The sequence below is a fragment of the Enterobacter cloacae complex sp. IR5458 genome (genome assembly GCF_049238025.1).
Classification (GTDB): Bacteria; Pseudomonadota; Gammaproteobacteria; order Enterobacterales; family Enterobacteriaceae; genus Enterobacter; species Enterobacter kobei.
Genome location: NZ_JBMKIF010000010.1, coordinates 1 through 57,671, shown reverse-complemented (window position 1 = coordinate 57,671; position 57,671 = coordinate 1). Strand labels below are relative to the sequence as shown.

Sequence of the window (57,671 nt, the reverse complement as noted above, 5' to 3'; positions counted from 1 at the left end):
CACCAGTTGTCCGGCAAAGACCGCGCTCTCTACGTGCAGACGCTCGCTGTAATACACCGCGTATTTCTTCCCGGTTTGCGCCACCATTGCTTTGGCATCGGCCAGCTGTTCAAGGGTGGTGAGCGGCGCTTTATCCGTGAAATAGTCCTTACCCGCGGCCATCGCTTTCAGCCCCAGTGCACAGCGCCCGGACGGGATGGCGGCACCCGCCACCAGGCGCACCTCGTCGTCGTTGAGTATCACGTCCAGCGACGCCGCCACGTTGGCCTGCGGATATTGCTGGATGAATTTATCCACTTTCGCCGGGTCGGGGTCGTACACCCATTTCAGCGTGGCGCCGGCTTCAATCAGGCCGTTGCACATGCCGTAAATATGACCGTGGTCGAGTGCGGCAGCGGCAAAAACAAATTCACCTTCCCGGACAACCGGTTGCGGTTTACCTACCGGGGCGTAGTTCATTCCGTCTTTCTTGTTCATGATGACATTCCTCAATCCAGATCTTTTCCCAGGGGGATGGCACCGACTTCGCTGAAGTTGGCCACGCTTGCGGACTTCTCATAAAAACGGGGGGCGAGGGCGTTCGTCCCGCCGGTACGGTAAAACGGGTCATCGCGCTGAATCGGCAGCGGGACGACGGTGCGGGTAATGGCTGATTTATAAATTGCGGTAATCAGTTCGAGGGAACGCTTGCCCTGCAGGCCATCCACTAACGGTGCCGTGCCGTGCTCAATGGCATAAAGCAGGTCGTTAATCTGCCCGTGGTGTAGCGTCCATTCGAGTTTGCGGGTGTCGTGAAAAACCGCGTTGAGTTGCGCTTCTCGCGGCAGATCGTGGCTTTCCTGTGGGAAGCCGTTATCGGCGCTGACGCTGGCAAAGGCCTGCCACGGCGCGGAGATACGCGCTTTATCGCCCTGAATGATGATTTTCTGATCTTCCCCGTGGTGCACCACCGAGGCGGTAAGCTGCGTGAGCGCGCCGTTCGGGTATTTGAAGATCGCGGCGCTGAGGTCTTCCACCTCGGCATTGTCGTGCGCCACGTTGGTCATCATTGCCACGACCTCCGACGGGAAGCCGAGCATCCACTGGATGGCGTCGATATGATGTACCGCGTGGTTAAGCGTGCAGCCACCTCCCTCTTTTTCCCAGGTGCCACGCCACCACAGGTCGTAATAGCAGTGTCCGCGCCACCAGAACGAATCCACCTGCGCATGGCAGATTTTCCCCGCGAGGCCGGAATCCAGTGCGGCTTTTAAGCGCCAGAAAGCATCGGTAAAGCGGTTCTGAGCGATAATGGAGAGCGTCTTACCGCTGGCCTGCTGTGCGGCGATCATCGCGTCGCACTCTTCCAGCGAGGCGGCCATCGGTTTTTCGCACAGCACATGGCACCCCGCGCGCAGGGCATCAATGCTGATCTCCGCGTGAACATAGGGCGGCGTACAGACATCGACGATATCCACATCGGGCTCTGACGCCAGCATCTGCTGGTGGCTTGCGTACACGCGGGCATCCGTCAGGCCGTAGCGTGCTTTTTTCTCGTGGGCTTTTTCCGGGTAGATATCGACCAGCGCGACGATCCGGCAACGCTGACCAAACTGCAAATAGCCCTGAATATGGTTATGCGAGATATTCCCTGTTCCCACGATAGCAACATTTAACATCGTGTTTCTCCGCTGTTACCAGGTGCCAGAGGCGTCCAGCGTGATGCTGGCGGTCTCTTTAGCCACTGAGGTGCTAATACGCTGCTGAAGCAGGCGCAGATACTGTTTCTCGTTGAGCGGCAGGTCGACCCAGTCGTCTGTCCAGGTGGAGAGGTGCATGGCGTTGGAAAGCGTAAGCCCGCGGATCCCTTCCAGACCCGGCGCAATCAGCGGCTCGCCGCGCAAAATGGCGGCAGAGAAATTGGCGGTAATAACGTGATGTTCGCTGCATTCCGGGGCGACGGGGATGGAGACCTCCCAGCATTCGGGTTCACCAAAACCGTTTTGCCAGCGGGCATTGAAGGCGGTTTCGGATTCACGTAACCGCCAGTAGCGCAGTTTCCCCTCTTCGACGACCACCTTGCCGCGGTCGCCAACGATTTCCAGGCGGTTGGTCCCCGGTGTTTCCGCGACGGTAGTGATAAACACGCCCGTCGCGCCATTGGCGTACTCCGCATAGGCGGTGACCTCGTCTTCCACTTCGATATCGCGATGTTTGCCGAACTGGCAAAACGCGCGCAGACGGACCGGCATGCCGACCAGCCACTGCCAGAGATCGAGCTGATGCGGATCCTGGTTGAGCAAGACGCCGCCACCTTCCCCTTTCCAGGTGGCGCGCCAGCCGCCGGAGTTGTAGTAGCTCTGCGAACGATACCAGTTGGTGATGATCCAGTTGGAGCGGCGGATCTCGCCCAGCTCGCCGCTGTCGATAAGGTCTTTTACCTTCTGATAAAGCGGGTTCGGGCGCTGGTTGTACATGATGCCAAACACCACGTCGCACTCCCGGGCGCAGGCGTTCATCTCCTGCACCTGAGCCGTGTATACCCCCGCCGGTTTTTCACACAGGGTGTGAATGCCGTTGCGCATCGCCAGCATCGACAGGCGCGGATGCTCGTAGTGCGGCGTCGCGACAATCACCGCGTCGATAAGCCCGCTCTGGATCATCTCCTGGGCGTCATTGCACACGGGGAGATTGCCGACCAGCTGGCGAATGGCCGGATGCTTTTCCGGTGCATTATCGCAAACCGCCGTCAGGCACGCGTCGCTGACCGTACCCGCCAGTAAATAGCGCGCGTGGACCGTGCCGATATTACCTATTCCAATAATGCCAAAACGTACCTTATCCATGTCACACCTTAATTTCTGTTGAAAAGAAGTGATGACCGGAAAATAGGAAAGGCGAGCCGCAGCGACAATGTGTTTTTGTGAGAATACTCGCAAGGTGATTAAGTAATCTCCAAGCTTTCTGAAATTTGGTTTTAAAATCAAAAGGCTGTTTCTGCAAATATTTGCAAAAACTGAATGAGAGCGAGGTCACACTATGCCGGGCAGGTTAAAAATGGAGGAGATTGCGGCCCTGACGGGCTATTCCGTCAGTACGGTATCTCGGGTATTAAGCGGCAAATCGTATACCAGCGATAAAGCCCGGGAGGCGATCGTTCGTACTGCCAGAGAATTAGGCGTACTGGAGTCCATGGCGAGCGGCAGACTGTTAATTAACGGTATCGCTGTTTTTGCGCCAGAAAGAACCTTTCAGGGACGCGGCGATATTTTTTATCTGGAAGTCACAAAAGGGATTACTGAAGCCTGCGCGCGACACAATGTGTGGGTGAGCTGCTGTGGATTAGAAGAACAGCACGCCGACGTGAAATTATTTATGGAAAAGGCCAGCCAGAAGAATATTAACGCGATAATTATTATTGGGACTGATGATTCCACCATATTTAAACTGGCGAGCACGTTAAATAAGCCCTGCGTGTTAATTAATTCCGTTGATCGGGATCGGGAGCTGGATGCCGTGTCACCCGATCACCGGGCGATTGGGTTTACCGCCATGCAGTATCTTTTTGAGCAGGGACATCGGCGTGTGCTCACGCTCACCTGCCTGCGGCGAGAAACGCTTTACGCGCGTCTGGACGGCATTAAAGAGGCATACCGCCATTTTCACGTGGGCTTCGATCCCCAGCGTGATTTGCTCGTGACGGAGTGGTTTACCGCTGAAGAGGCTGAGCGGGCTTTGGATGAGTGGCTGATGAGCCATGATAGATCGCAGTGGCCGGAGGTGATTTTCCCGAACAGCACCAGCATGGTGGAAGGGGTAGTCAGGGCGTTAACCCGACACGGGCTGCGCGTTCCGGAAGATATTTCACTGATAACGACCGATTTTGCATGGAACCTGGCGCACCGTCTGGAAAAACCGGTCACGGGCGTGACGGTGCCCTGTCGGGAGCTGGGGATTGAAGCCGTTCACCTGCTGCAAACGCGGCTTAACCGACCGCAGGCGCCGGTCTTTAACCTGCTGTTGCAGGGAAAAGTGATGGATTACGGCTCGGTCTGTAATGCAACGCGCCACGCGGCTCGCGTGGCGCTGGAACGGTGATCAGGCCAGCTGAGGCGGCAGGCAGACGCCGATGCCTCCGATACCGCAGTAGCCGTATGGGTTTTTGTGCAGGTACTGCTGATGATCGTCCTCGGCATAGTAGAACGGTTTCGCGGTGGTGATTTCGGTTGTCACGTCACGCGTATCGCCCGCTTCCCGCATGGCCTGCTGGAAACGCTCAAGGCTGGCGCGGGCGGCAGCATCCTGCTCAGGCGTGAGCGGATAAATGGCCGAGCGGTACTGTGTGCCGTGGTCGTTGCCCTGACGCATACCCTGCGCCGGATCGTGGTTTTCCCAGAAAACCTGCAGAAGCTGCTCGTAGCGAATCACCGCAGGGTCGTACACCACGCGAACCGCTTCCGCATGGCCGGTCTCGCCGGAGCAGACTTCGCGGTAGGTTGGGTTAGGCGTGTAGCCGCCGGTGTAGCCAGCAGCGGTGCTGTATACGCCGGGCAGCTGCCAGAAGAGGCGCTCAACGCCCCAGAAACAGCCCATGGCGAACAGGGCGATCTCCATTCCATCCGGCACGTTAGTCATCGAATGGCCATTCACGGCGTGTAAAGTCGCCACTGGCATAGGGGTGTTGCGTCCCGGTAATGCATCAGCTTGTGAAACCAGATGCTTTTTGTCGAATAAACTCACGATGGGGCCTCCCGGGGTGCGATGTTTCGGTTAAGGTTGTCACGACGCGTTTAATTGAACACAATAAATGCGCTGAATGAGTCTAGATTTAATCATAAGAAATATTTGGGTGTTACACCCATTTTCAACCCGTGATGTGGGTTTTTGGCTAACAGGCCGTATTTTGCCGCGGAGCGGCACTGCATTTGCTTCCAGGGTGGAAACAGGGATATTCAGGAGAAAACGTGACAAAAATCCGCCAGTTATGTTTGGTCAGTGTGTTGCTGACAAGCGGGGTTGCCAGCGCGGCGAATGTCCGTTTGCAGGTTGAGGGGCTTTCCGGAGCGCTGGAAAAAAACGTGCGTGCGCAGCTGTCGACCATCCAGAGTGATGAGGTGACGCCGGACCGGCGTTTTCGCGCGCGCGTGGATGACGCGATCCGTGAAGGGCTGAAAGCGCTGGGTTATTACGAACCCACCATTGATTTCGATCTCCGTCCGCCGCCAAAGAAGGGGCGTCAGGTGCTTATTGCCCGCGTCTCGGCGGGGGAGCCGGTACGGATTGGTGGCACGAACGTCGTCCTGCGCGGCGGGGCGCGTACCGACCGGGATTACCTGGATCTGCTCAGCACGCGGCCGAAAATCGGCACCGTGCTTAACCATGGCGATTACGACCATTTCAAAAAAGAGCTGACGAGCGTTTCCCTGCGTAAGGGCTACTTTGACAGCCAGTTCAACAAAAGCCAGCTGGGCATCGCGCTGGAGCGACGCCAGGCCTTCTGGGACATCGACTACGACAGCGGGGAGCGCTACCGCTTTGGCGACGTGACGTTTGAAGGTTCGCAAATTCGTGAAGAGTACCTGCAAAACCTCGTGCCGTTTAAAAAAGGCGACTACTACCAGTCGAGCGACCTGGCGGAACTAAACCGCCGTCTCTCCGCCACCGGCTGGTTTAACTCGGTGGTTGTCGCGCCGGAATTTGATAAGTCTCGCAAAACCAAGGTGTTGCCGCTGCATGGCGTTGTCTCGCCGCGCACCGAGAACACCATTGAGACCGGTGTTGGCTATTCGACCGACGTCGGCCCGCGCGTGAAGGCCACCTGGAAAAAGCCGTGGATGAACTCATACGGCCACAGCCTGACGACCAGCGCCAGTATCTCTGCACCGGAGCAGCAGCTTGATTTCAGCTATAAAATGCCGCTGCTGAAAAATCCGCTTGAGCAGTACTATCTGGTCCAGGGGGGCTTTAAGCGCACCGACCTGAACGATACAGAGTCCGATTCCACCACGCTTGCGGTATCCCGCTACTGGGATCTCTCCAGCGGCTGGCAGCGCGCCATTAACCTGCGCTGGAGCCTGGACCACTTTACCCAGGCCAACGTCACCAACACCACCATGCTGCTCTATCCTGGGGTGATGATCAGCCGCACCCGCTCGCGCGGCGGCCTGATGCCAACCTGGGGGGATTCCCAGCGTTACTCCATCGATTACTCCAACACGATGTGGGGTTCTGACGTGGATTTCTCGGTGATTCAGGCGCAAAACGTCTGGATCCGCACGCTGTATGACAAACACCGCTTTGTCATGCGCGGCAACCTCGGCTGGATTGAAACCGGCGATTTCGACAAAGTCCCGCCGGACCTGCGTTTCTTCGCCGGGGGCGACCGCAGCATCCGCGGCTACAAATACAAATCTATCGCGCCTAAAGACGATGACGGCAAGCTGATCGGGGCCTCCAAGCTGGCCACTGGCTCGCTGGAGTACCAGTACAACGTCAGCGGAAAATGGTGGGGCGCCATGTTCGTTGATGGCGGCGAGGCGGTGAGCGATATCCGCCGCAGCGACTTTAAAACTGGCGCAGGTGTAGGCGTGCGCTGGCAGTCACCGGTCGGGCCCATCAAGCTTGATTTCGCCGTTCCGGTCGGCGACAAAGAAGAACATGGATTACAGTTTTACATCGGTCTGGGGCCTGAATTATGAGTTTATGGAAGAAAATAAGCCTCGGGGTGCTGATTTTTATCGTGCTGCTGCTCGGTACGGTGGCGTTTCTGGTGGGGACGACGACCGGGCTGCATCTGCTGTTTAACGCGGCGAACCGCTGGGTGCCGGGGCTGGAGATAGGTCAGGTGACCGGTGGCTGGCGCGACCTGCGTCTGAAGAACATCCGCTATGAGCAGCCGGGCGTGGCGGTAAATGCCGGGGAATTTCACCTCGCGGTGAAGCTGGGCTGTCTGCGTGACAGCAAGCTGTGCGTTAACGATCTGTCGCTAAGAGACGTTAACGTGGCGATAGATTCGAAGAAAATGCCGCCGTCTGCGCCGGTGGAAGAAGAGGATAGCGGCTCGCTGAATCTCTCCACGCCGTACCCGATTGCGCTCTATCGGGTGGCGCTCGATAACGTCAATATTAAAATCGACGACACCACCGTTTCCGTCATGGATTTCACCTCCGGCCTGCGCTGGCAGGAGAAAAACCTGACCCTGACGCCAACCTCACTGCAGGGCTTGCTGATCGCGCTGCCGAAAGTGGCCGAGGTGGCGCAGGAAGAGATCGTCGAGCCGAAGATCCAGAATCCGCAGCCGGAAGAAAAGCCGCTGGGTGAAACGCTGAAGGATCTCTTCTCGAAGCCTGTTCTGCCGGAAATGACTGACGTTCATCTGCCGCTGAACCTCAATATTGAGGAGTTCAAAGGTGAGCAGCTACGCCTGACCGGCGATACCGACCTGACCGTCTACAACATGCTGCTGAAAGTCAGCAGCATTGACGGCAACATGAAGCTCGACGCGCTGGATATCGACACCAACCAGGGGTCGGTGAATGCGTCTGGTAACGCCCTGCTGCGCGACAACTGGCCGGTGGATATCACGCTGAACAGCGCGCTCAACATCGACCCGCTGAAGGGCGAAAAAGTGAAGGTCAAAGTGGGTGGGGCGCTGCGCGATAAGCTGGACGTCGGGGTCAATCTCTCCGGCCCGGTGGACATGGTTCTGCGCGCGCAGACTCAGCTGGCGGAAGCCGGGCTGCCGCTCAATCTTGAGGTCGTCAGCAAGCAGCTTTACTGGCCGTTTACCGGCGAAAAACAGTTCCAGGCCGATGACCTGAAGCTGAAGCTGAGCGGCAAGATGACTGACTACACGCTCTCGTTCCACACGGCGGTGAAGGGGCAGGGCGTACCGCCCGCGAACATCACGCTGGATGCGAAGGGCAACGAACAACAGGTCAACCTCGACAAGCTGACCGTCGCGGCGCTGGAAGGGAAAACGGAGCTGACCGCGCTGCTCGACTGGCAGCAGGCGATCAGCTGGCGGGGCGAACTGAAGCTGACGGGTATCAACACCGCCAAAGAGGTGCCGGACTGGCCGTCGAAGCTGGACGGGCTGATCAAAACGCGCGGTAGCCTGTACGGCGGTACGTGGCAGATGGACGTGCCGGAGATCAAGCTCACCGGTAACGTGAAGCAGAACAAGGTGAATGTTGAAGGCTCGGTGAAAGGCAACAGCTACCTGCAGTGGGTGATCCCGGGTCTGCACGTCGCGCTGGGGCGCAACACGGCGGATATCAAAGGCGAGCTGGGGGTAAAAGATCTCAATCTTGATGCCACCATCGACGCGCCGAACCTGGATAACGCCCTGCCGGGCCTGGGCGGAACGGCGAAAGGGTTAGTGAAAGTGCGCGGTACGGTCGACGCGCCACAGCTCCTTGCGGATATCACCGCCAATAATCTGCGCTGGCAGGAACTGAGCGTTGCTCGCGTCCGCGTGGAAGGAGATGTGAAATCCACCGATCAGATCGGCGGTAACCTGAACCTGCGCGTGGAGCGCATTTCTCAGCCGGACGTGAACATTAACCTGGTCACCCTGGACGCCAAAGGGAACGAAAAACAGCATGACCTCCAGCTACGCGTGCAGGGTGAGCCGGTTTCCGGGCAGCTTCACCTGACCGGCAGCTTCGACCGCAAAGCGGAGCGCTGGAAAGGGACGCTGGACAATACCCGTTTCAACACGCCGGTGGGGCCGCTGGCGTTGTCACGTTCTCTCTCGCTGGACTACCGTAATGCTGAACAAAAGATCGCTATTGGGCCGCACTGCTGGATCAACCCGAATGCAGAGCTGTGCGTGCCGCAGACCATCGATGCGGGCGCGGCAGGGCACGCGCAGGTAAACCTCAACCGCTTTGATCTGGCGATGCTGAAACCGTTTATGCCGGACACCACGCAGGCCAGCGGCGTCTTCAGCGGGAAAGCCGATGTCGCCTGGGATACGACCAAAGAGGGGCTGCCGCAGGGTAGCGTCACGCTTTCGGGCCGTAACGTGAAGGTGACGCAGGAGGTGAATGATGCGTCGCTCCCGGTGGCATTCGATACCCTCAACCTGAGCGCAGACCTGCATAACAACCGTGCTGAGCTGGGGTGGCTGATCCGTCTTACTAACAACGGTCAGCTTGACGGACAGGTACAAATTACCGATCCGCAAGGACGGCGTAATCTGGGCGGCAACGTCAATATCCGTAACTTCAACCTAGCGATGGTGAACCCGATATTCGCCCGCGGGGAGAAAGCCGAGGGCATGCTGAACGCCAACCTGCGTCTGGGCGGCAACGCGCAAAGCCCGCAGCTATTCGGTCAGATGCGCCTCAGCGGCGTTGACATCGACGGCAACTTTATGCCGTTTGATATGCAGCCCAGCCAGATTGCGATGAACTTCAACGGCATGAGCTCGACCCTGAGCGGTTCGGTGTTAACGCAGCAGGGGCAAATCAACCTGAGCGGTGACGCGGACTGGAGCCAGCTCGATAACTGGCGTGCCCGCATCGCGGCCAAAGGCAGCAAGGTGCGCATTACCGTACCGCCAATGGTGCGCCTGGATGTCTCGCCGGATGTGGTCTTTGAGGCGACGCCAAGCCTCTTCACCCTGGACGGGCGCGTCGATGTGCCGTGGGCGCGTATTGTGGTTCACGAGGTTCCGGAAAGCGCCGTCGGTGTCTCAAGTGATGAAGTTATGCTCAATGAAAATCTGAAACCTGTCGAACAGAAGAGCGCTGGCATACCGATTAATAGTAACCTTATCGTACACGTGGGGAATAACGTGCGGTTGGATGCGTTTGGGCTGAAGGCGAGGCTCACGGGCGATCTGAAAGTGGCCCAGGATAAACAAGGGCTTGGCCTGAACGGGCAGATCAATATTCCTGAAGGGCGTTTCCATGCCTATGGTCAGGATCTGATTGTGCGTAAGGGCGAGCTGCTGTTCTCCGGTCCACCGGATCAGCCTCTGTTGAACATCGAAGCGATTCGTAACCCTGAAGCGACGGAAAACGACGTCATTGCAGGCGTACGCGTCACCGGCTCTGCCGACGAACCGAAGGCGGAGATCTTCTCTGACCCGGCGATGTCGCAGCAGGAAGCCCTCTCTTACCTGCTGCGTGGACAGGGTCTGGACAGCGGTCAGAGCGACAGTGCGGCGATGACCTCAATGTTAGTCGGCCTGGGGGTTGCACAAAGTGGGCAGGTTGTGGGTAAAATCGGCGAGACGTTCGGCGTAAGCAATCTGGCGCTGGACACCCAGGGCGTGGGTGACTCCTCGCAGGTGGTGGTCAGTGGCTATGTACTGCCGGGTCTGCAGGTAAAATACGGTGTGGGGATCTTTGACTCACTGGCAACACTCACGCTACGCTATCGCCTGATGCCTAAGCTATATCTGGAAGCAGTGTCCGGCGTAGACCAGGCACTTGATCTGCTCTATCAGTTTGAGTTTTAGCAATGCGAATATTTGTCTACGGCAGTTTACGAACCAAGCAAGGCAACAGTCACTGGATGACCAATGCCCTGCTGCTGGGGAATTACAATATCGAAAATTACCAGTTGTACAGCCTGGGCCACTATCCAGGCGCGGTTCCCGGCGAAGGAACAGTACAGGGTGAAGTTTATCGTATTGATAATGCTACACTTGCCGAACTTGATGCCTTGCGCACCAGGGGCGGTGAATACGCTCGCCAGTTGATCCAGACGCCGTACGGAAGTGCGTGGATGTATGTCTACCAGCGTCCGGTCGATGGGTTAACGCGGATTGTAAGCGGTAACTGGTTAGACAGAGACCAGTACTGAAAAACGACAACGCCACCGGAAGGTGGCGTTGTTTTTTTACTCTTTCAATTATCTTCTGTATTACGGCGTCTGGTTAAGAACAGAGGAACGAACAGCATGACGTACGGGGCAATAATCCATAAAAAACACAAGGCGCGTGAACGGCCATAGTAGTTTATGCACCGCGTATTGCTTGAAATGACGGGCAGGAAAAACAGTAAAAACAGCAGAATCGCATAATCGCTTCGATAAGGGATCCATAAGTAAAACAAAAACCAGGCAAGCTGGAATGTTATGATGCAGAGATACTGCCATTTGCTGTCTTTGCCGTAACAGTCAAACGCCTTTATGTAACCCATCTTTATGCTTTGAAGAAAGAAACTTAGCATGTATAACGCTCACGATCGCGACGGTCAGGAGTGTGCTCGTCAGCAACGCCCCTAAAAAATAGCTGTGGGTGATATCAGTAGCACCCGAGCCTAAAGTATGCAATTTACTATATCCTCTCTCTACTGCAACAAAAAGTGTATATAGCCCGATGTTGATACAGAACTGAAGTAGACAAGAAGCGACGATATTTTTGGGAATTCTTTTTAATAACATAAGTGATGCGTAGATAATACTTGCTGAAAGAGCAAAATAGAGTCCGTTAAATAAACTTGATAGTAAGGCGATATTAACTTCATTGAAGACTAAATTATCGCTTCCATAGTACCATGCCAGGTATTCAACATACGTGCTTCTGCCAAAGATAAAGGCAGCAATAATAAGGATGAATAGACTCAAGATATGGCTTTTCTTACTCATAATTTTGCTCCCTTAGAAAGCAGTTCCTTCATTGTTTTACCAGCTTCCAGCTGATCTTTGATTATGGCAAGGTCACGAGTATTGTGGTTATACTTTGCAATAGCGGTTGGCGTACCTTTACCACCATTGTCCATAAAGAAGACAATATCCTTACGACCATAAAGAAGTACCTGTGGGATGGGATCACGCCCATAACTCACTGCTTGCGGAAGGGAGTGAATAGACTCTGTCGTGAGGAAGCGAGGAATGCTTTCATGCTCAATATTGCCTAAAGGTGTAGTGGCAACAAGGGAGCCGATAAAATCGGTCGTATACACTAACGCATCGGTATCTTTAGTCGTGACTTTTGAACCCGTAAGATATTTTATCTGTTGCCAAAGGGTAATATCTTTTGGGATTACTTTTATACCATCCATAAACATATCTTGCTTACGTTTTAGCTGAATGACTGTACGATGCACCTGTGTCAAAGAGGGGCTTATTTCCCCAATAGAAGGCATAAGTCCATCGCGGGAATACAGTCGTTCAATGATAAAATAAATTCCAGTTGGGCGGGCAACATCAATGTTAATGGATGACATATGAATCCTGTTATGAATGGGGATCAATGATCATCATGACAGTATGTTATTAATTTCCATGCTATTCAACCACTCCCACCATAAATGATAGGGTGTCCTTTTTTTAAGAATATACAAGATAAAAGAAATGGGATTTATCTTAAAAACTCATGTGGTGCTTTTAACTAATCCATAAAAAAGCCCCGACTCGCGGGGCCTTCATTATCAGCGTAAGAATTACTTCTTAGCCGCGCGCTCGAAAGAGGCGATGATTTCTGCTTTCGCCGCTTCTGCGTTGTCCCAGCCGTCAACTTTAACCCACTTGCCTTTTTCGAGGTCTTTGTAGTGCTCGAAGAAGTGAGTGATCTGCGCTTTCAGCAGTTCTGGCAGGTCGTTCACATCTTTAATGTGATCGTACTCTTTGCTCAGCTTGGTGTGCGGTACTGCAACCAGCTTCGCATCTTCACCGGATTCGTCGGTCATTTTCAGCACGCCAACTGGACGGCAGCGAATGACTGCGCCTGGCTGCAGCGGGTATGGCGTTGGGACCAGTACGTCAACCGGGTCACCGTCCAGAGACAGGGTGTGGTTGATGTAACCGTAGTTGCATGGATAGAACATCGCGGTAGACATGAAACGGTCTACGAACAGGGCGCCGCTCTCTTTGTCCACTTCGTATTTGATCGGATCTGCGTTTGCCGGGATTTCGATAACTACGTAGATGTCTTCTGGCAGTTCTTTACCCGCTGGGACGTTGAGTAAGCTCATGTCGGTGTCCTTTAAAATGGATGGTAAACAAGTGGCAAGTATTATAGCCAACTCACGCTGAATGTCTCCGCCTGTTTTCGCATTCTCTCCCCGCCAGCACCACTTTTCAGACCGATTCCATGACAGAAAAATCCATAAACTCAGCCGCATTTTTAATGGTGAAATGAAAGCGATTACAAACTTGTGATTAACGTTTTATTCACTTTTCCGAAGTGTGATGTAACGCAATTCGTTACATATTTCATTGGCTATAGTCATTTCGCAGAACATCTTTTAACCAACAATAAACACCCCTACGAGGACGCTCATATGTGGAAGCGCTTACTTCTTGTCACAGCAGTTTCGGCAGCCATGTCGTCTATGGCGATGGCCGCCCCTTTAACCGTAGGTTTTTCGCAAGTTGGCTCTGAATCCGGCTGGCGTGCGGCAGAAACCAACGTTGCGAAAAGCGAGGCTCAGAAACGCGGCATCACGCTGAAAATCGCCGATGGTCAGCAAAAGCAGGAAAACCAGATCAAAGCCGTGCGCTCATTTATTGCTCAGGGCGTGGATGCCATCTTTATCGCGCCAGTGGTGGCGACCGGTTGGGAACCGGTTCTGAAAGAAGCCAAAGATGCTGAGATTCCGGTCTTCCTGCTCGATCGTTCCATCGACGTTAAAGACAAATCTCTCTATATGACCACCGTGACGGCCAACAACGTGCTTGAAGGGCAATTAATTGGCGACTGGCTGGTAAAACAGGTCGACGGCAAGCCGTGTAACGTCGTTGAACTGCAGGGCACCGTGGGGGCGAGCGTGGCTATCGACCGTAAGAAGGGTTTTGCTGAGGCCATCGCGAAAGCGCCAAACATCAAGATTATCCGCTCTCAGTCCGGCGACTTTACCCGCAGTAAAGGTAAAGAGGTCATGGAGAGCTTCATTAAAGCGGAAAACAACGGCAAGAACATCTGCATGGTTTACGCCCATAACGATGACATGGTGATTGGTGCGATTCAGGCGATTAAAGAAGCGGGCCTGAAGCCGGGCAAAGATATCCTCACCGGCTCTATCGACGGTGTGCCGGATATCTACAAAGCGATGATCGACGGCGAAGCCAACGCCAGCGTAGAACTGACGCCAAATATGGCGGGTCCGGCATTTGATGCGCTGGAGAAATTCAAGAAAGACGGCACGATGCCTGAGAAGGTGACCGTCACCAAGTCCACGCTCTACCTGCCTGACACGGCGAAAGAAGAGTTAGAGAAGAAGAAAAATATGGGCTACTAAGACCCGTGCCCCTCACCCCAGCCCTCTCCCCTGAGGGGAGAGGGAGAAAGGTAGGGCGGAGCTGGATATTAACAATTGGCACGATCAATCCCCTCTCCCCTCCGGGGAGAGGGTCAGGGTGAGGGGGAACCATGACCACTGAACAGCACCAGGAAATCCTCCGCACAGAGGGCTTAAGCAAATTTTTCCCGGGTGTAAAAGCGCTGGATAACGTTGATTTCAGCCTGCGGCGCGGTGAAATTATGGCGCTGCTGGGCGAGAACGGCGCGGGAAAATCGACGCTGATTAAATCTCTGACCGGCGTTTATCACGCCGATCGCGGCACCATCTGGCTGGAAGGCAACGCCATTTCGCCAAAAAATACCGCCCATGCTCAACAGCTTGGGATTGGGACGGTCTACCAGGAAGTGAACCTGCTGCCAAATATGTCGGTGGCGGATAACCTGTTTATTGGTCGTGAACCAAGACGTTTTGGCCTGCTACGGCGCAAAGAGATGGAAGCGCGGGCGACGAAACTGATGGAATCCTACGGCTTCTCCCTCGACGTTCGCGAGCCGCTGAACCGGTTTTCCGTCGCGATGCAGCAGATCGTCGCCATTTGCCGCGCGATCGATCTCTCCGCGAAGGTGCTGATCCTCGACGAACCTACTGCCAGCCTCGATACCCAGGAAGTCGAGATGCTCTTTACCCTGATGCGCCAGCTGCGCGATCAGGGCGTCAGCCTGATCTTCGTCACACATTTCCTCGATCAGGTGTATGAAGTGAGCGATCGCATTACCGTACTGCGTAACGGCAGCTTTGTCGGCTGCCGTGAAACCCGCGAGCTGCCGCAGATTGAGCTGGTCAAAATGATGCTGGGCCGTGAGCTGGAGACCAATGCGCTCCAGCGCGCAGGGCGCACGCTGCTGAGCGAAAAACCGGTGGCCGCGTTCAGCGATTACGGCAAAAAAGGGATCATCTCACCGTTTAACCTCGAAGTGCGCCCCGGCGAAATTGTCGGGCTGGCGGGGCTGCTAGGGTCAGGCCGGACCGAAACCGCCGAGGTGATCTTCGGCATCAAGCCTGCGGACAGCGGTACCGCGTTGATCAAAGGTAAACCGCAAACCCTGCGATCGCCGCATCAGGCCTCCTGTCTGGGAGTGGGGTTCTGCCCGGAAGACAGGAAAACAGACGGCATTATTGCCGCCGCCTCGGTGCGGGAAAATATCATTCTGGCGCTACAGGCGCAGCGCGGATGGCTGCGTCCAATTCCGCGTAAAGAGCAAAACGCCATTGCCGAGCGCTTTATTCGCCAGCTGGGTATTCGTACGCCGAGCGCGGAACAGCCGATCGAATTTCTCTCCGGCGGTAACCAGCAGAAAGTGCTGCTGTCACGCTGGCTGCTGACCAAACCGCAGTTCCTGATCCTGGATGAACCCACGCGCGGCATTGACGTTGGCGCGCACGCCGAAATTATCCGGCTTATCGAAACGCTGTGTGCCGACGGGCTGGCGCTGCTGGTCATTTCGTCCGAGCTGGAAGAGCTGGTGGGGTATGCCGATCGCGTGATCATCATGCGCGATCGCAAACAGGTGGCTGAGATCCCGCTGGATAAGCTGTCCGTTCCGGCGATCATGAATGCCATCGCGGCATAAGGAGTGAATTGTGATGTCCCGTTCGCTTTCGCAAACCGGTGAGTCAAAGCGCCGCTTTAACTGGCCAACCGGCACGCCGCAAATCGCAGCGCTGCTGGTGGTGTTACTGGTGGATAGCCTTGTCGCACCGCATTTCTTCCAGATTATTGTTCAGGATGGTCGCCTGTTTGGCAGCCCGATCGATATTTTAAACCGTGCCGCGCCCGTCGCGCTGCTGGCGATTGGTATGACGCTGGTGATAGCCACCGGCGGGATTGATCTCTCCGTCGGCGCGGTGATGGCTATTGCCGGGGCCACCGCAGCCTCCATGACCGTAGCGGGCCATAGCCTGCCGGTGGTACTGCTGGCGGCATTGGGAACCGGCGTGCTGGCCGGACTGTGGAACGGCATTCTGGTGGCGGTACTAAAAATTCAGCCTTTCGTCGCCACCCTTATTTTGATGGTGGCCGGGCGCGGGGTGGCGCAGCTGATCACCTCCGGACAGATAGTCACCTTTAACTCCCCGAGTCTGGCGTGGATCGGCAGCGGCAATTTCCTGTTCTTTCCAACACCGGTGATCGTGGCTCTGGTTACATTAGTGGTGTTCTGGCTTTTCACCCGCAAAACAGCGCTCGGCATGTTTATTGAAGCGGTGGGGATCAACATTCGTGCGGCACGAAATGCCGGGGTCAATACGCGGCTGATGGTGATGCTGACCTACGTGCTGAGCGGCGTTTGCGCCGCCATTGCCGGGGTGATTGTCGCGGCCGATATCCGCGGGGCCGATGCCAACAATGCCGGGCTCTGGCTGGAGCTGGATGCCATCCTCGCGGTGGTGATTGGCGGCGGATCGTTGATGGGCGGGCGCTTTAACCTGCTGCTCTCGGTCATTGGCGCGCTGATCATTCAGGGCATGAACACCGGGATCCTGCTCTCCGGTTTTCAGCCGGAACTCAACCAGGTGGTAAAAGCGGTGGTCGTACTCTGCGTGCTGATCGTCCAGTCACCGCGCTTTGTCAGCATCATTAAGGGGATCCGTGGCCATGATAAAACGTAATTTACCGTTAATGATCACGCTGGGCGTGTTTGTGCTGGGGTATCTCTACTGTCTGACCCAGTTCCCCGGTTTTGCCTCAACGCGCGTGATTTGCAACATCCTGACCGATAACGCCTTTTTAGGCATCATCGCCGTCGGGATGACCTTTGTGATCCTCTCCGGTGGGATCGATCTCTCCGTTGGCTCGGTGATCGCGTTTACCGGCGTGTTCCTCGCCAAGGCGATCGGTTTCTGGGGGATCTCCCCTCTGGTGGCGTTTCCGCTGGTGCTGGCGATGGGCTGTGCGTTTGGCGCCTTTATGGGGCTACTGATCGACGCGCTAAAAATTCCCGCTTTTATTATTACCCTCGCCGGGATGTTCTTCCTGCGCGGCGTGAGTTACCTGGTATCGGAAGAGTCCATCCCGATTAACCACCCGGTGTACGACACGCTCTCCAGCCTGGCGTGGAAAATCCCCGGCGGTGGCCGTCTGAGCGCGATGGGGTTATTGATGCTGGGCGTGGTAGTGGTAGGTATCTTCCTTGCCCACCGTACCCGGTTCGGTAATCAGGTTTACGCCATTGGCGGGAACGCCACGTCGGCAAACCTGATGGGGATCTCGACCCGCAGCACGACCATCCGCATCTATATGCTCTCAACCGGCCTGGCAACGCTGGCGGGTATTGTCTTCTCGGTGTATACCCAGGCGGGCTATGCCCTTGCAGGCGTAGGCGTGGAGCTGGACGCGATTGCCTCTGTGGTCATTGGCGGCACGCTGCTCAGCGGCGGAGTGGGGACGGTGCTGGGAACGCTGTTCGGCGTAGCGATCCAGGGGCTGATCCAGACCTATATCAACTTTGACGGCACGCTCAGTTCCTGGTGGACCAAGATCGCCATCGGCATTCTGCTGTTTATATTTATTGCCCTGCAGCGCGGTCTGACGGTGCTCTGGGAGAACCGTCAAAGCTCGCCTGTTACTCGCGTAAACACCTCGGTAACAGAGCGATAACACGCTGAATTTGCTTAAAGTCTAAACATTTTCCGGTAGCGGCCGATAACCTTTTTTTCTGTCCAGAAATATCTCGCTACCGGAAATAATATCATGCTTAAAACGCTATCGATTCGTACCGGCTTGCTCTCTTTACTGGCCGTTATGACCCTTCTGCTGCTGATTGTCAGCGGCATTGGCATTTATGCCCTCACACAGAGTTCTTCTTCACTGCAGCGCATTAATCACCTTCAGGGTGAGCAGATGGTGCAGCTAAATACCGGCTATACGCTGATTCTGCGCGCGCGCAATGAGGCGGGCCAGGCCGTCCGGATGATGGAAATCGGCATGCTCGATGATGCGGCCAAATCGGTCAAAAACATCAATCAGGAAATCGCCGTGGCTCAGAAAACGCTGAAAGGCGTGATCGACGGCGGCGTGGCTGACGAGCAGGGGCAAAAGTTGCTGGATAACGTGGCAACCAGTCTGGCGACGTATAACCAGCAGGGCATCAATCCGATGCTAAAAACCCTGAATGACCAGAGCGCGGACAGTTATTACGACCTGCTGGAGAATACGCTGATCCCCGTGGCGAAGCAGTTTGATAACGATATGCAGGCGTTTCAGACATGGAGCGAAGCGCGAGGGAAGGCGGAAGTCACTGCCGTACAGGCGAGCAAAACCCGCGTGCTGATCCTGATTATTGTCGCCGCGCTGCTGACGGCTGGCATCATCGTGCTTGCCTGGCTGGTGCTGCGCCATATGCTGCTTAAGCCGCTCTCTGCTTCCATTGCTCAGCTGGAGAATGTGGCGGCGGGCGATTTAACCCACACGCTGAATGCCCCGGCGAGCCAGGAATTTAACCGCCTTAACGCGGCGATAGAGGTGATGCGTCAGTCGCTGATGCACTCGGTGATGCGGGTACGCGATGCCAGCTCGCAAATCGACACCGGCAGCCGTGAGCTGACGGCGGGCAACCGGGATCTTGCCGAGCGTACAGAATCCACCGCCACCTCGCTGGAGCAGACCGCTGCCAGTATGGAACAGATTACCGCCACGGTGAAACTCAACGCCGATAATGCCGAGCAGGCGCACCAGCTGGCGAAATCGGTTTCTGATACCGCCGATCACGGCAGCGAAATGGTCTGCTACGTGATTGAAAAAATGCGTGATATCTCCGGCAGTTCAGCGCGTATTGCTGACATCCTGAGCGTGATCGATGGCATTGCCTTCCAGACCAATATTCTGGCCCTTAACGCCTCCGTGGAAGCGGCGCGCGCGGGCGAGCAGGGGCGCGGGTTCGCCGTCGTGGCGGGTGAAGTGCGTAACCTTGCCAGCCGCAGCGCCGACGCGGCGAAAGAGATCCGATCCCTTATCAGCGATTCGCAGACCCACGTTAACGAGGGCAGCGAGCTGGCCCAGCAGGCGGGTGAAACGATGGATGAGATTGCCACCGAAGTGCTGCGCATGACCAAACTGATGCGCGAGATTGCGACCGCGTCTCAGGAGCAGAGCCGCGGCATTGAGCAGGTGAATATTGCTGTGAATCAGATGGACGAAACGGCGCAGCAGAATGCGGCGCTGGTGCAGCAATCCTCCGCCGCGACCCGCTCTCTGGAAGAGCAGTCGCGTCAGCTGATGGAGGCCATGTCATCATTTAAATTGACGGCTCAGACTGCGGCATAATATTTCCCAACCCCGGTACGTTCTGTGCCGGGGATTTATTTCGCCCTGAATTAATGGCCGCAATATTATCGTGAATATCGCCCATTAATATTTCCAGTGAGTGGGTTAACGCTAACGCTTTTTCAGTTGGCTCAAGGTATAAACCCTTGCGGAAAAATAATGGCTCATCAAACAGTTGATTAAAACGCTTCAGGGCCAGGCTCACCGCAGGACGTGACATCTCCAGGCGCACAGATGCCTTTGCCATGCTGCCGCAGCGGACGACTTCAATAAATACAGGAATAAGGTTTAAATCAATGCCGGTATTCGCCCGGGAATAATTTTTCATTGCGATGCTGCTCCACGAAATATCTGTCAAACTGTTATGGAAATAATGCAGGAGCAATGGCGAATATTAAAGCGTGTTTTTTATAAACACTTATACGGTAAAAGATATAAATGTGTTGGGGAGCCAGACGGGCTCCCCGGGAGTGAGAGATTACGCGTCCGGATACTCGCGGATAAAGCGCTCAACGTCTTCAACCATGTGGTTGTTGCCGACGAAGAAGGAACGACGCTGGTGGAGGCTTTCCGGCACGATGTCCAGAATACGCTCTTTACCGTCGCTCGCCTTGCCGCCCGCCTGTTCGGCCAGGAACGCCATTGGGTTGCACTCGTACAGCAGGCGCAGCTTTCCGTCAGGGTGGCTGGCGGTACTTGGGTAGAGGTAGATACCGCCTTTCAGCAGGTTACGGTGGAAATCCGCGACCAGCGAGCCAATATAGCGGGAGGTGTACGGGCGCTGAGTCGCTTTATCTTCTTCCTGACAGAATTTGATGTACTTTTTCACGCCGTTCGGGAATCGGATGTAGTTGCCTTCGTTGATGGAGTAGGTGTTGCCCTTCTCCGGGAAGCGCATACGCTCCTGGCTCAGACAGAAGACGCCCAGCGATGGATCGTAGGTAAAGGCGTGAACGCCACACCCGGTGGTGTACACCAGCATGGTGGAGGAGCCATAGACGACGTAACCGGCAGCCACCTGATTACTGCCAGGCTGCAGGAAATCTTCCTCGGTCACCGGCGTGCCAACAGGCGTGACGCGGCGGTAGATGGAGAAAATGGTACCGACAGAAACGTTAACGTCGATGTTGGAGGAACCGTCGAGCGGATCCATCAGTACAACGTATTTCGCGTGTTCACAGCCTTCGAAAACAACAATTTCATCTTCTTCTTCGGAGGCGATACCCGCAACGATGTCGCGCGCGCGCAGTGCAGCTTTCAGTTTTTCATTTGCGAACAGATCGAGTTTCTGTTGAACCTCGCCCTGAACGTTCTCGGCACCGCTGGCACCCAGGATATCGACCAGACCGGCCTTGTTGATATCACGATGGATGATCTTAGCGCCCAGCTTTATTGCCGACAGCAAAGCAGTGAGTTCACCCGTAGCATGAGAGAACTCGTGCTGCTTTTCGACAATAAATTCACCTAACGTTTTCATAACACTTTCCCTGCATCTTTGTGAGTAGAGCGATTGTATGTTCACTAAAACGACTAAAGCCCAACAATCTTAACAAATATTCAAATAGTAGCGCAGAGGTGAATCGCGCCAGCAACATACGGATTTACCTGAAATGCGTTTCACAGCCGCTAACATGTGAGTAAAATGTGCGCCACATTGAAGAAGGATAGTGACGTATGCGCATTCATATATTGGGGATTTGTGGCACTTTCATGGGTGGGCTGGCAATGCTGGCGCGCTCGCTGGGCCATGAAGTGACAGGTTCGGACGCCAATGTGTATCCGCCGATGAGCACGCTTCTGGAGAAGCAGGGTATCTCTCTGATTCAGGGCTACGATGCCAGCCAGCTGGATCCCGAGCCGGATCTGGTCATTATTGGCAACGCCATGACCCGCGGCAATCCGTGCGTTGAAGCGGTGCTGGAGCGCAATATTCCATTCATGTCCGGCCCGCAATGGCTGCATGATTTCGTCCTGCGTGACCGCTGGGTGGTTGCCGTTGCGGGTACCCACGGCAAAACCACCACCGCCGGCATGGCGACCTGGATCCTCGAAGCCTGTGGCTACAAGCCGGGCTTTGTGATCGGCGGCGTGCCGGGTAACTTCGACGTTTCTGCGCGTCTGGGCGATAGCCCATTCTTTGTCATTGAAGCGGATGAATACGACTGCGCGTTCTTCGACAAACGCTCCAAGTTTGTCCATTACTGCCCGCGCACGCTGATCCTCAACAACCTTGAGTTCGATCACGCGGATATTTTTGACGACCTGAAAGCGATTCAGAAGCAGTTCCACCACCTGGTGCGCATCGTGCCGGGGCAGGGCCGTATCATCCTGCCGGAGAATGACATTAACCTGAAGCAGACTCTGGCGATGGGCTGCTGGAGCGAGCAAGAGCTGGTGGGCGAGCAGGGTCACTGGCAGGCGAAGAAACTCAACGCGGATGCCTCCGAGTGGGAAGTGTTGCTCGACGGCGAAAAAGTGGGTGAGGTGAAGTGGGGCCTGGTGGGCGAACACAACATGCACAACGGCCTGATGGCGATTGCAGCTGCGCGTCATGTCGGCGTTCTGCCTGCGGATGCCGCCAATGCGCTGGGCACGTTTATCAATGCCCGCCGCCGTCTGGAACTGCGCGGTGAAGCGAATGGCGTGACGGTGTATGACGATTTTGCACACCACCCAACGGCTATTCTGGCGACGCTTGCCGCGTTGCGTGGCAAGGTCGGCGGCACCGCGCGCATTCTTGCCGTGCTGGAACCGCGCTCGAACACCATGAAAATGGGCATCTGCAAAGACGATCTGGCCCCGTCGTTAGGCCGTGCCGATGAAGTCTTCCTGCTGCAGCCGCAGCATATTCCGTGGCAGGTGGCGGAAGTGGCCGATGCCTGCATTCAGCCTGCCCACTGGAGTGCGGATGTGGATGCGCTCGCGGATATGGTGGTCAAAGCCGCACAGCCTGGCGACCATATTCTGGTGATGAGCAACGGCGGGTTTGGTGGGATCCATCAGAAGCTGCTGGACGGTCTGGCGAAAAAGGCCGAGGCCGCAGAGTAAAAAAAGCCCGGTGGCGCTAGCGCTTACCGGGCCTGGATTTTGCACGACCTTGTAGGCCGGATAAGGCGTTTACGCCGCCATCCGGCGCAAAACCGTACAGATTACCCTTCGTTCTCAGACAGCTCGCGCAGATACTGGAAAATCAGACGCGCAGACTTCGGCGGTTTATTCCCTTCTTTCTCTTTCTTCGCGTTGCGGATCAAAGAGCGCAGCTGCTGACGGTCGGCATTCGGCCACAGGTTCAGCACTTCCGGTACCGCATCATCGCCCTGTTCAATCAGACGATCGCGGATCTGCTCCAGCTTATGGAACAGCGCAACCTGCTGGTTGTGGCGGTTTTTCAGTTTATCCAGCGCCTGGCGGATCGGATCAACGTCGCGCTGACGCAGCATTTTCCCGATAAGCTGAAGCTGGCGACGACGGCCTTCTTTTTTGATTTTCTGTGCCAGTTCAATGGCATCACGCAGATCCTGGTCGAGCGGGATTTTGTCCAGCGCGTTTTTACCCAGTTCTACCATTTCTGCGCCAAGCTGTTTTAACTCTTCGGCGTCGCGTTTAATTTCACTTTTACTGACCCAGATGATCTCATCATCTTCGTCTTCGATGTCATCACCGGGAACGTCGTCGAGCCAGTCTTCGGGCTGCTTAGTCATGTCAGGCTCCTTAAAAAAAGAGGCTAATGTTACCAGTTAAGACGCGCACTGAAAAACGGTTCTCTGTTAGACTTCATTTAACTCTCTCTTACAGTATGGCATTTGCGATGAAAGTAACCTCACAAGTTGAAGCGCAGCGTAAGATTCTGGAAGAAGCCGTCTCCACCGCGCTGATGCTTGCTTCAGAAAAATCAGATGGCGCCGAAGTGGCGGTCAGCAAAACCACCGGTATCAGCGTGAGCACCCGCTATGGCGAAGTGGAGAACGTAGAATTCAATAGCGATGGCGCGCTTGGGATCACGGTGTATCACCAGAATCGCAAAGGCAGCGCGTCGTCTACCGATCTCAGCCCGGATGCCATTGCCCGCACGGTGCAGGCGGCGCTGGATATCGCCCGATACACCTCGCCGGATCCTTACGCCGGCGTGGCCGATAAAGAGCTGCTGGCCTTTGACGCGCCGGATCTTGATCTCTTCCACCCGGCAGAAGTCACCCCGGATGAAGCCATCGAGCTGGCCGCGCGTGCCGAGCAGGCTTCCCTGCAGGCCGACAAGCGCATCACCAATACCGAAGGCGGCAGCTTCAACAGCCACTACGGCATCAAAGTTTTCGGCAACAGCCACGGCATGCTGCAGGGCTACTGCTCCACCCGTCACTCGCTCTCCAGCTGCGTCATCGCCGAAGAGAACGGTGACATGGAGCGTGACTACGCCTACACCATTGGCCGCGCGCTGGGGGATTTGCAGTCGCCGGAGTGGGTGGGCAAAGAGTGTGCCGAACGCACGCTGTCTCGCCTGTCGCCGCGTAAACTCTCTACCATGAAAGCCCCGGTGATTTTTGCCAATGAAGTGGCAACCGGTCTGTTTGGTCATCTGGTGGGCGCTATCGCCGGTGGCTCCGTTTACCGTAAATCCACCTTCCTGCTCGACTCGCTGGGCAAGCAGATCCTGCCGGAATGGCTGACCATTGAAGAACACCCGCATCTGCTGAAAGGGCTGGCCTCTACGCCGTTCGACAGCGAAGGGGTGCGCACGGAACGCCGCGATATCGTTAAGGATGGCATTCTGACCCAGTGGCTGCTGACCAACTACTCCGCGCGCAAGCTGGGGCTGAAAAGTACTGGTCACGCGGGCGGTATCCATAACTGGCGTATTGCCGGGCAGGGCCTGAACTTTGAGCAGATGCTGAAAGAGATGGGCACCGGTCTGGTGGTAACCGAACTGATGGGCCAGGGCGTCAGCGGCATCACCGGAGACTATTCTCGCGGGGCGGCGGGCTTCTGGGTCGAAAACGGTGAAATTCAGTATCCGGTGAGCGAAATCACCATCGCCGGCAACCTGAAGGACATGTGGCGCAACATCGTTACGGTCGGTAACGATATTGAAACACGTAGCAATATACAGTGTGGTTCTGTACTGCTGCCCGAGATGAAAATTGCGGGTCAATAAAGATAGCGTTTTGTTAATAATAAAAAAGGAAGTGAGCAATGCGTAAACATCTGTTAGCGATCGTCGCGGCTTCAACGCTGGTTCTTGGCTCTTCTGCGTTTGCTGCCGATCTTGAAGAAGACATGGGCATCCTCGGGCAAAACCTGAAGGTGGTGCAAAAGACGGACAATGCGGCGGAAATGAAAGACGCCCTGACCAAAATGCGTGAAGCGGCGCTGGACGCCCAAAAAGCGACACCGCCGAAGCTGGAAAGCAAAGCGGCTGACAGCGCAGAGATGAAAGACTATCGCCACGGCTTTGACGTGCTGGTCGGCCAGATTGACGGCGCGCTGAAGCTGGCCAACGAAGGCAAAGTTAAAGAAGCCCAGGCGGCAGCCGATCAGTTCGTGACGACCCGCAACACGTATCACAAGAAATACCGTTAACCGATCGCGCATCGGACCAACACCCAACGGGAGCCAGTGGCTCCCGTTTTTTTTGCGTGGTGATAAGTAAACCCTATCGCCATCACATTTTTGCATTACCACGCCTGAACGTTTTCGTTGCCTCTGCCCGCCTTTGACCGCTGGAATCAGTGATATTCATCACGTAAATGCATTGATTTGACCGCATTCACCGTATTTATGTGGCACAGATCACTGCCGCGGCTTGCCTTTCCACTTCGAAGTGGAAAACAACTCGCTACAAACCCTTCCTCCCCACCGTTAGTTTTATTCCAGAGCCATTAACGGGGTAAGACGAGTGATTAACGGAGCGGTAATGAACGACGTTGGGGAACAGGCGGTGCAAACAGAACAGCTCGCGAACACCATGCTACAGCAGGTCTATGCCCTGCTGGCCCGGCACAACATCATCCCCAACGCAGTACAGGAGCAGATGCTCACCTCCCACGTTCGCGCCATGGCGCACCGGTCCGTGACCGGCGAGCCGCTGCCGGAGGTTGAAGCAGAGCTGTTTGACGAAATTTCACCGGATTCAATGCGGCTTGCCCGTGAAGTGGTGGCGCAGTTTGGCAACCTTCCTGATGAAGAGGCCTGGCTGCTCTCCGTTCACTTTGAAGTCGCGAAAGACAACCTTTAAGGAGCAACACATGGAACAGATTACAGTCGTGATTGGCGATCGCCTGGGTAAAGGTCAGAAAGTGGCGGCCGGGGTGGAAAAAGCAGGTGGACGCGCGGTGGTTGTGCCGGGCATGGCAGCGGATATGAAGCTCGGCGACGTAATGAAAGCGGAAAACGCCACCTTCGGCATCTCCTTCTGCGGCAGCGGCGGCGCGGGCGCGATTACCGCGCAAACCAAGTATGGCTACAAAGCCAAATACGGCATGCGTTCGGTGGATGAAGGCGTCACCGCCATCAACGAAGGCTGCAACGTGCTGGGCTTTGGCTTTATGGACAAAGAAGAGCTGGGCGAGCGTCTGGTGCAGGCGTGGCAGAAGAAACACGGCGCATAAGCATGAAAGAACAGTTCACAACCACGGTGAGAGTGAAGGGGAAGGGCGACGCCAAAGCGCGCGCCTTTGCCGACGCGCTCAACCACGTTCAGGCCGCGGTGATGAAAGCCTCACCGCATATCTTACTGCGTATTGAGCCACAGGATGTGCAGGTCGTTCAGGCGCAAGAAGCGGTGCGTAAAGAAGCGTTTCTGTTCTTCTTTTTGCGCCGGGAAAGACGCACCTACAGCGTGGAGCTGGATGTGACCGTCAACGTGACCGCCATCAATCTCGATCGGGTGGACTTCGTCACGCAACGCTGATTATTCATAAAAGGGCAGACTGATGTTCTTAATTATATTAATAAAATCGCTCATTATCGGCGGCCTGGTAGGCGTCGGTGTTGGGGCCGGGGCTGCACGCATGTTTCATGCGCCTACCACTCAGGGTATGGGCGCGTTTCGTACGTTGGGGGAACTGAACTCCTGCGAAGGGGATCCCGCTTCTCACTTCTCCTTTGGGTTAGGTTTCTTCTTTAACGCCTGGGCCTCTTCCGTGGCCGCGGGTGCTTTCACACAGGACGTTGACCACCGCATCATCCCGAACTGGGGCGCGGCGGCACTGATGATCAAAAACCGTAACGTCGGCGAAACGCTGCACGATCCGCGCAAAATGGCGATTGCCTGTGGCGTGATCGGCATGATCGTCGTGACTTTCCTTAACCTGACGGCCTCCTCCGTACCGGCTGCGCTTCAGGTCACCGCCGTGAAGGTGCTGGTGCCCGCTGCGAACCTGCTGGTCAACACCGTGATGCCGGTGATCTTCTGGCTGGCGGCCATCGACGCCGGTAAAAAATCGGGCTTCTGGGCCACCATCTTTGGCGGCGCGGCACAGCTGATCATGGGTAACGCCGTACCGGGCCTGGTGCTGGGGATCCTGATCGGTAAAGGCGTTGAAGAGAGCGGCTGGAACCACGTCACCAAAGTGATGATGGCGGCGATCGTTCTGCTCTTCGTGCTGAGCGGCTTCTTCCGCGGCTTCGACATGAAGATGATCGAATCCTTCCATCTGACCGTGCCGAACTGGCTCGACATGATCCACAACTCGCTCAGCGGTAAATAACAGGAGCCTCGACATGGAACAGAATAAAGGTTTTTGGTATGCCGACTGGTCGTTCCCGATCTTCGTTGGCCTGCTCTCCTCCGGCGTGTTCGCCGGGACGCACATGTACTACCTCTACGGCATCGGCGCGTTTAACGAAGTGGCCTTCGTGGCGATGCTGAAAGCGGGGATTGATACCGGGGTCTACGGTGCGGTGGCGGCATTCGGCGCAAGCTTCCTGTTCGCCCGCATCATTGAAGGCTCACTGGTGGGTATTCTCGACATCGGCGGTGCGATTCAGACCGGCGTCGGGCTCGGCGTGCCGGCGCTGCTGTTGGGGGCGGGGATCATGTTCCCGGTGACCAACTTTATTGCCTCGCTGATTACCGGCCTGGTGATTGGCCTGGCGATTGGCTACGTCATCATCCTGGCGCGTAAGTTCACCATCAACCAGAGCAACTCCACCTACGGGGCTGACGTGATGATGGGCGCGGGTAACGCCTCAGGCCGCTTCCTCGGGCCGTTGATTATCCTCAGCGCCATGACCGCCTCTATTCCTATCGGCGTCGGTTCGCTAGTGGGCGCGCTGCTGTTCTACATCTGGCAGAAGCCGATCACCGGTGGCGCCATCCTCGGTGCAATGATTTTGGGCTGGCTGTTCCCGGTCGCCCTTTAATACCCGCGGGCGCTCAGGCGCCCGCCTTATCAGGAGAACCCCATGTTTGATTTACTCCTGCGCCGCGCGCGCCTCGCCGACGATACCCTGACCGATATCGCCATTCAGGATGGGAAAATCGCCGCGCTGGGCGACATTGACGCTCCCGCCCGTAAAACGGTTGAGCTGAACGGTAATGTGTTCGTCAGCGCAGGCTGGATTGACTCTCACGTCCACTGCTACCCGAACTCGCCGATTTACCACGACGAGCCGGACAGCGTAGGCATTGCCACGGGCGTCACCACCGTGGTGGATGCCGGCAGTACCGGGGCAGATGACGTGGATGATTTCTATGAAATTACCCGCAAGGCCGCCACCGAGGTGTTTGCCCTGCTGAACATCTCCCGCGTCGGGCTGATTGCCCAGAACGAACTGGCCAATATGGCGAATATTGATGCCGATGCCGTGAAGCAGGCAGTAAAACGCCACCCTGATTTTATCGTCGGCCTGAAAGCGCGCATGAGCAGCAGCGTGGTCGGTGAAAACGGCATTACGCCGCTGGAGCGCGCGAAAGCCATCCAGAGCGAGAACGGCGATCTGCCGCTGATGGTGCACATCGGCAACAACCCGCCGAACCTCGACGAAATCGCCGAACTGCTCAGTTCCGGCGACATCATCACCCACTGCTACAACGGCAAACCCAACCGTATTTTGACGCCCTCCGGCGAGCTGCGCGCCTCCATCACCTCCGCCCTGAAGCGCGGCGTGCGTCTGGACGTGGGGCACGGTACGGCGAGCTTCAGCTTTGAGGTGGCGAAACGCGCCATCGCGATGGGCATTCTGCCGCACACCATCAGCTCGGATATCTACTGCCGTAACCGGATTAACGGACCGGTCGGGTCGCTTGCAAGCGTGATGTCGAAGTTTCTCGCCATCGGCATGTCTTTGCCGCAGGTCATTGACTGCGTCACCGCCAACGCCGCGGACGGCCTGCGCCTGACGCGTAAAGGCCGCATCCAGCCCGGCCTTGACGCCGACCTGACGCTGTTCACGATTAAACGCCAGCCAACGGTGCTGACGGATGCCGAAAACGACAGCCTGCAGGCTGAACATATTCTGGTGCCGCTTGCCGCGATCCGCGCGGGCAAGGGCTACATGACCGAACAAGGGAGCACGGAACATGCCTTCGATTTATGAGAAGTACCACTTAAAGCAAGTTATCAACACCTCGGGCCGCATGACGGCGCTGGGCGTTTCCACGCCGCGCCCGGAAGTGGTGCAGGCCGCAATGGACGGCATGAATCACTATTTTGAGATGAAGGATCTGGTCAACAAAACCGGTGAATACATCGCGAAGCTTCTTGATGTGGAAGGCGCGACGGTGGTCTCCTGCGCGTCGGCGGGCATTACCCAGTCCGTAGCGGCAGTGCTGGTCAAAGACAGCGACTGGCTGCTGGAAAACCTGCACGTGACCCCGATTGCGAACAACGAGATTGTCCTGCCGAAAGGCCACAACGTTAACTTTGGCGCGCCGGTGGGCACCATGGTCGCGCTGGGCGGCGGAAAACTGGTCGAAGCGGGCTATGCCAACGAATGTTCCGCCGATCAGCTGGCGGCGGCGATCACCCCGCGCACGGCGGCGATCCTCTATATCAAATCTCACCACTGCGTGCAGAAAAGCATGCTCAGCGTCGAGCAGGCGGCAGTAGTCGCACGTAAACACGATCTGCCGCTGATCGTCGATGCCGCAGCGGAAGAAGATCTGCATGTTTACTACCGTTCCGGCGCGGATCTGGTGATCTACAGCGGTGCGAAGGCGATCGAAGGGCCAACCAGCGGGCTGGTGATCGGCAAAACCCAGTACGTTGAGTGGGTGAAACGCCAGACGGCAGGTATTGGCCGCGCGATGAAGGTGGGTAAAGAGGGCATCCTCGGCCTGACCTGCGCCATCGAACACTACCTCACGGCGACCAAAGAGAGCGGTGCTGAGATGGTGGCGAAGATGACGCCGTTTATCGACGCGCTTAACACCCTGAACGGCGTCACCGCGCGCGTAGTCTGGGACAGCGCCGGGCGCGATATTGCCCGCACCGAGATTAAATTTGACGAAGCGACCACCGGCGTGGGCACCGGTGACCTGGTGAATAAGCTCAAGCAGGGTGAATACGCCATCTATTTCCGTGGCTACAAGGCCAACGAAGGGATTATCGAAGCGGACGTGCGCAGCGTAAATGCTGACCAGCTGAACATCGTGTACCGCCGCATTAGCGAAGTGTTAGGACAGGAGAAAAAGGCATGAAACTGACCCCCAATTTTTACCGTGACCGCGTCTGCCTGAACGTGCTGGCAGGTTCGAAGGCCAATGCCAGCGCCATTTACGAGGCGGCGGAAGGCCATGTGCTGGTGGGCGTGCTCTCCAAAAATTACCCGGACGTGGCAAGCGCAGTGGCGGATATGCGCGAGTACGCGGCGCTGATTGATAACGCGCTTTCCGTGGGACTGGGCGCGGGCGACCCGAACCAGTCGGCGATGGTCAGTGAAATCTCCCGTCAGGTACAGCCGCAGCACGTCAACCAGGTCTTTACCGGCGTGGCGACCAGCCGCGCGCTGCTGGGGCAGAACGACTCTGTGGTGAACGGTCTGGTCTCACCGACCGGCACCGTCGGTATGGTGAAAATTTCCACCGGTCCGCTGAGCAGCACGGCACCGGACGGTATTGTCCCGGTGGAAACCGCGATTGCCCTGCTGAAAGATTTTGGCGGCAGCTCGATCAAATACTTCCCGATGGGCGGCCTTAAGTGCCGTGACGAATACCAGGCGGTAGCGGAAGCCTGCGCCCGTCACGACTTCTGGCTGGAACCGACCGGCGGGATCGATCTGGAAAACTTTGAGGCGATCCTGCAGATCGCCCTCGACGCGGGCGTGAGCAAGATCATCCCGCATATCTATAGCTCGATTATCGACAAGGCCAGCGGTGATACGCGTCCGGAAGATGTGCGTACGCTGCTTGAGATGACGAAGAAACTGGTTAAGTCATAACACCCAAAGGAGCCACCATGCACACCCGTAACCTGCTTGTTGCTTCACTCTCTTTGCTTGCTACCGCCGCCGTCGCGCAAACCCAGTATGCCTGGGTCGGCACCTACAACCCCAACGGCGAAGGGCTGTACCGTTTTACCGTTGACGCGCAAACCGGCGCGCTAGGCAACAAAACGCTGGTGAGCAAACTGCCGAACGCCGCGCAATTGGCCGTCTCACACGACGGCAAAACGCTCTATCTGGCAAGCGAAGTGGAGCAGGGCGTGGTGCAGGCGCTGCGGGTGGAAGATAACGGCGAGCTGAGCGAGTTGAATCAGGTGGCCTCCGGCGGCGCGGGGCCGGTTTATCTTTCGCTGACGCCGAATGGCCAGCACCTGCTGGTGGCCAACTACGTCAGCGGATCGATTGCCGTTTTGCCGGTCAAAGCAGACGGCAGCCTGGGAGATGCCACGGATAAACATCAGGATCAGGGCGAACCGGGTGCAGCAAAACCAGAAGCCGCTGTAGAGGGCAGTTTTGCTATCAGCGATCACAACGGTCCTCATGCGCACATGATCGCCGCCGATCCGAGCGGGAAGTACGTGTTTTCGACCGATCTGGGGTTAGATCGCATCTATCAGTACCGTTTTGACGATCGAAGCGGAAAGCTGACCCCCAACGATCCGCCGTTTATCAGCGCCTCCTCGAAAGGGGCCGGACCTCGCCATTTCGTCTTTACGCCGAAAGGGGATGCCCTGTGGCTGATTAACGAAGAGGCCTCAACGCTCACCCATTATACCGTGAATGCCAACGGCACCTTGAAAGCGGGTAAAACACTCTCTGCCCTGCCAAAAGGGTACAAAGGCACCAGTTTTGCTGCCGGGCTGGCGTTAAGCGCCGACGGTAAACAGCTGTATGTGGCTAACCGTTTGCATAACAGCATCGGGCACTTTACCGTAACAGCAGAAGGCACGCTGAGGCATCAGGATGACGTGTGGACGCGTGGCGACTACCCGCGCACCCTGACGCTCGATAAACAAGGACGCTGGCTGTACGTTATGAACCAGCGCAGCGATAACATTACCCGTTTTCGCGTGGCGCAGGATGGGAAGTTGAGCTTCGAGCCAGACTATACGCCGGTCGGCAGCCCATCCCAGATGGTCATTTCACCCTAAGCCGTAAGAGGACAACGACGTGCGATTTCCGAACCAACGTTTAGCGCAACTTTTCGATCTGTTGCAAAACGAGACGCTGCCGCAGGACGAGCTGGCGCAGCGGCTGTCGGTCTCCACGCGAACCGTCCGTGCTGACATCACCGCCCTGAACGCGCTGCTGGCGAGCCACGGGGCGCAGTTTATTCTGAGCCGTGGAAATGGCTATCAGCTTAAAATTGACGACGCCGCGCGTTATCAGCAGCTCCAGGCCTCCCATCCGCGCGCGCTGCGTATTCCCCGTACGGGCGCGGAGCGCGTGCATTATCTGGTGGTGCGTTTTCTGACGTCGGCGTTTTCGCTTAAGCTGGAGGACCTTGCGGACGAGTGGTTTGTCAGCCGCGCCACGCTGCAAAGCGACATGGCGGAAGTGCGCGAGTGTTTTCATCGCTATAACCTGACGCTGGAAACCCGTCCACGCCATGGCATGAAGCTGTTTGGCAGCGAAATGTCGGTTCGCGCCTGCCTGACCGATCTGCTCTGGGAGCTGGCGCAGCAGGACAGCCTGAACCCGCTGGTGACGGATGTCGCGCTCAATGCGGGCGTGGCGGAAAAGATGGTGCCAGTGCTGCACGACGCGCTGACGCGTCACCACATTCGCCTGACGGACGAAGGGGAGTTGTTCCTGCGCCTGTACTGCGCGGTATCGGTGCGACGCATCAGCGAAGGCTATCCGCTGTCGGAATTCCATGCGGAGGATGTGGAGGAGAACGTGCGGGAAACGGCGAAAGATATTGCCGTGGCCATTCAGGAACTGGCGGGCAAAGCGCTTGCACCCTCGGAGGAGAACTGGCTCTGCGTGCACATCGCTGCGCGGCAGATCCAGGAGATCGCCCCAAGCGCCATTAACGCCGATGACGAAGAGGCGCTGGTGAACTACATCCTGCGCTACATCAACACCCACTATAACTACAACCTGCTCAGCGACGCGCAGCTGCACGCGGATCTGCTCACGCACATCAAGACGATGATCACCCGCGTGCGGTATCAAATCATGATCCCCAATCCGCTGCTGGATAATATCAAGCAGCACTACCCGATGGCCTGGGACATGACCCTGGCGGCGGTATCGAACTGGGGAAAATACACGCCGTATGCGATCAGCGAAAACGAAATTGGTTTCCTGGTGCTGCACATTGGCGTCGGGCTGGAGCGTCACTACAACATTGGCTACCAGCGCCAGCCGCGCGTGCTGCTGGTCTGTGACGCCGGTAATGCGATGGTGCGTATGATTGAGGCGGTACTCCAGCGTAAATACCCGCAGATTGAGGTCACGCGCACGCTCACGCTGCGCGAGTACGAGCAGGTGGAATCGCTCAGCGAGGACTTTGTTATCGCCACCGCGCGCGTCAGTGAAAAAGCAAAACCGGTAGTGATGATCGCACCGTTTCCGACTGATTATCAGCTGGAGCAGATTGGCAAGCTGGTGCTGGTAGACCGCACCCGCCCGTGGATGCTGGATAAATACTTCGACGCCGCCCATTTCCGCATCATCGACGCGCCGATTGACCAGCAAACGCTGTTCCGCGAGCTGTGCGAACAGCTTGAAGGTGAGGGGTTTGTGGGGACGGCGTTTCTGGAGTCGGTGGTTGAACGTGAAGCCATCGTCAGCACCATGCTCGGTGACGGCATTGCGCTTCCGCACTCCCTCGGTCTGCTTGCCCAGAAAACCGTGGTCTACACCGTACTCGCCCCGCAGGGGATTGCGTGGGGTGACGAAACCGCGCACGTGATTTTCCTGCTCGCCATCAGCAAAAGCGAGTATGAAGAGGCGATGGCGATCTACGATATCTTCGTCACCTTCCTGCGCGAGCGCGCCATGGCGCGGCTCTGTAGCTGCGGCGATTTTGCCGAGTTTAAAACGGTGGCGATGGAGAGTTTGAGTCGGTTTTGAGAAAAAGGCGGATAAATAATATCCGCTTTTAATTAACGCAAATGATGCACAACCTGGTTACTGCTGCCGCGCCAGATCAGCGCGGGATCTTTTAAATCCTGAACGAACTTGCCGTCGACCAGCACGTTAATCAACTCCACTACTTCCATCTGAGCAGCATTCAGTTCATCCAGCCTGTATCCCGTCCAGACCCAGATATCCTTTCCTGCGCACTCGCGGCGAATGCGTTTTACCAGATTAAGGATCTCCGGCACGTTTTGCGGGTGAAGAGGATCGCCGCCGGAGAGCGAAACTCCCTGTCGTTTGATGCGCGTATCGTTGAGATCGTTAATGATCCGGTCTGCCATTTCCGCGGTAAACGGCATACCGGAATTTAAGCGCCAGGTGCTTTTGTTATAGCAACCCGGGCACTCGTGGACGCAGCCTGACACGAAAAGGGTGCAGCGGGTGCCGGGTCCGTTGACGATATCAACGGGGTAGTATTGATGGTAATTCATAGCGTTAACCTGATGCCCTCACCCCGGCCCTCTCCCACAGGGAGAGGGAGAAAACCGGAGCCGGGCTCAACAATATGCTCGATCGGTTCCCTCTCCCTTGAGGGAGAGGGGTAGGGTGAGGGGGAGAACCCAGCGCAGAACTTACCCGATCTGCCCATTCCCCAGATGCTTCACGCGACGTTTCACCTCTTCCTGCTTACCGGCGTTAAACGGACGCGCATCCGGGCTACCGAGATAGCCGCACACGCGGCGGGTTACCGACACGCGTGCCGCGTCGTGGTTACCGCATTTCGGGCAGGTAAAGCCTTTGCTGGTACACTCGAACTCACCGGTAAAGCCGCACTCGTAGCATTCGTCGATGGGCGTGTTGGTGCCGTAATACGGCACATGCTGATAGCTGTAATCCCACACGTCTTCCAGCGCCTTCAGGTTGTGCTGAATGTTCGGGTACTCGCCGTAGCAGATGAAGCCGCCGTTGGCGATCGGCGGATATGCCGCTTCAAAGTCGATCTTGTCGTACGGGTTTACCTTCTTCTCCACGTCGAGGTGGAAGCTGTTGGTGTAGTAACCTTTATCGGTCACGCCTTCCACGATGCCGAACTCGGCGGTGTCCAGACGGCAGAAGCGGTCGCACAGGTTCTCGCTTGGGGTACTGTACAGGCTGAAACCGTAGCCGGTTTCCTCTTTCCACTGGTCCACGGCATCGCGCAGGCGCTGAACAATCGCCACGCCTTTTTCACGCAGCGCGTCGCTGTCATACATATGCGTGCCGCCAGACAGGGCATTGATGGTTTCATGGATGCCGATATAGCCCAGCGAAATCGACGCGCGGCCGTTTTTGAAGATCTCAGACACGTCATCGTCCGCTTTCAGGCGCACGCCGCAGGCCCCTTCCATATAGAGGATAGGCGCCACGCGGGCTTTGACCCCTTCAAGGCGAGCGATACGGGTCATCAGCGCCTTGCGCGCCAGCTGCAGACGTTCATCCAGCAGCGTCCAGAATTCCGCTTCATTGCCTTTCGCCTCCAGCGCGATGCGCGGCAGGTTCAGGCTGATGACGCCGAGGTTGTTACGCCCGTCGTGGATCTGCTCGCCGTTTTCATCTTCGTATACGCCGAGGAAGCTGCGGCAACCCATTGGCGTTTTAAATGAACCGGTTACTTTTACGACCTGATCGTAGTTCAGAATATCCGGGTACATGCGCTTGCTCGCGCACTCCAGCGCCAGCTGTTTGATGTCGTAATTCGGATCGCCAAATTTGTGGTTCAGCCCGTCGCGAATGGCGAATACCAGTTTCGGGAACACCGCCGTTTTGCGGTTCTTACCGAGGCCGGAGATACGGTTGCGCAGGATGGACTGCTGGATCAGACGCGATTCCCAGCTGGTGCCCAGGCCAAAACCGAAGGTCACAAACGGCGTCTGGCCGTTGGCGGTATGCAGGGTATTCACCTCATACTCCAGCGACTGGAACGCGTCATAGCACTCTTTCTCGGTGCGCGAGTGTGCATAACCGTCGGCGTCCGGGATCTGCCACTCTTCGGCCGTTTTGCGGTGCTTGTTGAAGCTTGCGGTCACAAACGGGGCCAGCACTTCGTCAATGCGGTTAATGGTGGTGCCGCCGTAAATGTGGCTGGCGACCTGGGCGATAATCTGTGCCGTGACCGCAGTGGCGGTGGAGATGGATTTTGGCGGTTCAATCTCGGCGTTACCCATTTTAAACCCGTGGGTCAGCATGCCTTTCAGGTCGATCAGCATACAGTTGAACATCGGGAAGAACGGTGAATAGTCGAGATCGTGATAGTGGATCTCACCGCGCTCGTGCGCTGAGACCACATCGCGCGGCAGCAGGTGCTGACGGGCATAGTGTTTGGCGACGATACCGGCCAGCAGATCGCGCTGGGTGGGGATCACTTTACTGTCTTTGTTGGCGTTTTCATTGAGCAGGGCAGAGTTGGTCTGCTCTACCAGGCCACGGATCTCCTGGTTCAGGCGGCCGCGCTTTTCACGCTGCACGTCACGATCGTGGCGGTACTCAATGTAGGCGCGGGCCAGCTGCTTGTAGGGGCCCGCCATCAGCTGATTTTCAACCGCGGTCTGGATCTCGTTGATATCAACCTGGCTGCGTTCATTCATCTGGCTGCTAACGACTTCTGCGACGGTGGCGCAGTAATCTGCGTCATCGACTCCCGCTGCTTTAGCTGCACGCAGAATGGCTTCCTGGATGCGCTCTGATTTAAACGGCACTTTACAGCCATCACGTTTCATCACATGCGGTGTCATGATCACTCCATTTTTAAAAACAGTTTATCCACAGAGGTGGAGAAGTATTCACCGGGCGCATTCCCCGCCAGGCCAAAGACTTCCCGCGTTCCCGGCTCGTGTTATCCACAATTCCGGCCAGCGTAAGCGCCGTCTTGTTGTTGGAATAGTAGACGATTAATACAACATGTTGGGTCGGCGAGCATTTTAAGTGCTACATATAGTGATTTGCATCAAACTTGTTTGCGATTTATTTGATGCAGAACAAAGTAAAAAGACGAGAGTACAAACGGCGGGCGCTTCAGCGATTGTAAAGACCAGAAGGAAAAATCTGATTAATTATTCAACAAAAACAAGCGCTCAGCACGGTCTGTACTGAGCGCTACGTGATTAATGGATGCCGCGCACCCAGCTTAAACCTGCCTGTAAAAAGGCGGCGATAGCGACAGTGCCCAGCACCAGTGGGATGAGAAGGGAACGCGCGGGCACCGCATCCTCAATGTGCGGTTCTTCCGTACTCAGGGCAGACAGCGCCTCTTCCCGGGTGCGTGCCGCCAGAAGCTGCTCACGCACACGGTCTTCCGTCAACAGGCTGGTTAGCGTCGTGAGCAGCTGCATATGCGTGCTGCCTGCTTCTGCAGGGGGAATGGCGAGCAGGAAGACCATTCTGACCTCTTCATCCCCCTCCAGCCCCGGCCAGCGTATCGGGTCGTCAAAGAGCGCCAGACAAAACGCCGCCTGATGCACCGTCTCGGTTTTACCGTGTGGAACGGCAAGTGCTTCGCCCAGGGCCGTGGGACCTTCACTTTCACGCTGTAAAACGCTCTGGATAAATGTCTCTTGATCGCCGATGACGTTTCGCCTGACGAGCGGTTCGGCGAGCCAGCGGATCAGCGCTTCAGGCGCACGGTGCGGCGGGTTGATAAAAACCAAATCGGGGTGCGTCAATGCAAGCAAGTTCATATTAAGCCTCTAACAAAAAATCGCAGGTCGCGGAAGGGTGGATCGCCGTGACCGGCTGCACGGGCTCTTCCAGATAGTTGATCTGAGGAAGCCCCGCGAGATCTGCCGGAACGGGAACCGGCTGCGTGCCAGCGTTAAACACGCGGATGACCGTGCCATGCGACTGTTGGGCATGGGGCAGGGCAGACAGAATAAGCGGCTCCGGTAGGGTCAACAGCGAGAAGTGTGCCGGAAGCTGGCGTTCGGGCAGGCGCAACGAAAAGCGCTCAAGGCGATGATCGAGCGTGTGCAGCGTTTGCCGTTGATAGGTAAACGGCTGCCCGGTCGCGAGATTTTCCAGCTGGCGTAGCGTCAGATGATCGGCACTGTCGGCCAGCGCGACGCTGAATGAAAAGTGCAACGGCTTCAGCAACTGGGCATCGGGGGTCTCAACCACCGTATTATTAATCCCGGATGCCCGACCCGGTCGCCAGTCAAGGTCGTTTCGTCCGAGCACACCCGTTGACTTAAACAGCGTCAGGGCAATCACTGCCGGTTCGTCCCCGAGGATCTGAAACTCCTTCATGCCGCGGCTATTCACCACCAGCGCTTTGCCTTCTTCTGCGACAGCGATAATACCCTCGCTGGTTTCGATATCCACGGGCAGCTCGCGATAGCGTTCCTGCCAGTTTTCATCGTTATACCCCGTTTCGCGTTGGATGATCGCAAAGGGCTGTGAGGCGATAGCGTGATGCGTGTGAATATCGCTGTTGATCAGCAAGCGCAGCCGGTGATCGCAGTGGCTGTTTTCCAGCGCACCGTCGACATACAGGTTCGGATCGTCATGGCGCAATTCACACGCCAGACGCAGGCATAACGGTTTTCTGACTGCATCCTGATGTCCGGCGAGATCCGGCGGCAGAAGCAGCGTCGCCTCAATAATCAGCTTTTCGACAAGAGGCGTTTTCAGGCAATCAATGAGTGTGAAATGGGAACAGCGCGTTGGCGTATCGCCTGCAAGCGGGGAGAAATCGTAGCTGTCGCCCGCATCCGCGCAGTCTTCGAGGGTAAAGAACGCGGGGATGCATCTACCCGTGTGTTTGTCCTCAAGGGTAAGCGTTCCGGCGTCCAGCATCAGCCGATAATGCGCATTTTCTATTTCGCGGCCCTTTTTCTGTTCAGGCTGTCGTAACGGCGCAGGGTTATTCTCAACGTTCACGGTGAGATAGCCAACCGACGGCAGAACCGGCGTCTGGACAGCAATGTGCCAGCGGAAATAGGGAGGAAGGGGCGTTTCACACTCGCCTTCGGCAGTGAGGGAGATCGCCGTTCCGCCGGGTAAAATGTCTCTTTTCAGGACGTCGAAGCGCACGGGCTGCCCCTGATACGTCAGCGCGATATGTTCAGCCCGGCTATACAGCGTGGTTTTAACCACGCGCCGCATTGGGGTGGTCAGCGGATTGAAGATCAGCAGGTCCCCTTCCTGAGCACAGGCAGAGGCCAGCGTTTTTACCACCAGATTCCACAGGCTGTGACACAGCTGCTCGGTTTGTTCCAGCCGATGCAGAATGTCGCGATTGGTCGCATCGCTATTACAGCCGCCGATAGAGTCGTGGGCGTGGCTTCGCAAAAGCGTCTTCCAGAGGGTATCGACCACAGAGAGATTGACCGGTAGCCCCTGATGCCGCGCCATGGCAATCGTCGGCTCCAGCTGTCGCAGGATATACTGCTCAATCTCATCATTTTTCTTTTTAATGTCGTAGCGCACGGAGCCGATCGTTTTATGGATGCGGGTGTAGCGTGGCGATTTCAGCTCGCCTTCCCAGCTTTCAAACTGCTCACGCTGCGCGCGCAGGATGTCGACGTAACGCTCCAGCGAACTGATGGTGTACCAATCCTGGTTGGGAGAGTGTTTGCTGGCGACCTGCAGGATAGTCGGCAGCGCCGGGTCGATGCTGACCTGATCGCCGCCGCAGGGCAGGAGCAGGTCATCGATACCGGCCCGTGAACGCAGCAAATCGACCATCGGGTAGATTTTCCCCTGCAGATGGCTGGCTTGCGAAGCGATATTTTTAGCCGCGCCATACCCGAGCGCCATCGCGCAGGCGATGACGCTCGCCCCTGACGGCGCGCGCCAGATAAACTGGCTGCGTTTGGCCTGCCGGTCGTGATCGATACCGCGCCAGAAGACGATGTTATCGATATTGCAGCCCTGCAAAATCGTCGGCATCTGCGCATTGTGGCCGAAGGTATCCGGCAGATAACCGACCTGCATCGCATGTCCCAGCGTTCGGGCGGCGAAGATGCCGTACTTCAGGTTGCGGATAATGGATTCGCCATGCACGTTGTAGGTGTCCGTCTGGGTATACCACGGCCCGACGAAAATCCTTTTTTCTCTGACCAGCTTTTCCAGCCTGGCGCGATAATCGGGATTGATCGCAAGAAAGTCCTCCACGACCGCCATCTGCCCGTCAAGGTGATAGCAGGCATAAGCCGGGTCCTGCTCCAGCGTGTTGATAACATCCGCAAAGTTATATGACGCCAGCACCATGCTGTCCTGACGGGTGAAATACCACTCCTGATCCCAGTGCGTGTGGGCAATAACGTGGATCTGACTCATGATGTTTCCCTCACCTGACGTTCTTTGGGCTGACATAAAGCACGCCCAGGGCGCAAATCAGTGCGCCAATAAAGACGCTCGCCAGATAGCCCGCCACATTGGTCGCCAGCGGCCAGCCCCAGATGGCGGGCAGAGGCAGCGTCTGCTTCACGCCGAGTGCAATCGCCACCAGCGCACCGGCGACGGCACCGGTCATGAACACCGGGATCAGGCGTGGGTTTTTCAGGATGAACGGGATAGCGCCTTCGGAGATCCCGATTACGCCCAGCAATAACGAGGTGCTGCCAACGGTTTTTTCTTCCCGGCTGAAGACATCCGGCAGACCAAAGCGGCCGTTGAGGAATGCGGCAAAACCGACGCCAATGGAGGGGATCACGATAGAGAGTTCGCGGGCGGTTAAATCAAACGTCTCGCTCATGCCATTCAGGCCGAGCGCGACCGAGCCTGCCGCCTTATTGACCGGACCACCAAGGTCGAAAGCGGTGCCCGCGGCGATCATTGCGGAATAGAACCCGCGTCCGGTGTCACCTGCCGAGGTAAAAAAGACCACCATCAGCTGATTAAGCGAGCCAAAAATCGGGTTAATCAGATATTCCATGACCATCACCAGCGTAATGCCGGTGATCAGCGGGACGATTAGCATGGTTTTAATGGTGGTGAGCTGCTGGCGGACATGAATCGAATCGTTGAGCCAGCGCACCAGATAGCCCACAAAGAAGCCAATGCCAATCGCGCCGAAAAAGCCGGAGGGCATAAAGCCCTCGATATCAAAGAAGCGCTTGTAGACTTCGTCTGACATGATGCCGCCGATAAGCCCGGGGATCAGCGCCGGTTTTCCGGCAATGGCAAACGCCAGATACATGGCGAAGACCGGATACATGAACTTGATGGTCATAAAGCCCACTTTATCCAGCACGCTGAACGGCGAATGTTCAATGTTAATAAACTGGCCGGTAATTTTGGCCGTCGCCATCATCAGGCCACCCATGACCACGACCGGTAACATATAGCTGATGGCCGCCATGATATGGCCAATAAATATCTGGTAAGCCGAACGCCGGAGATCGGCCTCGTCTTCATCTGCTACCGCGGTCGCATTTTTTTCCATTGCCAGCGCCTGACGCAGATAGCGGTCGGTGTGCTTGATCAGCTCTTGTGTTCGTGTCTGAAGGTGAGGTATGTCATCAAAACGTTCGGCATCCTGAATGGGGACGTCGGTTGCCAGAATAATGGCGGTGGCAGAAGCAATATCCTGTTTTGTTAAGCGATTTTTAACACCGTCGCTACCCTGCGTTTCGACCTTTACCTCAATGTTATGCGCTTTAGCCCATGCGATAATTTTATTCGCGGCCATAAACGTGTGTGCAATGCCTGTCGGGCAGGCCGTTACCGCGACAACTTTTTGTTTCGTCATTGTCATAATTCCCTGGATGTGAAAACAGGGAAAGTATAAAGAGAAGCCAAAACAGTTTTTAATGTTTGCTAATACTTATTACGTATCGTCATACGCGGGCTTGCAATATGTGAAGCGCCTTCCAGAGGATATTTTTCGGCTGTGGTAAAGTCATGCCAGGATTAAACAGGGTGTAATATATGAATTCATTTCAGGGAAGTGAGCGTTTGATATTTGAATACATTCAGCATCACGCTACTCATATTTCTACTATATCGGCAAAAGAGATTGCCCGTGATACTTTTACCACGACAACCTCCGTTAATCGCGTGTGTAAGAAAATGGGGTATAAAAGTTATACCGAGCTTCGGTATCGTTTTTTGCGCGATCATTTTACCCCTGCGCCTGTAAACCCTGACGTGGGGCCGCAGGCGGAGGAGATTGTGGTGGAGATGTCCAGGTTGCTGACCCATTCCAGCCATATTTTTCTCTATGCACGGGGCGCATCACTCACCAGCCTCAACTACCTGTCGCGTTTTTTATCTCTGGCGAGCCTGCCGCACCTTATTCTCAACGATATGCACCAGCTGACGCGGGTATCGAAGGGAACGCTGGTGTTGATCAGTAAATCCGGAGAGACGCAGTCGTTAATTGAAATGGCGCGTAACGCGCTGCGCAAAGGATTAAAGATTATTGCGATCACGCGAGAGGGGTCTACGCTGGCCGCGCTCTCTTCTCTATGCTGGCCGTTGTTGATTGATATCAACACGGTATCGTTATATCAGCGGGAAGGGCAGCTGGAACTGTTAAGTGCAGTAGACCGTATCGGCTGCAGGCTGCTGCAGCACGATACGGTGTAGTCAGGTCGTCAGAGCTGCTTCACTATCCCCAGACGGACGGCATAATCATTTTCATGGTTGCCGTCATCGTTGATATAGGTTTTATCCAGTGAAACCAGTTCGACGTAAGGCGTCCAGCCATCGTCGAGCTTGTAGTTGAAGGCGACGGTATGTTCCCAGTAGGTATCATCCCCGGTTCCCTGATCGACACCATCCTGCCAGCGGAAGCGTGGGTTGTAGGACATCCCGAATTTGCCAATGTTATACGCGAACCAGATGTCGAACTGGTGTGACTGGCGGCGGGTATACCCGCTGCCGTCGAGTTCTTTGTCGCTGTGCGCGTCATTGACGGTGTTATAGCGATAACGGGCGGCGAGATTCAGACCGTTATCGAACGCTTTCCAGCCCTGAATGAAGGGGCGGTAATGGGTATTGCTGACGGTGAAAACCGTCACCATGCCCGGCGCTACGGCAAAGCCGTTTCCAAGATCGAAGCGCCAGCGCGTTTCAATCTCTTGTGCCGCTTCCGTTAAGCCTTTTTCGTCTGGGTTATATCGGTCGGTATCGCCAAAAAAGGTATCATTGTGGTTTTGTGCGGCTTCAACGGAGAAGTAAAAACCATTCTCCGCCTGATGCATGACCTTAATACGGGAATCATTGACGTCTGAGTTTGTGTTGTGACCAAAACGAAGGTCGACGGATGTATTTCCGCACCATCCCTGTGTGCTTAATAATAGTGCGCTAATACACGTTGCTTTAATAATTCTCTTTTTCATAATGTCCTGCCGAGGTTATTTGATTGGCAGGGCTATTTTTATTTTCGGCACGCCACGATGTAAAAGTTATCGTCGTACATTTAGCGTATCGCTAAACATAAAAAAAAGAGATACAGCATGCTGTATCTCCTGATAGTTATTCCTGCACCCACCAGATAGCTTCAAACGGGCGCAAGAGCATCGTGTCGGGACGGGTGGGGACATCATCATAGTTGCTGAGTGCGACCCGCCATGCGCCCTGTACCGGCTCCGGTTGCCACTGCTGACGCTCGTGACTCAGGTTCGCCACCACTCTCAGCGTCTGCCCCTGCCACTGACGGCGATAACACCACAGGGAAGGATGGTCCGGGAGCAGATCCTCATAGTCGCCCCACGTGAGCAGCGGCAGCGTTTTGCGCAGGCGAATCAGCGACTGGTAGGTGTAAAACACCGAGTCCTGGTCGTCCAGCGCCGCGCGGGCGTTCACGGTTTCGTAGTTATCGCAGACGCCAATCCACGGCTCGCCCTCGCTAAAGCCCGCATTGTGCGAGGCGTCCCACTGCATTGGCGTGCGGCCGTTATCGCGGGATTTGCTTGCCAGAATCGCCAGCAGTTCCTCAGGATCGCGACCGTTTGCCCGCATTTCGGCGAACATATTCAGGCTTTCCACATCGCGATAATCGGTTATGCGGCTGAAGTGCGGGTTGGTCATCCCCAGCTCCTCGCCCTGATAAATGTACGGCGTGCCCTGCATACCGTGCAGCACCATGCCCAGCATTTTCGCTGCGGCTACGCGGTGTTCCCCTTCGTCGCCAAAGCGTGAAACGATGCGCGGCTGATCGTGGTTACACCAGAACAGCGCGTTCCAGGCTTTGTTGTGCATCCCCTGCTGCCAGTGGCGGAAGAGGGTTTTCAGCGCGACAAAGTCCGGTTTCGCCTTCGTCCATTTTTCACCGCCCGGGTAATCCACCTTCAGGTGATGGAAGTTAAAGGTCATCGACAGCTCGCGCCCGTCGAGCGAGGCATACTGCTGGCAATTCTCCAGCGAGGTCGAGGACATTTCGCCCACCGTCATCAGGTTGCGCGGGGTAAAGACGTCGCGGCTCATCTCCTGAAGATATTCGTGGATGCGCGGCCCGTCCGTGTAGAAGCGGCGACCGTCGCCCGTTTCGTCATTCGGGAAATCCTGATCTTTTGAAATCAGGTTAATGACGTCCAGACGTAAGCCGTCCACGCCGCGATCGGCCCAGAACTCGCATACCTTTTTCAGCTCGGCGCGCACCTCCGGGTTTTCCCAGTTGAGATCCGCCTGCTCCGGCGCGAAGAGGTGCAGGTAATACTGCTCGCTCTCGGCGTGCCAGCGCCAGGCGTTGCCGCCAAACTTGGAGCGCCAGTTGTTAGGCAGTTGCTCCGGCGTACCGTCGCGCCAGATGTAGAACTGGCGGTACGGGCTTTCCTTATTCAGTGATTCCCGGAACCAGGCGTGCTGGGTTGACGTGTGGTTGAACACCATATCCAGCACGATGCGAATACCGCGTTGATGCGCCCCGGCGACCAGTTCGTCAAAATCATCCAGCGTACCGTACGCCGGGTCGATGGCGATGTAATTCGCCACGTCATAGCCGTTATCCACCTGCGGCGAGATATAAAACGGCGTCAGCCAGATGGCGTCAATGCCGAGGGTTTTCAGGTAGTCCAGCCGCGCGGTCACGCCGCGTAAATCGCCGGTGCCACTGCCGGTCGTGTCCTGAAAACTCTTTGGATAGATCTGATAGATGACGCCGTTCTGCCACCAGTGAGGAAGGGTATTCATAATGCGTTCCTGCAAATGCGAAGGGGCGCAACTGCGCCCCGAAAGATGAAGTTAAACAATCTGCAGCGCGCCCTGACGGAACTTACGCTGATAAACCACGGTGGTGAGCGCCATTGGGACGATAATCGCAATCGCCATTGCCAGGGCAAACACCTGCCAGTAAGCGGGCTGGATGGAGAGAATGCCCGGCAGACCGCCCACGCCAATCCCGTTCGCCATCACGCCGTTCAGACCGCACACCAGGCCTGCCAGACCGGAACCGATCATCGCGCAGAGCATCGGGAAGCGGTATTTCAGGTTGATACCGTACATCGCCGGTTCGGTGACGCCGAGGTAGGCGGAGATGGCGGCCGGAACGGAGATCTCGCGCTCGTTGTGCTTACGGCTGACGATGATGATGCCGGTCACCGCAGACGCCTGCGCAATGTTAGACAGGGCGATAATCGGCCAGACCGGCGTGCCGCCGAGGCTCTGGATCATCTGCATATCAATGGCCAGCGTGGTCTGGTGTACACCGGTGATCACCAGCGGGGCGTACAGGAAGCCAAACAGCGCGGCGCCAATCGGTGCGAAGCTGCCGGTCATCAGGTGGCGCACCGCGAAGGCCACGCCGTCGCCGATCATGCGGCCAAACGGACCGATAAACGCATGTGCCAGGAAGACGGCCAGAATCAGCGAGCAGACCGGAACGACCACCAGATAGAGATAATCCGGCACGATGCGCTTCAGGCGTGTCTCAATAAAGCCCAGCATCAGCCCCGCCAGCAGGGCCGGGATAACCTGCGCCTGATAGCCCACTTTGGCGATGGTGAACAGACCGAAGTTCCACACTTCAGGCACCTGCTGACCAAGTAAGTAAGCGTTCATTAACTGCGGAGAGACCAGCGTGACGCCCAGCACGATACCGAGAATCGGCGTACCGCCCATTTTGCGCACCGCGGACCAGCAAATCCCGACCGGCAGATAGAAGAAGATCGCTTCACCAATCAGCCACAGGAAGTCGTAAACGGTTTTCAGCGCCGGATACATCTGCGCCAGGGTTTTGCCGTCGCTCATCGGCACATCACCGATGACGTTACGGAAACCGAGAATTAAGCCGCCGCTGATCAGCGCCGGCAGCAGCGGGAAGAAGATCTCCGCGAAGTGGGAAATCAGCTGCTCGTGCCACTTCATATTCTGGCGTGCAGCCTTCTTGGCCTGCTCTTTATCCGCCGAGCTGTGCCCGGTGGTTGCCAGCAGAGCCTGATAGTAATCGCCCACTTCGGTACCAATGACCACCTGGAACTGCCCGGCGTTGGTGAAGCAGCCTTTAACCATTTTGAGTTCTTCAATCGCCTTCGGGTTCGCTTTGGCCGGATCGTTCAGCACGAAGCGCAGGCGGGTAATGCAATGGCTAACGGTTGCGATGTTTTCGCGGCCGCCGACCAGGACGATCAGCTGATCAATATCTGCTTGTTTGACTTTACTCATCATGAAACCTCATGACAGATGGTGAGGGGTGTAATGACCTGAGCGCAAGCCTACTCTTTCAGCGTGACGGCGAAAATGGGAACGTTCCCGAAATCGGGCGAAGATCACAATAAACGCTTCAGAGGGGCTATGAAAGATGAGCGGGAATCACGATCTGCCGCGGCTCGCTCCGCCCGTTGATCTGCTCGATCAGCTGCGCGGCGGCCTGTCTGCCGGACTCGGCATAACCCGGATCGACGGTGATGATCTCCGGGTGCAGAAACTTCATCAGCGGCGTGCTGCCGACGCTCGCCACCTGCAGGCTGTCGATGCGCTGCTCCTGAAGGTATTTGCTGGCTCCCAGCGCCAGCGTATCCGTGGCGCACACCAGCGCGGTTGTCTGCGGGGTCAGGACACTGGCAACCTGCTCGTAGCCTTGCTTCATGCCCAGACCCGGCAGGGAGGCGACGGCCGGGAGGTTGTGCTTTTTGCAAAACGCCAGATAGGCCTCATGGCGACGCTTGCCGGTGGTGACGTCGGTGTGGGGGACGCCGAGGAAGCTGATATGGCGATGGCCTTTATCGTACAGACGCTGCATCAGGGTGATAATCGCCCCCTCGTCGTCATAACAGACAGAGGCAAAACCGTGGGCGTCGCGCGCCATCATGACCAGTGAGGGCTGCCAGGGTTTTAGCATCTCGTCTTTAATGCCGGTAAAGCCGAACAGCACCACGCCGTCAATGTTGCGTCGCTGGAGCATGCCCAGATGCTCTTCAACCAGCTGCGGCGAGAACTGGCTCTCCATCATGATGGGGTCATATCCCTGCTCGTAAAAGGCGGGCAGCATGGTCTGCACGGCAAGGTTCTCCGAGAGCGAATCCAGACGAGAGACAATAATCGCGACCACTTTATCACTCTGCCCACGCATAGCGCGCGCGGAGCGGGAAGGGGAAAAGCCGTGCTGATTCATCACCGCCTCGACGCGCTCGCGTGTGCGTTCGCTGACACCGCTTTCGTTATTCAGCACGCGTGAGACGGTCGATTTCCCCACGCCGCTTAAACGCGCGATGTCTTTAATGGTAAGGCGGTTCTGCATGCTGTTTTCCCTGTAACAACGACAAAATGATCAATTGAGCCTAATGCTATAGCGCGATTTCGCTATGGGCAAAGTCTGGTTTACGTTCGGTTTATTTGCAGGGGGGTATAATACCGCCCGAATCGTCACAAAGGGTACGCTTAAATCCTTATACTGCGCGGCGACACCCTGTTTTTTACTTACCGGAGGCTCCATGGATCCCGATCCCACACCTCTCCTGAACGGGAGAACACGTTCTTTCCGGTAAGCCAGCTTTTGCTGTCTCACCGGTGATGTGAGGCAGCAACGTCCCAAACGTTCCTGCTTGAAAAATTGAGTGCCTGACAGGTACGGCTTTGCCATGCCTGAAGGGAATGCTGCGTCCGCCGTTGCGGATGCGGAGGAATGACTATGTTTAAAAATATCACCCGGCAGCTGCAGGCTCTGCTGAGCCGCCACCTGCCACATCGTCTTATTCAGCGCGACCCGCTGCCCAATGCCAAAAACATCGCGGGTGCTGCGATTCCCGCTTCCCTGACCGAACGCTGCCTGAACGTGGCGGCAATGGATGAAAATGAAGTCTGGCGCGCCTTTGGCGGCCACCCGGAAGGGCTGAACGCGACGGAAGTGGACAAAATCCGCGCCGTACACGGCGATAACCAAATTCCGGCGCAAAAACCGTCTCCGTGGTGGGTGCACCTGTGGCTCTGCTACCGCAACCCCTTCAACCTGCTGCTGACCGTGCTCGGCATCATCTCCTACGCGACGGAAGATCTCTTTGCCGCAGGGGTGATTGCCCTGATGGTGGGGATTTCCACGCTGCTGAACTTTATTCAGGAAGCCCGCTCCACCAAAGCGGCGGACGCCCTGAAAGCGATGGTCAGCAACACCGCGACCGTCTCGCGCGTGATTAACGACCTCGGCGAAAACGCCTGGGTGGAGCTGCCCATTGACCAGCTGGTGCCGGGTGACCTGGTGAAGCTGGCCGCGGGGGACATGATTCCTGCGGATTTACGCATCATTCAGGCGCGGGATCTGTTTGTCGCCCAGGCCTCCCTGACCGGGGAATCCCTGCCCGTTGAAAAGGTGGCGCGCAGCCGTGATCCGCAGCAGATGAACCCGCTTGAGTGCGACACCCTGTGCTTTATGGGAACCACGGTCGTCAGCGGTACGGCGCAGGCGATTGTCACCGCGACCGGGGGCAACACCTGGTTTGGTCAGCTTGCCGGACGCGTCAGCGAGCAGGAGAGCGAGCCGAATGCCTTCCAGAAAGGGATTGGCCGCGTCAGCATGCTGCTGATCCGCTTTATGATGTTGATGACGCCGATTGTGCTGTTGATCAACGGCTACACCAAGGGCGACTGGTGGGAGGCGGCGCTGTTTGCCCTCTCCGTGGCCGTTGGCTTAACGCCGGAAATGCTGCCGATGATTGTCACCTCCACGCTGGCGCGTGGGGCGGTGAAGCTCTCGAAACAGAAAGTGATCGTCAAGCACCTCGACGCTATCCAGAACTTTGGCGCGATGGACATTCTCTGCACCGACAAAACCGGCACCCTGACGCAGGATAAAATCGTGCTGGAGAACCACACCGATATCGCCGGTAAAACCAGCGAACGCGTGCTGCACAGCGCGTGGCTGAACAGCCATTACCAGACCGGGCTGAAGAACCTGCTCGACGTGGCGGTGCTGGAAGGGGTCGATGAGGAAGCCGCCCGCACGCTCTCCGGTCGCTGGCAGAAGGTGGATGAGATCCCGTTTGATTTCGAGCGCCGCCGCATGTCGGTGGTGGTGAGCGAGCAGCCGGACGTGCACCAGCTGATCTGCAAAGGCGCGCTGCAGGAGATCCTGAATGTGTCGACGCAGGTGCGCCATAACGGTGAGATCGTGCCGCTGGACGACACCATGCTGCGCCGCATTAAGCGCGTTACCGACAACCTGAACCGTCAGGGGCTGCGCGTGGTGGCGGTGGCGAGCAAGTTTCTGCCCGCGCGCGAGGGGGATTATCAGCGTATCGACGAATCCGATTTGATCCTCGAGGGTTACATCGCATTCCTCGATCCGCCGAAAGAGACCACCGCGCCTGCGCTCAAAGCGCTGAAGGCGAGCGGTATCACCGTTAAAATCCTCACCGGCGACAGCGAGCTGGTGGCCGCGAAAGTGTGTCACGAAGTCGGGCTGGATGCGGGCGAGGTGGTCGTGGGCAGCGACATTGAGCACCTGTCCGACGACGAGCTGGCGAAACTGGCGCAGCGCACCACGCTGTTTGCCCGTCTGACACCGATGCATAAAGAGCGCATTGTCACCCTGCTACGCCGCGAAGGCCACGTGGTCGGCTTTATGGGCGACGGCATCAACGATGCGCCCGCCCTGCGTGCCGCGGATATTGGCATCTCCGTGGACGGCGCGGTGGATATTGCCCGCGAAGCGGCGGATATTATCCTGCTGGAAAAAAGCCTGATGGTGCTGGAGGAGGGCGTTATCGAAGGGCGTCGCACCTTCGCCAACATGCTCAAGTACATCAAAATGACCGCCAGCTCCAACTTCGGTAACGTGTTCAGCGTCCTGGTGGCCAGCGCGTTTCTGCCGTTCCTGCCGATGCTGCCGCTGCACCTGCTGATCCAGAACCTGATGTACGACGTGTCCCAGGTGGCGATCCCGTTTGATAACGTCGACGACGAGCAGATCCAGAAGCCGCAGCGCTGGAACCCGTCCGATCTGGGGCGCTTTATGCTGTTCTTTGGGCCGATCAGCTCCATCTTCGACATCCTGACCTTCTGCCTGATGTGGTTTGTGTTCCATGCCAACACGCCGGAACATCAGACCTTGTTCCAGTCCGGCTGGTTCGTGGTGGGTCTGCTGTCGCAAACGCTGATTGTGCATATGATCCGCACGCGCCGCATTCCGTTCATCCAGAGCCGTGCCGCATGGCCGCTGATTGTGATGACGGGCATTGTGATGGCGCTCGGCATCGCGCTGCCGTTCTCGCCGCTGGCAAGTTACCTGCAGCTTCAGGCGCTGCCGCTGAGCTACTTCCCGTGGCTGGTGGCGATCCTCGCGGGCTACATGGTGCTGACGCAGATGGTGAAAGGGTTTTATGCGCGTCGGTATGGGTGGCAGTGATTTTTTGCCGGGTGGCGGCTTCGCCTTACCCGGCCTACTCCCGTCACGTAGGCCCGGTAAGCGCAGCGCCACCGGGCAATAGCTTTCTTCCCAAATTTAACAACCTGTGATCGCCGTCGGCGCATTCGCTTGACGACAATTTGTACGCATGTTAACAGAATGTTTTGCCTTTATTTGGCCCGTCAGATAAGGAACATTCATGTTACGGTACAGCCTCTTAACCGCCGGGCTGCTGCTCGGCGCCTCTGCCTTTGCCGCCCCGGCAGGGGATCTCCCGTTAATGCCCTGGCCTGAGAAGGTGGAACGCCCGACCACGCAGGGCGCACTGGTGCTCACCAGCCAACTTTCCGTGACCGTCAGCGGCGACGATCTCGGCGACGCGGTCAACCGCCTGCGTCAGCGTATCGCCCTGCAAACCGGCTGGACGCTACAGCCGCAGGCTGAGCAACCGGACAAACCGACCATTCGCATCGCCATCGCCAAAAAGGTGAAGCCACAGCCGCTGCCGGACAGCGATGAAAGCTATAAGCTCACGGTGGATGCCAACGGTGTGAACATCTCCGCCAACACCCGCTTCGGCGCGCTGCGGGCGATGGAAACGCTGCTCCAGCTGGTGCAAAACGGCGCGGAAAACACGTCGCTGCCGTGGGTGACCATTGAAGACGCGCCGCGCTTCCCGTGGCGAGGGCTGCTGCTCGACTCGGCGCGCCATTTCATTCCCGTCGTGGATATCAAACGCCAGATTGACGGCATGGCGGCCGCAAAGCTTAACGTCCTGCACTGGCACTTAACCGACGATCAGGGCTGGCGCTTCAGCTCGAGGCGTTACCCGAAGCTGACGCAGCTTGCCAGCGACGGGCTGTTCTATACCCCTGAGCAGATGCGCGAGATTGTTCGCTATGCCACCGAGCGCGGTATCCGCGTGGTGCCGGAGATCGACATGCCGGGCCACGCCTCGGCGATTGCTGTGGCCTACCCGGAGCTGATGAGCGCGCCGGGGCCCTACAAAATGGAGCGCAACTGGGGCGTGCTGAAGCCGGTGCTTGATCCGACCAAAGAGGCCACATACGCCTTTGCTGACGCGATGGTCAGCGAACTGGCGGCGATCTTCCCGGATCCGTATCTGCACATCGGCGGGGATGAGGTGGACGACAGCCAGTGGAAAGCGAACGCCGCGATCCAGACGTTCATGCGCGACAACACGCTGGCGGACAGCCACGCGCTGCAGGCCTATTTCAACCGCAAGCTGGAGACGATCCTCGAGAAACATCATCGGCAGATGGTCGGCTGGGATGAGATCTATCACCCTGACTTACCGAAAAGCATTCTGATCCAGTCCTGGCAGGGGCAGGACGCGCTGGGTAAGGTGGCGCAAACCGGCTACAAGGGCATTCTTTCGACCGGTTTCTACCTCGATCAACCCCAGTCCACCGCCTATCACTACCGCAATGAAATCGTTCCCCAGGGGCTGAATGGCGTGGACGTGATAGCAGACACCGACAGCGCCCAGAGCTGGGCCTTCTCCATGCCGCGTCTGAAAGGCAAGCCAGTCGAGGGGAGTTTTACCCTGGTGAAAGGGGACGCCGGCTGGCGCGGTTTTATTGATTTTGCCGGGAAATCCCGCCGTGCGGTGCAGGATATTGCGTGGCGCGACGACAATCAGGTGACGTTTACCGTTGATACCTGGATGGGCGAAACGCGCCCGGTCGTCTCCGTCGATAACGACAAGCTCACCGGTTACTTCCTGGTGGGCAATACCCGCTATCCGATTAGCGGTACCCGTCTGGACGAGGTGCCGAAAGGGATCCCACCGGTAGTGCCGGACGTGGCGAATCAGGCTAATTTGCTCGGCGGAGAAGCCGCGCTGTGGGCGGAAAATGTGGTCGCACCGGTGCTGGATATCCGCCTGTGGCCGCGGACGTTTGCGGTGGCGGAGCGGTTATGGTCCGCGCAGGACGTCAATGATGTCGACAACATGTATACCCGCCTGCAGGCGATGGACAGCTGGACGACGGTGTCGGTTGGCCTGCAGCAGCATACCCAGCAGCAGGTGCAATTCACGCGGCTCGCGAATAATGCCGACACGTTGCCGCTGCAAATCCTCGCGCAGGCGCTTGAACCGGCCCAGTATTACACCCGTCAGCACCTCAAGTTCCAGGCGGGAAACTATCACCAGTTTGAGCCTCTTAACCGCCTCGCGGATGCGCTGAATGCGGAAAGCATCACCGTGCGTCAGATGAACAAATGGGCGGACCGTCTGGTGAGCGATGCGGAAGACGCGGAAAGCGCCGACGCGCTGCGCCACGTCTTTAATCGCTGGCAGAGCAACACCAGCGACGCGCTGGCGCTGAGCGAAAACAGCTATCAGCTGAAGGCGATTAAACCGGTGATCCTGGAGGTGGATAAGCTTGCCGCAATTGGCCTGAGGCTGACGGATCTGGTGGCGCGACAGGGCACGCTGGATGACAAAGAGATCGCCTCGATTCAACGCGAGCTGGATAACGCGGCGAAGGTGCAGGAAGAAGTGGTGATTGCGGCGGTGTATCCGCTGGAGACGCTGCTCAGGGCGACGCGAAACCAGTAACATAAGCGCCCGGTGGCGCTACGCTTACCGGGCCTACGTGACGTGTAGGCCCGGCAAACGAAGTGCCGCCGGGCGTAAAGGCAACTCAGTTCTTCAATATCCACGCCTCTTTCCAGTCTGAACCCACGCCGGGCTCGAACTGGGTAGAGGTCGAACTGTACTGCTTGCAGTACCCGCTGTACGGGAATGGCTTGCACTCGTAGGTCTTACCGTCTTTGGGCTGCAACACCACGGTGCCCGCCTTATAAGAGGCAAGATTATCCGGGAAGATAAAATCAGATTTACCGGTATCGCCGGAGGTTGCTTCACCTTCGAGCATCATATCCAGCACGTCCTGCGCGAACAGGGTGCCGGCTTTATTGGTGGCGTAGTATTTCAGCATGTGGTGCCCTGGCGTGACGTTTGTCAGGTTCATGGTCACATCCTGGTTGCTGTTATTCATATCCTGCTTCAGATAACCTTTTTCCGCTCCGGGATGGTTCAATACGTGTGCTTCAAGGTTCACGTCACCCTGAGTATTGACGTGGAATGTCACCGTCGCGGCACCGTGAGTCACTTTGCTGTAATGCAGGTCAGTCACGGCAATGGATTCATTAACCACCGCTTTTTGCTCTTCATAAGAGATAGCCACTGACTTTAGCGTACTGTCTTCTTTTACGAAGACGCTGTTTGCGCCGTGAACCGGGCTAACGTCTCCGCTTTCATCCTTCACGCCGACGCGCACGTCGTGATGAGCGCTGTTAATTTTTTGCGCCAGATCGTAGGCCCACTGGTTGGCATCTCCCTGTTGAGCCGAGGCGATAGTCAGCTCGGTCGCCATGGAGGCGATTTCGCCGTTGGCATCGAAGAAGCGAGCAATTACTTTATCGCCCACGTTGAGGTTGTTACCCGCAACCTGGCCGCTCAGCGTTTTGCTCCAGACGGAGGCGGCGACCGGGGTTTCATCCGGCGTGACGTTGCCGCCGTTACCGAAGTCCACGTCGATGGCCTGATAGAAACTGTTGGGCGTATCGGCAATTTCCCACACGCCGTAAATCACCTGATAACCGGTACGTTCCGGCACGTTACAGTTCATCGACTGGGTCATTGCGGGCGCCTGGCCGTTGCCGTTTACCGTACAAAACGGCGTTAAGTCGAACTGGTCGCGGGTCAGCGGCTTATTCGGGTTCCAGTTTTGTTTGGTGATGTAATAGCGCCAGTTGGTGGTTTTGTGCGGCGCGGTGTGATGCCAGACAAACTGATGTACCCCGGCGGTCATCGGCGTTTTGGTCCAGGCATTCTGGCTTTGCTTATCAAGCTGCGAGTAGTTGGCAATCCCGGCGCTGGCGAGTTCGCCATCCGGCGGCAGGCTCCCTGACGGGAAACCGGAGGCACGCTCTACGCTCTGGGGTTCATATTCCACCAGACCGCAGTCAATATTTTGTCCCTGTTTACACATATAAGCGCGGCTGGCAGGGGATTCGATATAGCCGTGTGCCAGCGCAGAAGAGGCTACCGTAAGAGTGGCCATAGCCAACGCAATTCTGGAGATTTTCATTTTTGTCCGAAGCGGGAATGTATAAAGGTGTGCGAGTGTATTTATTCCCGGACCGCGTCGTCATCGTATTACGAAGGTAAAAATAGCCAAATAAAAAAGGCAGCCGAAGCTGCCCTGGTTTGCCTGAAATTGATTAGCGGCGCACGGCGATCGCTTCGATTTCAATTTTCACGTCTTTTGGCAGACGCGCCACTTCAACGCAGGAGCGCGCCGGGAAGGTCGCGTTGTGTTCGGTAAAGAATGCTTCGTAAGTGGCGTTAACGGTCGCGAAATCGTTCAGATCTTTCACGAACACGGTCGTTTTCACGATGTCGCCCACTTTCAGACCGGCAGATTCAACGATAGCCTGCACGTTTTCCAGCGACTGACGCGCCTGTGCCGCTACGTCGGCTGGCACTTCACCGGTTTTTGGGTTCACCGGGATCTGGCCCGAGGTGATGATCATGCTGCCCAGATCAACGCCCTGAACGTACGGGCCGATAGCCGCGGGTGCATTTTCCGTCGCGAGTACTTTGGTCATGATTTCTCCAGAATAACAGCTGATTAAATGTTCCCGGCCATTATAGGGAGGCCGGGATCCTTTACCAACCTCAATTAGTTGGCCAGCACCACATAATGAGAAAACTCTTTTTCGCAGTATTTGCATTTGAGTGCGATGTCATCAGCGCGTTTTTTCACTGCAAAACTGGATGAAACCGGCTCAGCATGACTGATGCAGTTGCTGTTCGGACAGACCAGCACGCTCTCGATGCGATCCGGCAGGCCAGGATGGGATTTGCCGACCACTTCATACTCGTCGATGCGGTTGACGGTGGCATCCGGTGCGTACAGCGACAGCTGGTTGACCTGCTCGTCGGTCAGGAAGGTATTCTCGATTTTGATCAAGTCCTTGCGGCCCATCTCGCCCGACGGCAGGTTCAGGCCAATGGTGATGCGCTGATCGGTCTCGGTCAGTTTGAACAGCGTCAGCAGCTTAAAGCCCACCTGCGCAGGGATGTGGTCAATCACGGTGCCACGTTTGATGGCTTCAACCTGGAGTTTGTTATCGTGTGTCATGGTCGTCTCCCCTTACAGAGCTAAGTCGCGATTCAGAACCAGTGCCAGTAACGCCTGGCGGGCGAAGATACCGTTCCCGGCCTGCTGGAAGTACCAGGCGTGCGGCGTTTTATCCACGTCAGTGGTGATCTCATCGATGCGCGGCAGCGGGTGCAGCACCTTCATGTTGTCGCGCGCGCCGTCGAGGTCGCTGGCGCGCAGGACAAACTGCGCCTTCACGTTGGCGTACTCGGAAGGATCCAGACGCTCTTTCTGCACGCGGGTCATGTAGAGAATATCCACGTGGCTCATCACCTCTTCGATGCTGGCGTGCAGGCTCCACGCAATGCCTTTTTCGTCCAGCATATCGAGAATGTACTGCGGCATCGCCAGCGCATCTGGGGCGATGAAGAAAAAGCGGTTGCCGTTAAATTTCGCCAGCGCCTGGGTCAGGGAGTGGACGGTGCGGCCATATTTCAGGTCGCCGACCATGGCGATGTTAAGGTTCTCCAGCGTGCCCTGCGTCTCCTGAATGGTGAACAGATCCAGCAGGGTCTGCGTCGGATGCTGGTTAGCACCGTCCCCGGCGTTCAGTACCGGGATGCCGCCGGAAAACTCGGTCGCCAGGCGCGCCGCGCCCTCCTGCGGGTGGCGCATCACAATCGCGTCTACGTAGGTGCTGATCACTGAAATGGTATCCGCCAGGGTCTCGCCTTTTTTACCCAGCGACGTGTTGCTGCTGTCTGAGAAGCCCACCACGCTCGCGCCCAGGCGGTGCATGGAGGTTTCAAAGGAGAGGCGGGTGCGGGTCGAGGCTTCAAAGAAGCAGCTCGCAATCACCTTGTGCTTCAGCAGCTCCGGTTGCGGATTGGCCTTCAGTTTTGCCGCGGTTTCCAGAACCAGTTCCAGCTCTTCGCGGCTGAGGTCGTTTATGGAAATGATGTGTTTTTGATAAAGCGGATTCATGTTTATCTCCTGACGCCGGGCAAAAAAAAGCCCCTCAAATGAGGGGCTCTGGGAATAGATTAAGCAACGGGAAGAAAAACGGCAGGACAGCGTCTGATTTCAGACGCGGTAAGACGTTATGTCGTACACGCTTGACCATGCATCCTCCCGGCAAATTGTCGGGCATTATACGCAGCTCGCTTTGCGGATCAAGCGATTTAATGCACGCTTTACTCAATGCAAACGGTTCTTTATGAATATTAATGCGTTCTGAGTAAATAATTAATTTGCTTATGCACCAGCGCGGTGCGCTTCACCACCCGAGGGGCGACCCAGACGATACTGCTTCCGGCCACCACGCCTAAAATTTCCGGTAACTGGTGATAATCCAGGATACGCGCCACCGCGCGGCCATATCCGGCAACGGTATGGATAAGGATAAATTCGCTATTGTGCTCAACGCTCACCACCATTTCGGACACGGTGCGCGCGGCATCAGGAGCCGGGCGCAGCTGGGGATTCAGCGAATAAATCTTTAGCCCTTTGGCATTTCGAATTTTTATGACACCGAGCAACTTGAGCAGACGTGAAACGGTGGACTGGCTGATGGTCTCAAAACCCCGCTCCTGTAAGTCGCGGCGGATCTCCTCCTGAGAGAGATAGCCCTTTTCCGCGATCAGACGCTGGCAGACCGTTAGCTGTAGTTGCTCTTTGGGAGAGTACTCTTCGTAATCCATCATAGTTCCCATATCAGTTCCCGAAATAACCGGTGACACCGCACCGATCCACAGGCCGGATAAGCGCAGTGTATGACCGGATACATAGGTGACAGATCAGACCGGGAACAT

Annotated in this window: 50 protein-coding genes and 1 pseudogene (1 of these 51 running past the window's edge); 26 read left to right on the top strand and 25 right to left on the bottom strand. The window is 56.6% G+C overall.

Annotation, left to right across the window (positions count from 1 at the left end):
• The 3 genes in view from ACOTYN_RS10665 to ACOTYN_RS10655 are tightly spaced (at most 15 nt apart) and all read right to left on the bottom strand, a layout consistent with a single transcriptional unit that may run on beyond the window.
• A protein-coding gene (locus ACOTYN_RS10665) for a Gfo/Idh/MocA family protein (RefSeq protein WP_063943834.1) crosses the window boundary here: on the bottom strand, window positions 1-477 show its beginning. 591 nt of this gene lie to the left of the window's left edge; only the first 477 of its 1,068 coding nucleotides appear in the window; it begins with the start codon at window positions 475-477; its stop codon lies beyond the left edge, outside the window.
• A gap of 11 nt (window positions 478-488) precedes the next feature.
• Window positions 489-1,658 carry a Gfo/Idh/MocA family oxidoreductase gene (locus tag ACOTYN_RS10660; RefSeq protein ID WP_332957733.1) on the bottom strand — a complete coding sequence of 390 codons (1,170 nt, stop codon included), beginning with the start codon at window positions 1,656-1,658 and terminating at the stop codon, window positions 489-491.
• A gap of 15 nt (window positions 1,659-1,673) precedes the next feature.
• On the bottom strand, window positions 1,674-2,825 hold the full coding sequence (locus tag ACOTYN_RS10655) for a Gfo/Idh/MocA family oxidoreductase (RefSeq protein WP_332957731.1): 1,152 nt from the start codon (window positions 2,823-2,825) through the stop codon (window positions 1,674-1,676).
• A 193-nt stretch (window positions 2,826-3,018) separates the two neighbouring features.
• On the opposite strand from ACOTYN_RS10655, the gene ACOTYN_RS10650 reads away from it, so the two are divergent.
• Window positions 3,019-4,077 carry a LacI family DNA-binding transcriptional regulator gene (locus ACOTYN_RS10650; protein ID WP_063667331.1) on the top strand — a complete coding sequence of 353 codons (1,059 nt, stop codon included), beginning with the start codon at window positions 3,019-3,021 and terminating at the stop codon, window positions 4,075-4,077.
• On the opposite strand, the gene msrA is transcribed toward ACOTYN_RS10650, so the two are convergent.
• Window positions 4,078-4,719 carry a peptide-methionine (S)-S-oxide reductase MsrA gene (gene msrA / locus ACOTYN_RS10645; protein ID WP_023336688.1) on the bottom strand — a complete coding sequence of 214 codons (642 nt, stop codon included), beginning with the start codon at window positions 4,717-4,719 and terminating at the stop codon, window positions 4,078-4,080.
• 224 nt (window positions 4,720-4,943) lie between these two features.
• Here msrA and tamA point away from each other — a divergent pair, with 224 nt between their 5' ends.
• From tamA to ACOTYN_RS10630, 3 genes are read left to right on the top strand one after another with little or no spacing between them, the layout of a single operon-like run.
• Window positions 4,944-6,677: an autotransporter assembly complex protein TamA gene (gene tamA, locus ACOTYN_RS10640; RefSeq protein ID WP_047626910.1), complete on the top strand. Its 1,734-nt coding sequence runs from the start codon at window positions 4,944-4,946 to the stop codon at window positions 6,675-6,677.
• Window positions 6,674-10,450: an autotransporter assembly complex protein TamB gene (gene tamB, locus ACOTYN_RS10635; RefSeq protein WP_332957729.1), complete on the top strand. Its 3,777-nt coding sequence runs from the start codon at window positions 6,674-6,676 to the stop codon at window positions 10,448-10,450. The genes tamA and tamB overlap by 4 nt, the downstream gene beginning before the upstream one ends.
• A 2-nt stretch (window positions 10,451-10,452) precedes the next feature.
• Window positions 10,453-10,797, top strand: coding sequence for a gamma-glutamylcyclotransferase family protein (locus ACOTYN_RS10630; RefSeq protein WP_014882267.1), 345 nt, complete (start codon window positions 10,453-10,455; stop codon window positions 10,795-10,797).
• A 315-nt stretch (window positions 10,798-11,112) separates the two neighbouring features.
• Here ACOTYN_RS10630 and ACOTYN_RS10625 read toward each other — a convergent pair whose 3' ends face one another.
• From ACOTYN_RS10625 to ppa, 3 genes are all read right to left on the bottom strand, one after another.
• On the bottom strand, window positions 11,113-11,583 hold the full coding sequence (locus ACOTYN_RS10625; protein WP_023336692.1) for a hypothetical protein: 471 nt from the start codon (window positions 11,581-11,583) through the stop codon (window positions 11,113-11,115).
• Window positions 11,580-12,164, bottom strand: coding sequence for a hypothetical protein (locus ACOTYN_RS10620; RefSeq protein ID WP_014882270.1), 585 nt, complete (start codon window positions 12,162-12,164; stop codon window positions 11,580-11,582). Before ACOTYN_RS10620 ends, ACOTYN_RS10625 begins: the two co-directional genes overlap by 4 nt.
• 216 nt (window positions 12,165-12,380) lie before the next feature.
• Window positions 12,381-12,911: an inorganic diphosphatase gene (gene ppa / locus ACOTYN_RS10615; RefSeq protein ID WP_008501423.1), complete on the bottom strand. Its 531-nt coding sequence runs from the start codon at window positions 12,909-12,911 to the stop codon at window positions 12,381-12,383.
• Between the two features lie 309 nt (window positions 12,912-13,220).
• Here ppa and ytfQ point away from each other — a divergent pair, with 309 nt between their 5' ends.
• The 5 genes from ytfQ to ACOTYN_RS10590 all read left to right on the top strand — a co-directional run bounded on the left by ytfQ (window position 13,221) and on the right by ACOTYN_RS10590 (window position 19,500).
• The gene (gene ytfQ / locus ACOTYN_RS10610) at window positions 13,221-14,177 is read left to right on the top strand and encodes a galactofuranose ABC transporter substrate-binding protein YtfQ (RefSeq protein ID WP_014882271.1); all 957 of its coding nucleotides are present in this window, start codon (window positions 13,221-13,223) and stop codon (window positions 14,175-14,177) included.
• A 131-nt stretch (window positions 14,178-14,308) separates the two neighbouring features.
• Window positions 14,309-15,811: a galactofuranose ABC transporter, ATP-binding protein YtfR gene (gene ytfR, locus ACOTYN_RS10605; RefSeq protein ID WP_045134407.1), complete on the top strand. Its 1,503-nt coding sequence runs from the start codon at window positions 14,309-14,311 to the stop codon at window positions 15,809-15,811.
• 10 nt (window positions 15,812-15,821) lie between these two features.
• Window positions 15,822-16,847 carry a galactofuranose ABC transporter, ATP-binding protein YtfT gene (gene ytfT / locus ACOTYN_RS10600; RefSeq protein WP_014882273.1) on the top strand — a complete coding sequence of 342 codons (1,026 nt, stop codon included), beginning with the start codon at window positions 15,822-15,824 and terminating at the stop codon, window positions 16,845-16,847.
• A complete protein-coding gene (gene yjfF, locus ACOTYN_RS10595; protein ID WP_023331880.1) occupies window positions 16,834-17,835 on the top strand; it encodes a galactofuranose ABC transporter, permease protein YjfF in 1,002 nt (333 codons plus the stop codon). The genes ytfT and yjfF overlap by 14 nt, the downstream gene beginning before the upstream one ends.
• Window positions 17,836-17,928: 93 nt before the next feature.
• Window positions 17,929-19,500, top strand: a complete 1,572-nt coding sequence (locus ACOTYN_RS10590; RefSeq protein WP_014882275.1) for a methyl-accepting chemotaxis protein — start codon at window positions 17,929-17,931, stop codon at window positions 19,498-19,500.
• Here the strand turns inward: ACOTYN_RS10590 and ACOTYN_RS10585 are convergent.
• Together ACOTYN_RS10585 and fbp are read right to left on the bottom strand one after the other, a co-directional pair.
• Complete coding sequence (locus ACOTYN_RS10585) at window positions 19,472-19,828, bottom strand: helix-turn-helix domain-containing protein (protein ID WP_023331881.1); 357 nt, start codon at window positions 19,826-19,828, stop codon at window positions 19,472-19,474. The genes ACOTYN_RS10590 and ACOTYN_RS10585 overlap by 29 nt on opposite strands.
• Before the next feature lie 150 nt (window positions 19,829-19,978).
• Complete coding sequence (gene fbp, locus ACOTYN_RS10580) at window positions 19,979-20,977, bottom strand: class 1 fructose-bisphosphatase (protein ID WP_014882277.1); 999 nt, start codon at window positions 20,975-20,977, stop codon at window positions 19,979-19,981.
• 197 nt (window positions 20,978-21,174) lie between these two features.
• Here fbp and mpl point away from each other — a divergent pair, with 197 nt between their 5' ends.
• The gene (gene mpl / locus ACOTYN_RS10575; RefSeq protein WP_014882278.1) at window positions 21,175-22,548 is read left to right on the top strand and encodes a UDP-N-acetylmuramate:L-alanyl-gamma-D-glutamyl-meso-diaminopimelate ligase; all 1,374 of its coding nucleotides are present in this window, start codon (window positions 21,175-21,177) and stop codon (window positions 22,546-22,548) included.
• 101 nt (window positions 22,549-22,649) lie between these two features.
• Here mpl and yjgA read toward each other — a convergent pair whose 3' ends face one another.
• Entirely contained in the window at window positions 22,650-23,201 is a 552-nt protein-coding gene (gene yjgA, locus ACOTYN_RS10570) for a ribosome biogenesis factor YjgA (protein WP_014882279.1), read from the bottom strand.
• 95 nt (window positions 23,202-23,296) lie between these two features.
• Between yjgA and pmbA the strand changes: the two genes are divergently transcribed.
• The 12 genes from pmbA (at window position 23,297) to ACOTYN_RS10510 (ending at window position 33,960) form a co-directional block, all read left to right on the top strand.
• The gene (gene pmbA, locus ACOTYN_RS10565; RefSeq protein WP_023336694.1) at window positions 23,297-24,649 is read left to right on the top strand and encodes a metalloprotease PmbA; all 1,353 of its coding nucleotides are present in this window, start codon (window positions 23,297-23,299) and stop codon (window positions 24,647-24,649) included.
• Window positions 24,650-24,687: 38 nt separating this feature from the next.
• On the top strand, window positions 24,688-25,074 hold the full coding sequence (gene cybC / locus ACOTYN_RS10560; protein WP_032637638.1) for a cytochrome b562: 387 nt from the start codon (window positions 24,688-24,690) through the stop codon (window positions 25,072-25,074).
• Between the two features lie 316 nt (window positions 25,075-25,390).
• On the top strand, window positions 25,391-25,729 hold the full coding sequence (locus ACOTYN_RS10555; protein WP_086527803.1) for a glycine dehydrogenase: 339 nt from the start codon (window positions 25,391-25,393) through the stop codon (window positions 25,727-25,729).
• 10 nt (window positions 25,730-25,739) lie between these two features.
• Entirely contained in the window at window positions 25,740-26,102 is a 363-nt protein-coding gene (locus ACOTYN_RS10550) for an SFCGS family glycine-rich protein (protein ID WP_006179053.1), read from the top strand.
• Between the two features lie 2 nt (window positions 26,103-26,104).
• Window positions 26,105-26,404, top strand: a complete 300-nt coding sequence (locus ACOTYN_RS10545; RefSeq protein WP_008501409.1) for a DUF4312 family protein — start codon at window positions 26,105-26,107, stop codon at window positions 26,402-26,404.
• 22 nt (window positions 26,405-26,426) lie between these two features.
• Window positions 26,427-27,203: a DUF4311 domain-containing protein gene (locus tag ACOTYN_RS10540; protein ID WP_008501408.1), complete on the top strand. Its 777-nt coding sequence runs from the start codon at window positions 26,427-26,429 to the stop codon at window positions 27,201-27,203.
• 13 nt (window positions 27,204-27,216) lie between these two features.
• Complete coding sequence (locus ACOTYN_RS10535) at window positions 27,217-27,858, top strand: DUF4310 family protein (protein WP_003856081.1); 642 nt, start codon at window positions 27,217-27,219, stop codon at window positions 27,856-27,858.
• Window positions 27,859-27,900: 42 nt separating this feature from the next.
• Window positions 27,901-29,034, top strand: a complete 1,134-nt coding sequence (locus tag ACOTYN_RS10530; protein WP_023338951.1) for an amidohydrolase/deacetylase family metallohydrolase — start codon at window positions 27,901-27,903, stop codon at window positions 29,032-29,034.
• Complete coding sequence (locus tag ACOTYN_RS10525; protein ID WP_058690303.1) at window positions 29,018-30,136, top strand: DgaE family pyridoxal phosphate-dependent ammonia lyase; 1,119 nt, start codon at window positions 29,018-29,020, stop codon at window positions 30,134-30,136. The genes ACOTYN_RS10530 and ACOTYN_RS10525 overlap by 17 nt, the downstream gene beginning before the upstream one ends.
• On the top strand, window positions 30,133-30,876 hold the full coding sequence (dagF, locus tag ACOTYN_RS10520) for a 2-dehydro-3-deoxy-phosphogluconate aldolase (RefSeq protein ID WP_023331886.1): 744 nt from the start codon (window positions 30,133-30,135) through the stop codon (window positions 30,874-30,876). The genes ACOTYN_RS10525 and dagF overlap by 4 nt, the downstream gene beginning before the upstream one ends.
• A gap of 17 nt (window positions 30,877-30,893) precedes the next feature.
• On the top strand, window positions 30,894-32,030 hold the full coding sequence (locus ACOTYN_RS10515) for a lactonase family protein (protein WP_023338954.1): 1,137 nt from the start codon (window positions 30,894-30,896) through the stop codon (window positions 32,028-32,030).
• A gap of 19 nt (window positions 32,031-32,049) precedes the next feature.
• Window positions 32,050-33,960, top strand: coding sequence for a BglG family transcription antiterminator (locus tag ACOTYN_RS10510; RefSeq protein ID WP_071922662.1), 1,911 nt, complete (start codon window positions 32,050-32,052; stop codon window positions 33,958-33,960).
• Window positions 33,961-33,992: 32 nt separating this feature from the next.
• Here the strand turns inward: ACOTYN_RS10510 and nrdG are convergent, their stop codons facing one another.
• The 5 genes from nrdG to ACOTYN_RS10485 form a co-directional block, all read right to left on the bottom strand.
• Window positions 33,993-34,457 (bottom strand): anaerobic ribonucleoside-triphosphate reductase-activating protein, encoded by a 465-nt coding sequence (gene nrdG, locus ACOTYN_RS10505; protein ID WP_032637633.1) that lies wholly within the window; start codon window positions 34,455-34,457, stop codon window positions 33,993-33,995.
• A gap of 141 nt (window positions 34,458-34,598) precedes the next feature.
• Entirely contained in the window at window positions 34,599-36,737 is a 2,139-nt protein-coding gene (gene nrdD / locus ACOTYN_RS10500; protein WP_048997307.1) for an anaerobic ribonucleoside-triphosphate reductase, read from the bottom strand.
• A 369-nt stretch (window positions 36,738-37,106) separates the two neighbouring features.
• Window positions 37,107-37,679, bottom strand: a complete 573-nt coding sequence (locus ACOTYN_RS10495; RefSeq protein WP_023331891.1) for a PTS sugar transporter subunit IIA — start codon at window positions 37,677-37,679, stop codon at window positions 37,107-37,109.
• A 1-nt stretch (window position 37,680) separates the two neighbouring features.
• A complete protein-coding gene (locus ACOTYN_RS10490) occupies window positions 37,681-40,278 on the bottom strand; it encodes a glycoside hydrolase family 38 C-terminal domain-containing protein (RefSeq protein WP_332957721.1) in 2,598 nt (865 codons plus the stop codon).
• Between the two features lie 10 nt (window positions 40,279-40,288).
• The gene (locus tag ACOTYN_RS10485; RefSeq protein ID WP_071922660.1) at window positions 40,289-41,692 is read right to left on the bottom strand and encodes a PTS fructose transporter subunit IIC; all 1,404 of its coding nucleotides are present in this window, start codon (window positions 41,690-41,692) and stop codon (window positions 40,289-40,291) included.
• Window positions 41,693-41,871: 179 nt separating this feature from the next.
• On the opposite strand from ACOTYN_RS10485, the gene ACOTYN_RS10480 reads away from it, so the two are divergent.
• Window positions 41,872-42,531: a MurR/RpiR family transcriptional regulator gene (locus tag ACOTYN_RS10480; RefSeq protein ID WP_071922659.1), complete on the top strand. Its 660-nt coding sequence runs from the start codon at window positions 41,872-41,874 to the stop codon at window positions 42,529-42,531.
• 8 nt (window positions 42,532-42,539) lie between these two features.
• On the opposite strand, the gene ACOTYN_RS10475 is transcribed toward ACOTYN_RS10480, so the two are convergent.
• From ACOTYN_RS10475 to treR, 4 genes are all read right to left on the bottom strand, one after another.
• The gene (locus ACOTYN_RS10475; RefSeq protein ID WP_332957717.1) at window positions 42,540-43,286 is read right to left on the bottom strand and encodes an oligogalacturonate-specific porin KdgM family protein; all 747 of its coding nucleotides are present in this window, start codon (window positions 43,284-43,286) and stop codon (window positions 42,540-42,542) included.
• A 136-nt stretch (window positions 43,287-43,422) separates the two neighbouring features.
• Window positions 43,423-45,078, bottom strand: a complete 1,656-nt coding sequence (gene treC, locus ACOTYN_RS10470) for an alpha,alpha-phosphotrehalase (RefSeq protein ID WP_071922658.1) — start codon at window positions 45,076-45,078, stop codon at window positions 43,423-43,425.
• A 51-nt stretch (window positions 45,079-45,129) separates the two neighbouring features.
• Window positions 45,130-46,548 carry a PTS trehalose transporter subunit IIBC gene (treB, locus tag ACOTYN_RS10465; RefSeq protein ID WP_014882300.1) on the bottom strand — a complete coding sequence of 473 codons (1,419 nt, stop codon included), beginning with the start codon at window positions 46,546-46,548 and terminating at the stop codon, window positions 45,130-45,132.
• A gap of 127 nt (window positions 46,549-46,675) precedes the next feature.
• Window positions 46,676-47,623 (bottom strand): trehalose operon repressor TreR, encoded by a 948-nt coding sequence (gene treR / locus ACOTYN_RS10460; protein ID WP_014882301.1) that lies wholly within the window; start codon window positions 47,621-47,623, stop codon window positions 46,676-46,678.
• Between the two features lie 390 nt (window positions 47,624-48,013).
• Between treR and mgtA the strand changes: the two genes are divergently transcribed.
• Window positions 48,014-50,722, top strand: a complete 2,709-nt coding sequence (gene mgtA / locus ACOTYN_RS10455) for a magnesium-translocating P-type ATPase (RefSeq protein ID WP_332957713.1) — start codon at window positions 48,014-48,016, stop codon at window positions 50,720-50,722.
• Window positions 50,723-50,921: 199 nt separating this feature from the next.
• Window positions 50,922-53,306, top strand: coding sequence for a beta-N-acetylhexosaminidase (locus ACOTYN_RS10450; protein ID WP_332957711.1), 2,385 nt, complete (start codon window positions 50,922-50,924; stop codon window positions 53,304-53,306).
• Window positions 53,307-53,391: 85 nt separating this feature from the next.
• Here the strand turns inward: ACOTYN_RS10450 and gbpA are convergent, their stop codons facing one another.
• The 5 genes from gbpA to ACOTYN_RS10425 form a co-directional block, all read right to left on the bottom strand.
• A complete protein-coding gene (gene gbpA / locus ACOTYN_RS10445; protein ID WP_045281932.1) occupies window positions 53,392-54,843 on the bottom strand; it encodes an N-acetylglucosamine-binding protein GbpA in 1,452 nt (483 codons plus the stop codon).
• Between the two features lie 133 nt (window positions 54,844-54,976).
• Window positions 54,977-55,363, bottom strand: a complete 387-nt coding sequence (gene ridA / locus ACOTYN_RS10440) for a 2-iminobutanoate/2-iminopropanoate deaminase (RefSeq protein ID WP_014882305.1) — start codon at window positions 55,361-55,363, stop codon at window positions 54,977-54,979.
• Window positions 55,364-55,437: 74 nt separating this feature from the next.
• Complete coding sequence (pyrI, locus tag ACOTYN_RS10435) at window positions 55,438-55,899, bottom strand: aspartate carbamoyltransferase regulatory subunit (RefSeq protein ID WP_014882306.1); 462 nt, start codon at window positions 55,897-55,899, stop codon at window positions 55,438-55,440.
• Between the two features lie 12 nt (window positions 55,900-55,911).
• Window positions 55,912-56,844 carry an aspartate carbamoyltransferase gene (gene pyrB / locus ACOTYN_RS10430; protein WP_014882307.1) on the bottom strand — a complete coding sequence of 311 codons (933 nt, stop codon included), beginning with the start codon at window positions 56,842-56,844 and terminating at the stop codon, window positions 55,912-55,914.
• A 34-nt stretch (window positions 56,845-56,878) separates the two neighbouring features.
• The gene (locus tag ACOTYN_RS10425) at window positions 56,879-56,983 is read right to left on the bottom strand and encodes a pyrBI operon leader peptide (RefSeq protein WP_270784326.1); all 105 of its coding nucleotides are present in this window, start codon (window positions 56,981-56,983) and stop codon (window positions 56,879-56,881) included.
• Here ACOTYN_RS10425 and ACOTYN_RS10420 point away from each other — a divergent pair.
• Window positions 56,963-57,080: pseudogene (locus ACOTYN_RS10420) on the top strand (hypothetical protein). The gene ACOTYN_RS10425 and the pseudogene ACOTYN_RS10420 sit on opposite strands and share 21 nt — an antisense overlap.
• A gap of 3 nt (window positions 57,081-57,083) precedes the next feature.
• Here ACOTYN_RS10420 and ACOTYN_RS10415 read toward each other — a convergent pair.
• Complete coding sequence (locus ACOTYN_RS10415) at window positions 57,084-57,563, bottom strand: arginine repressor (protein ID WP_014882308.1); 480 nt, start codon at window positions 57,561-57,563, stop codon at window positions 57,084-57,086.
• Between the last annotated feature and the right edge of the window lie 108 nt (window positions 57,564-57,671).

Bases quoted from the DNA above. Each gene is read 5' to 3' on its own strand.
- ytfQ (WP_014882271.1), top strand. From the start codon at position 13,221: ATGTGGAAGCGCTTACTTCTTGTCACAGCAGTTTCGGCAGCCATGTCG.
- ACOTYN_RS10625 (WP_023336692.1), bottom strand. From the start codon at position 11,583: ATGAGTAAGAAAAGCCATATCTTGAGTCTATTCATCCTTATTATTGCT.
- ACOTYN_RS10585 (WP_023331881.1), bottom strand. From the start codon at position 19,828: ATGAAAAATTATTCCCGGGCGAATACCGGCATTGATTTAAACCTTATT.
- fbp (WP_014882277.1), bottom strand. From the start codon at position 20,977: ATGAAAACGTTAGGTGAATTTATTGTCGAAAAGCAGCACGAGTTCTCT.
- gbpA (WP_045281932.1), bottom strand. From the start codon at position 54,843: ATGAAAATCTCCAGAATTGCGTTGGCTATGGCCACTCTTACGGTAGCC.
- tamB (WP_332957729.1), top strand. From the start codon at position 6,674: ATGAGTTTATGGAAGAAAATAAGCCTCGGGGTGCTGATTTTTATCGTG.
- ACOTYN_RS10550 (WP_006179053.1), top strand. From the start codon at position 25,740: ATGGAACAGATTACAGTCGTGATTGGCGATCGCCTGGGTAAAGGTCAG.
- pyrB (WP_014882307.1), bottom strand. From the start codon at position 56,844: ATGAATCCGCTTTATCAAAAACACATCATTTCCATAAACGACCTCAGC.
- ACOTYN_RS10590 (WP_014882275.1), top strand. From the start codon at position 17,929: ATGCTTAAAACGCTATCGATTCGTACCGGCTTGCTCTCTTTACTGGCC.
- ACOTYN_RS10545 (WP_008501409.1), top strand. From the start codon at position 26,105: ATGAAAGAACAGTTCACAACCACGGTGAGAGTGAAGGGGAAGGGCGAC.
- dagF (WP_023331886.1), top strand. From the start codon at position 30,133: ATGAAACTGACCCCCAATTTTTACCGTGACCGCGTCTGCCTGAACGTG.
- treR (WP_014882301.1), bottom strand. From the start codon at position 47,623: ATGCAGAACCGCCTTACCATTAAAGACATCGCGCGTTTAAGCGGCGTG.
- yjfF (WP_023331880.1), top strand. From the start codon at position 16,834: ATGATAAAACGTAATTTACCGTTAATGATCACGCTGGGCGTGTTTGTG.
- cybC (WP_032637638.1), top strand. From the start codon at position 24,688: ATGCGTAAACATCTGTTAGCGATCGTCGCGGCTTCAACGCTGGTTCTT.
- ACOTYN_RS10630 (WP_014882267.1), top strand. From the start codon at position 10,453: ATGCGAATATTTGTCTACGGCAGTTTACGAACCAAGCAAGGCAACAGT.
- ACOTYN_RS10450 (WP_332957711.1), top strand. From the start codon at position 50,922: ATGTTACGGTACAGCCTCTTAACCGCCGGGCTGCTGCTCGGCGCCTCT.
- ACOTYN_RS10535 (WP_003856081.1), top strand. From the start codon at position 27,217: ATGGAACAGAATAAAGGTTTTTGGTATGCCGACTGGTCGTTCCCGATC.
- nrdG (WP_032637633.1), bottom strand. From the start codon at position 34,457: ATGAATTACCATCAATACTACCCCGTTGATATCGTCAACGGACCCGGC.
- ACOTYN_RS10490 (WP_332957721.1), bottom strand. From the start codon at position 40,278: ATGAGTCAGATCCACGTTATTGCCCACACGCACTGGGATCAGGAGTGG.
- mgtA (WP_332957713.1), top strand. From the start codon at position 48,014: ATGTTTAAAAATATCACCCGGCAGCTGCAGGCTCTGCTGAGCCGCCAC.
- nrdD (WP_048997307.1), bottom strand. From the start codon at position 36,737: ATGACACCGCATGTGATGAAACGTGATGGCTGTAAAGTGCCGTTTAAA.
- ACOTYN_RS10525 (WP_058690303.1), top strand. From the start codon at position 29,018: ATGCCTTCGATTTATGAGAAGTACCACTTAAAGCAAGTTATCAACACC.
- ACOTYN_RS10660 (WP_332957733.1), bottom strand. From the start codon at position 1,658: ATGTTAAATGTTGCTATCGTGGGAACAGGGAATATCTCGCATAACCAT.
- ACOTYN_RS10515 (WP_023338954.1), top strand. From the start codon at position 30,894: ATGCACACCCGTAACCTGCTTGTTGCTTCACTCTCTTTGCTTGCTACC.
- ACOTYN_RS10425 (WP_270784326.1), bottom strand. From the start codon at position 56,983: ATGGTCAAGCGTGTACGACATAACGTCTTACCGCGTCTGAAATCAGAC.
- ACOTYN_RS10650 (WP_063667331.1), top strand. From the start codon at position 3,019: ATGCCGGGCAGGTTAAAAATGGAGGAGATTGCGGCCCTGACGGGCTAT.
- ytfR (WP_045134407.1), top strand. From the start codon at position 14,309: ATGACCACTGAACAGCACCAGGAAATCCTCCGCACAGAGGGCTTAAGC.
- ACOTYN_RS10415 (WP_014882308.1), bottom strand. From the start codon at position 57,563: ATGATGGATTACGAAGAGTACTCTCCCAAAGAGCAACTACAGCTAACG.
- treC (WP_071922658.1), bottom strand. From the start codon at position 45,078: ATGAATACCCTTCCTCACTGGTGGCAGAACGGCGTCATCTATCAGATC.
- ppa (WP_008501423.1), bottom strand. From the start codon at position 12,911: ATGAGCTTACTCAACGTCCCAGCGGGTAAAGAACTGCCAGAAGACATC.
- yjgA (WP_014882279.1), bottom strand. From the start codon at position 23,201: ATGACTAAGCAGCCCGAAGACTGGCTCGACGACGTTCCCGGTGATGAC.
- ACOTYN_RS10485 (WP_071922660.1), bottom strand. From the start codon at position 41,692: ATGACGAAACAAAAAGTTGTCGCGGTAACGGCCTGCCCGACAGGCATT.
- ACOTYN_RS10480 (WP_071922659.1), top strand. From the start codon at position 41,872: ATGAATTCATTTCAGGGAAGTGAGCGTTTGATATTTGAATACATTCAG.
- ACOTYN_RS10655 (WP_332957731.1), bottom strand. From the start codon at position 2,825: ATGGATAAGGTACGTTTTGGCATTATTGGAATAGGTAATATCGGCACG.
- pmbA (WP_023336694.1), top strand. From the start codon at position 23,297: ATGGCATTTGCGATGAAAGTAACCTCACAAGTTGAAGCGCAGCGTAAG.
- ACOTYN_RS10530 (WP_023338951.1), top strand. From the start codon at position 27,901: ATGTTTGATTTACTCCTGCGCCGCGCGCGCCTCGCCGACGATACCCTG.
- mpl (WP_014882278.1), top strand. From the start codon at position 21,175: ATGCGCATTCATATATTGGGGATTTGTGGCACTTTCATGGGTGGGCTG.
- ACOTYN_RS10495 (WP_023331891.1), bottom strand. From the start codon at position 37,679: ATGAACTTGCTTGCATTGACGCACCCCGATTTGGTTTTTATCAACCCG.
- pyrI (WP_014882306.1), bottom strand. From the start codon at position 55,899: ATGACACACGATAACAAACTCCAGGTTGAAGCCATCAAACGTGGCACC.
- ACOTYN_RS10540 (WP_008501408.1), top strand. From the start codon at position 26,427: ATGTTCTTAATTATATTAATAAAATCGCTCATTATCGGCGGCCTGGTA.
- ridA (WP_014882305.1), bottom strand. From the start codon at position 55,363: ATGACCAAAGTACTCGCGACGGAAAATGCACCCGCGGCTATCGGCCCG.
- ACOTYN_RS10475 (WP_332957717.1), bottom strand. From the start codon at position 43,286: ATGAAAAAGAGAATTATTAAAGCAACGTGTATTAGCGCACTATTATTA.
- treB (WP_014882300.1), bottom strand. From the start codon at position 46,548: ATGAGTAAAGTCAAACAAGCAGATATTGATCAGCTGATCGTCCTGGTC.
- ACOTYN_RS10620 (WP_014882270.1), bottom strand. From the start codon at position 12,164: ATGTCATCCATTAACATTGATGTTGCCCGCCCAACTGGAATTTATTTT.